General features: G+C 63.0%; 52 protein-coding genes, 11 pseudogenes and 1 other annotated feature (1 of these 64 running past the window's edge). Of the genes and pseudogenes, 34 read left to right on the top strand and 29 right to left on the bottom strand.

The genetic code is table 11. The features are described from left to right. A protein-coding gene (locus RA302_RS31890) for a hypothetical protein (RefSeq protein ID WP_011331566.1) crosses the window boundary here: on the bottom strand, window positions 1-445 show its 5' portion. 56 nt of this gene lie to the left of the window's left edge; 445 of the gene's 501 nt are visible here — the first part of the coding sequence; it begins with the start codon at window positions 443-445; its stop codon lies beyond the left edge, outside the window. A 105-nt stretch (window positions 446-550) separates the two neighbouring features. On the opposite strand from RA302_RS31890, the gene RA302_RS31885 reads away from it, so the two are divergent. Together RA302_RS31885 and RA302_RS31880 are read left to right on the top strand one after the other, a co-directional pair. Continuing rightward, window positions 551-1,285 carry a thioredoxin domain-containing protein gene (locus tag RA302_RS31885; protein WP_021334628.1) on the top strand — a complete coding sequence of 245 codons (735 nt, stop codon included), beginning with the start codon at window positions 551-553 and terminating at the stop codon, window positions 1,283-1,285. Window positions 1,286-1,293: 8 nt separating this feature from the next. Next, window positions 1,294-2,142 (top strand): cytochrome c biogenesis protein CcdA, encoded by an 849-nt coding sequence (locus RA302_RS31880; protein WP_011331564.1) that lies wholly within the window; start codon window positions 1,294-1,296, stop codon window positions 2,140-2,142. On the opposite strand, the gene RA302_RS31875 is transcribed toward RA302_RS31880, so the two are convergent. Together RA302_RS31875 and RA302_RS31870 are read right to left on the bottom strand one after the other, a co-directional pair. Then, window positions 2,133-2,480, bottom strand: a complete 348-nt coding sequence (locus tag RA302_RS31875) for a DsrE family protein (RefSeq protein ID WP_021334627.1) — start codon at window positions 2,478-2,480, stop codon at window positions 2,133-2,135. The genes RA302_RS31880 and RA302_RS31875 overlap by 10 nt on opposite strands. A 111-nt stretch (window positions 2,481-2,591) precedes the next feature. Further along, the gene (locus RA302_RS31870; RefSeq protein ID WP_021334626.1) at window positions 2,592-3,098 is read right to left on the bottom strand and encodes a class I SAM-dependent methyltransferase; all 507 of its coding nucleotides are present in this window, start codon (window positions 3,096-3,098) and stop codon (window positions 2,592-2,594) included. 233 nt (window positions 3,099-3,331) lie between these two features. Between RA302_RS31870 and RA302_RS31865 the strand changes: the two genes are divergently transcribed. Beyond that, window positions 3,332-3,829, top strand: a complete 498-nt coding sequence (locus RA302_RS31865; RefSeq protein WP_134771777.1) for an IS3 family transposase — start codon at window positions 3,332-3,334, stop codon at window positions 3,827-3,829. A 97-nt stretch (window positions 3,830-3,926) separates the two neighbouring features. Here RA302_RS31865 and RA302_RS31860 read toward each other — a convergent pair whose 3' ends face one another. Next, window positions 3,927-4,196: a DDE-type integrase/transposase/recombinase gene (locus RA302_RS31860; RefSeq protein WP_021334624.1), complete on the bottom strand. Its 270-nt coding sequence runs from the start codon at window positions 4,194-4,196 to the stop codon at window positions 3,927-3,929. 219 nt (window positions 4,197-4,415) lie between these two features. On the opposite strand from RA302_RS31860, the pseudogene RA302_RS31855 reads away from it, so the two are divergent. Continuing rightward, window positions 4,416-4,502, top strand: a pseudogene (locus tag RA302_RS31855) (transposase); the annotation flags it as partial. Window positions 4,503-4,543: 41 nt separating this feature from the next. On the opposite strand, the pseudogene RA302_RS31850 reads toward RA302_RS31855, so the two are convergent. From RA302_RS31850 to RA302_RS31840, 3 genes and pseudogenes are all read right to left on the bottom strand, one after another. After that, window positions 4,544-4,671: pseudogene (locus RA302_RS31850) on the bottom strand (transposase); the annotation flags it as partial. A gap of 299 nt (window positions 4,672-4,970) precedes the next feature. Next, window positions 4,971-5,492 (bottom strand): PaaI family thioesterase, encoded by a 522-nt coding sequence (locus RA302_RS31845; protein ID WP_021334621.1) that lies wholly within the window; start codon window positions 5,490-5,492, stop codon window positions 4,971-4,973. Between the two features lie 25 nt (window positions 5,493-5,517). Then, window positions 5,518-7,095 (bottom strand): MFS transporter, encoded by a 1,578-nt coding sequence (locus RA302_RS31840; protein WP_021334620.1) that lies wholly within the window; start codon window positions 7,093-7,095, stop codon window positions 5,518-5,520. A 120-nt stretch (window positions 7,096-7,215) separates the two neighbouring features. Between RA302_RS31840 and RA302_RS31835 the strand changes: the two genes are divergently transcribed. The 4 genes and pseudogenes from RA302_RS31835 to RA302_RS31820 all read left to right on the top strand — a co-directional run. Further along, window positions 7,216-7,863 carry a TetR/AcrR family transcriptional regulator gene (locus RA302_RS31835; RefSeq protein ID WP_021334619.1) on the top strand — a complete coding sequence of 216 codons (648 nt, stop codon included), beginning with the start codon at window positions 7,216-7,218 and terminating at the stop codon, window positions 7,861-7,863. Between the two features lie 185 nt (window positions 7,864-8,048). Further along, window positions 8,049-8,861 (top strand): annotated as a pseudogene (locus RA302_RS31830) (IS256 family transposase); the annotation flags it as partial. Between the two features lie 551 nt (window positions 8,862-9,412). Further along, window positions 9,413-10,906 carry a group II intron reverse transcriptase/maturase gene (gene ltrA, locus RA302_RS31825; RefSeq protein ID WP_080656780.1) on the top strand — a complete coding sequence of 498 codons (1,494 nt, stop codon included), beginning with the start codon at window positions 9,413-9,415 and terminating at the stop codon, window positions 10,904-10,906. A 78-nt stretch (window positions 10,907-10,984) separates the two neighbouring features. Then, window positions 10,985-11,432 (top strand): annotated as a pseudogene (locus tag RA302_RS31820) (transposase); the annotation flags it as partial. A 186-nt stretch (window positions 11,433-11,618) separates the two neighbouring features. On the opposite strand, the gene RA302_RS31815 reads toward RA302_RS31820, so the two are convergent. Both RA302_RS31815 and RA302_RS31810 read right to left on the bottom strand, forming a co-directional pair. Then, on the bottom strand, window positions 11,619-12,932 hold the full coding sequence (locus RA302_RS31815; protein ID WP_030538128.1) for an IS256 family transposase: 1,314 nt from the start codon (window positions 12,930-12,932) through the stop codon (window positions 11,619-11,621). A gap of 39 nt (window positions 12,933-12,971) precedes the next feature. Beyond that, window positions 12,972-14,257 (bottom strand): IS3 family transposase gene (locus RA302_RS31810; RefSeq protein WP_225320459.1). Its coding sequence is split into 2 segments (ribosomal slippage): window positions 12,972-13,954 and window positions 13,954-14,257, totalling 1,287 coding nucleotides; the frame shifts between segments, so codons are not numbered across the junction. After that, window positions 13,824-13,958, bottom strand: a sequence feature (AL1L pseudoknot). (Overlaps the previous gene by 135 nt.) 74 nt (window positions 14,258-14,331) lie before the next feature. On the opposite strand from RA302_RS31810, the gene RA302_RS31805 reads away from it, so the two are divergent. From RA302_RS31805 to RA302_RS31790, 4 genes and pseudogenes are all read left to right on the top strand, one after another. Continuing rightward, window positions 14,332-14,658 (top strand): hypothetical protein, encoded by a 327-nt coding sequence (locus RA302_RS31805; RefSeq protein WP_021334594.1) that lies wholly within the window; start codon window positions 14,332-14,334, stop codon window positions 14,656-14,658. A 116-nt stretch (window positions 14,659-14,774) separates the two neighbouring features. Then, a pseudogene (locus RA302_RS31800) lies at window positions 14,775-15,281 on the top strand (recombinase family protein). Between the two features lie 102 nt (window positions 15,282-15,383). Continuing rightward, window positions 15,384-16,697, top strand: coding sequence for an ISL3 family transposase (locus RA302_RS31795; protein WP_021334593.1), 1,314 nt, complete (start codon window positions 15,384-15,386; stop codon window positions 16,695-16,697). 10 nt (window positions 16,698-16,707) lie between these two features. Next, a pseudogene (locus tag RA302_RS31790) lies at window positions 16,708-16,962 on the top strand (transposase); the annotation flags it as partial. A gap of 383 nt (window positions 16,963-17,345) precedes the next feature. Here RA302_RS31790 and RA302_RS31785 read toward each other — a convergent pair. Next, window positions 17,346-18,491, bottom strand: coding sequence for an acyl-CoA dehydrogenase family protein (locus RA302_RS31785; RefSeq protein WP_021334591.1), 1,146 nt, complete (start codon window positions 18,489-18,491; stop codon window positions 17,346-17,348). A gap of 149 nt (window positions 18,492-18,640) precedes the next feature. On the opposite strand from RA302_RS31785, the gene RA302_RS31780 reads away from it, so the two are divergent. Then, on the top strand, window positions 18,641-19,318 hold the full coding sequence (locus tag RA302_RS31780; RefSeq protein WP_021334590.1) for a TetR/AcrR family transcriptional regulator: 678 nt from the start codon (window positions 18,641-18,643) through the stop codon (window positions 19,316-19,318). A gap of 5 nt (window positions 19,319-19,323) precedes the next feature. Here RA302_RS31780 and RA302_RS31775 read toward each other — a convergent pair whose 3' ends face one another. Next, complete coding sequence (locus RA302_RS31775; RefSeq protein ID WP_021334589.1) at window positions 19,324-19,848, bottom strand: PaaI family thioesterase; 525 nt, start codon at window positions 19,846-19,848, stop codon at window positions 19,324-19,326. 147 nt (window positions 19,849-19,995) lie between these two features. Between RA302_RS31775 and RA302_RS31770 the strand changes: the two genes are divergently transcribed. Then, window positions 19,996-20,700 (top strand): lysophospholipid acyltransferase family protein, encoded by a 705-nt coding sequence (locus RA302_RS31770; protein WP_225320458.1) that lies wholly within the window; start codon window positions 19,996-19,998, stop codon window positions 20,698-20,700. A 51-nt stretch (window positions 20,701-20,751) separates the two neighbouring features. On the opposite strand, the gene RA302_RS31765 is transcribed toward RA302_RS31770, so the two are convergent. Together RA302_RS31765 and RA302_RS31760 are read right to left on the bottom strand one after the other, a co-directional pair. Further along, window positions 20,752-21,426, bottom strand: a complete 675-nt coding sequence (locus RA302_RS31765) for a transglutaminase-like domain-containing protein (RefSeq protein ID WP_011331521.1) — start codon at window positions 21,424-21,426, stop codon at window positions 20,752-20,754. Continuing rightward, a complete protein-coding gene (locus tag RA302_RS31760) occupies window positions 21,423-22,505 on the bottom strand; it encodes a BtrH N-terminal domain-containing protein (RefSeq protein WP_030537992.1) in 1,083 nt (360 codons plus the stop codon). Before RA302_RS31760 ends, RA302_RS31765 begins: the two co-directional genes overlap by 4 nt. Window positions 22,506-22,639: 134 nt before the next feature. Between RA302_RS31760 and RA302_RS31755 the strand changes: the two are divergent. Continuing rightward, window positions 22,640-22,891: pseudogene (locus RA302_RS31755) on the top strand (IS1380 family transposase); the annotation flags it as partial. 12 nt (window positions 22,892-22,903) lie between these two features. Here the strand turns inward: RA302_RS31755 and RA302_RS31750 are convergent. After that, on the bottom strand, window positions 22,904-23,815 hold the full coding sequence (locus RA302_RS31750; RefSeq protein ID WP_338481244.1) for a transposase: 912 nt from the start codon (window positions 23,813-23,815) through the stop codon (window positions 22,904-22,906). Between the two features lie 239 nt (window positions 23,816-24,054). Between RA302_RS31750 and RA302_RS31745 the strand changes: the two genes are divergently transcribed. After that, a complete protein-coding gene (locus RA302_RS31745) occupies window positions 24,055-24,354 on the top strand; it encodes an integrase core domain-containing protein (protein ID WP_011331517.1) in 300 nt (99 codons plus the stop codon). A 54-nt stretch (window positions 24,355-24,408) separates the two neighbouring features. On the opposite strand, the gene RA302_RS31740 is transcribed toward RA302_RS31745, so the two are convergent. Next, window positions 24,409-25,446: an AraC family transcriptional regulator gene (locus RA302_RS31740; RefSeq protein ID WP_037127318.1), complete on the bottom strand. Its 1,038-nt coding sequence runs from the start codon at window positions 25,444-25,446 to the stop codon at window positions 24,409-24,411. Window positions 25,447-25,559: 113 nt separating this feature from the next. Between RA302_RS31740 and RA302_RS31735 the strand changes: the two genes are divergently transcribed. The 6 genes and pseudogenes from RA302_RS31735 to RA302_RS31710 all read left to right on the top strand — a co-directional run bounded on the left by RA302_RS31735 (window position 25,560) and on the right by RA302_RS31710 (window position 29,441). Continuing rightward, entirely contained in the window at window positions 25,560-25,880 is a 321-nt protein-coding gene (locus RA302_RS31735; RefSeq protein WP_021334585.1) for a 2Fe-2S iron-sulfur cluster-binding protein, read from the top strand. Window positions 25,881-25,899: 19 nt separating this feature from the next. After that, complete coding sequence (locus RA302_RS31730) at window positions 25,900-27,294, top strand: cytochrome P450 (RefSeq protein WP_021334584.1); 1,395 nt, start codon at window positions 25,900-25,902, stop codon at window positions 27,292-27,294. Next, complete coding sequence (locus RA302_RS31725; protein ID WP_021334583.1) at window positions 27,291-28,499, top strand: FAD-dependent oxidoreductase; 1,209 nt, start codon at window positions 27,291-27,293, stop codon at window positions 28,497-28,499. Before RA302_RS31730 ends, RA302_RS31725 begins: the two co-directional genes overlap by 4 nt. Before the next feature lie 81 nt (window positions 28,500-28,580). Beyond that, window positions 28,581-28,951: pseudogene (locus tag RA302_RS31720) on the top strand (AMP-binding protein); the annotation flags it as partial. 34 nt (window positions 28,952-28,985) lie between these two features. Then, window positions 28,986-29,228: a hypothetical protein gene (locus RA302_RS31715; RefSeq protein WP_021334582.1), complete on the top strand. Its 243-nt coding sequence runs from the start codon at window positions 28,986-28,988 to the stop codon at window positions 29,226-29,228. 18 nt (window positions 29,229-29,246) lie between these two features. Then, window positions 29,247-29,441, top strand: coding sequence for a hypothetical protein (locus RA302_RS31710; protein WP_021334581.1), 195 nt, complete (start codon window positions 29,247-29,249; stop codon window positions 29,439-29,441). Window positions 29,442-29,598: 157 nt separating this feature from the next. On the opposite strand, the gene RA302_RS31705 is transcribed toward RA302_RS31710, so the two are convergent. Next, window positions 29,599-30,912 (bottom strand): IS256 family transposase, encoded by a 1,314-nt coding sequence (locus RA302_RS31705; RefSeq protein WP_030538128.1) that lies wholly within the window; start codon window positions 30,910-30,912, stop codon window positions 29,599-29,601. Between the two features lie 369 nt (window positions 30,913-31,281). Between RA302_RS31705 and RA302_RS31700 the strand changes: the two genes are divergently transcribed. After that, window positions 31,282-31,755 (top strand): DDE-type integrase/transposase/recombinase, encoded by a 474-nt coding sequence (locus RA302_RS31700; protein ID WP_080656781.1) that lies wholly within the window; start codon window positions 31,282-31,284, stop codon window positions 31,753-31,755. A 4-nt stretch (window positions 31,756-31,759) separates the two neighbouring features. Continuing rightward, window positions 31,760-32,299, top strand: coding sequence for a hypothetical protein (locus RA302_RS31695; protein WP_021334653.1), 540 nt, complete (start codon window positions 31,760-31,762; stop codon window positions 32,297-32,299). A 12-nt stretch (window positions 32,300-32,311) separates the two neighbouring features. On the opposite strand, the pseudogene RA302_RS31690 reads toward RA302_RS31695, so the two are convergent. The 9 genes and pseudogenes from RA302_RS31690 to RA302_RS31650 form a co-directional block, all read right to left on the bottom strand. After that, window positions 32,312-33,525 (bottom strand): annotated as a pseudogene (locus RA302_RS31690) (IS3 family transposase); the annotation flags it as partial. A 201-nt stretch (window positions 33,526-33,726) separates the two neighbouring features. Next, a complete protein-coding gene (locus RA302_RS31685; protein WP_011331503.1) occupies window positions 33,727-33,969 on the bottom strand; it encodes a hypothetical protein in 243 nt (80 codons plus the stop codon). After that, window positions 33,950-35,584, bottom strand: a complete 1,635-nt coding sequence (locus RA302_RS31680; protein WP_011331502.1) for an NAD(P)/FAD-dependent oxidoreductase — start codon at window positions 35,582-35,584, stop codon at window positions 33,950-33,952. Before RA302_RS31680 ends, RA302_RS31685 begins: the two co-directional genes overlap by 20 nt. A gap of 27 nt (window positions 35,585-35,611) precedes the next feature. After that, the gene (locus RA302_RS31675) at window positions 35,612-36,241 is read right to left on the bottom strand and encodes a pyridoxal 5'-phosphate synthase (RefSeq protein WP_021334650.1); all 630 of its coding nucleotides are present in this window, start codon (window positions 36,239-36,241) and stop codon (window positions 35,612-35,614) included. Beyond that, window positions 36,234-37,418 (bottom strand): PhzF family phenazine biosynthesis protein, encoded by a 1,185-nt coding sequence (locus RA302_RS31670; protein ID WP_021334649.1) that lies wholly within the window; start codon window positions 37,416-37,418, stop codon window positions 36,234-36,236. The genes RA302_RS31675 and RA302_RS31670 overlap by 8 nt, the downstream gene beginning before the upstream one ends. Next, complete coding sequence (locus RA302_RS31665) at window positions 37,415-39,280, bottom strand: anthranilate synthase family protein (protein WP_021334648.1); 1,866 nt, start codon at window positions 39,278-39,280, stop codon at window positions 37,415-37,417. Before RA302_RS31665 ends, RA302_RS31670 begins: the two co-directional genes overlap by 4 nt. Then, window positions 39,277-39,902: pseudogene (locus tag RA302_RS31660) on the bottom strand (isochorismatase family protein). The gene RA302_RS31665 and the pseudogene RA302_RS31660 overlap by 4 nt, the downstream one beginning before the upstream one ends. Beyond that, window positions 39,899-41,098, bottom strand: a complete 1,200-nt coding sequence (locus RA302_RS31655) for a 3-deoxy-7-phosphoheptulonate synthase (RefSeq protein ID WP_021334647.1) — start codon at window positions 41,096-41,098, stop codon at window positions 39,899-39,901. The pseudogene RA302_RS31660 and the gene RA302_RS31655 overlap by 4 nt, the downstream one beginning before the upstream one ends. A 40-nt stretch (window positions 41,099-41,138) precedes the next feature. Next, entirely contained in the window at window positions 41,139-41,615 is a 477-nt protein-coding gene (locus tag RA302_RS31650; protein ID WP_030537981.1) for a PhzA/PhzB family protein, read from the bottom strand. Between the two features lie 357 nt (window positions 41,616-41,972). Between RA302_RS31650 and RA302_RS31645 the strand changes: the two genes are divergently transcribed. Together RA302_RS31645 and RA302_RS31640 are read left to right on the top strand one after the other, a co-directional pair. Further along, window positions 41,973-42,302: an antibiotic biosynthesis monooxygenase gene (locus RA302_RS31645; RefSeq protein ID WP_021334645.1), complete on the top strand. Its 330-nt coding sequence runs from the start codon at window positions 41,973-41,975 to the stop codon at window positions 42,300-42,302. Between the two features lie 89 nt (window positions 42,303-42,391). Further along, on the top strand, window positions 42,392-43,612 hold the full coding sequence (locus RA302_RS31640) for an FAD-dependent monooxygenase (protein ID WP_021334644.1): 1,221 nt from the start codon (window positions 42,392-42,394) through the stop codon (window positions 43,610-43,612). Between the two features lie 99 nt (window positions 43,613-43,711). Here RA302_RS31640 and RA302_RS31635 read toward each other — a convergent pair whose 3' ends face one another. Beyond that, window positions 43,712-45,322 carry a cytochrome bc complex cytochrome b subunit gene (locus RA302_RS31635; RefSeq protein ID WP_030537982.1) on the bottom strand — a complete coding sequence of 537 codons (1,611 nt, stop codon included), beginning with the start codon at window positions 45,320-45,322 and terminating at the stop codon, window positions 43,712-43,714. Between the two features lie 232 nt (window positions 45,323-45,554). On the opposite strand from RA302_RS31635, the gene RA302_RS31630 reads away from it, so the two are divergent. From RA302_RS31630 to RA302_RS31595, 8 genes and pseudogenes are all read left to right on the top strand, one after another. Next, window positions 45,555-45,899: a YciI family protein gene (locus tag RA302_RS31630; RefSeq protein ID WP_021334696.1), complete on the top strand. Its 345-nt coding sequence runs from the start codon at window positions 45,555-45,557 to the stop codon at window positions 45,897-45,899. Between the two features lie 45 nt (window positions 45,900-45,944). Beyond that, window positions 45,945-47,207 carry a sigma-70 family RNA polymerase sigma factor gene (locus RA302_RS31625; RefSeq protein ID WP_051253235.1) on the top strand — a complete coding sequence of 421 codons (1,263 nt, stop codon included), beginning with the start codon at window positions 45,945-45,947 and terminating at the stop codon, window positions 47,205-47,207. A gap of 35 nt (window positions 47,208-47,242) precedes the next feature. After that, on the top strand, window positions 47,243-48,529 hold the full coding sequence (locus tag RA302_RS31620; RefSeq protein WP_031332332.1) for a hypothetical protein: 1,287 nt from the start codon (window positions 47,243-47,245) through the stop codon (window positions 48,527-48,529). A gap of 115 nt (window positions 48,530-48,644) precedes the next feature. Beyond that, entirely contained in the window at window positions 48,645-49,190 is a 546-nt protein-coding gene (locus RA302_RS31615) for a hypothetical protein (protein WP_030537985.1), read from the top strand. A 203-nt stretch (window positions 49,191-49,393) separates the two neighbouring features. After that, window positions 49,394-50,479, top strand: coding sequence for an AAA family ATPase (locus RA302_RS31610; RefSeq protein WP_021334692.1), 1,086 nt, complete (start codon window positions 49,394-49,396; stop codon window positions 50,477-50,479). Between the two features lie 69 nt (window positions 50,480-50,548). Then, the gene (locus RA302_RS31605; protein ID WP_030537987.1) at window positions 50,549-51,556 is read left to right on the top strand and encodes an IS481 family transposase; all 1,008 of its coding nucleotides are present in this window, start codon (window positions 50,549-50,551) and stop codon (window positions 51,554-51,556) included. Beyond that, window positions 51,540-51,692, top strand: a pseudogene (locus tag RA302_RS31600) (3'-5' exonuclease); the annotation flags it as partial. The gene RA302_RS31605 and the pseudogene RA302_RS31600, both read left to right, overlap by 17 nt. A 169-nt stretch (window positions 51,693-51,861) precedes the next feature. Further along, window positions 51,862-53,175 (top strand): IS256 family transposase, encoded by a 1,314-nt coding sequence (locus tag RA302_RS31595; protein ID WP_030538128.1) that lies wholly within the window; start codon window positions 51,862-51,864, stop codon window positions 53,173-53,175. 313 nt (window positions 53,176-53,488) lie between these two features. Here the strand turns inward: RA302_RS31595 and RA302_RS31590 are convergent, their stop codons facing one another. From RA302_RS31590 to RA302_RS31580, 3 genes are all read right to left on the bottom strand, one after another. Further along, window positions 53,489-54,535, bottom strand: a complete 1,047-nt coding sequence (locus RA302_RS31590; RefSeq protein WP_021334721.1) for an ImmA/IrrE family metallo-endopeptidase — start codon at window positions 54,533-54,535, stop codon at window positions 53,489-53,491. Continuing rightward, entirely contained in the window at window positions 54,532-55,143 is a 612-nt protein-coding gene (locus tag RA302_RS31585; RefSeq protein ID WP_021334722.1) for a hypothetical protein, read from the bottom strand. Before RA302_RS31585 ends, RA302_RS31590 begins: the two co-directional genes overlap by 4 nt. 90 nt (window positions 55,144-55,233) lie before the next feature. After that, window positions 55,234-56,337, bottom strand: coding sequence for a hypothetical protein (locus RA302_RS31580; RefSeq protein ID WP_021334723.1), 1,104 nt, complete (start codon window positions 56,335-56,337; stop codon window positions 55,234-55,236). Window positions 56,338-56,972 lie beyond the last annotated feature (635 nt).

Genomic DNA, 56,972 nt, shown 5'->3' with positions numbered 1-56,972 from the left:
CTGCAGCCAGCATCGTCAGTGATACTCCAGCAAGGATCGGTTGAATCGGCGCCCACAGCCCCAACGCACCCGAGGTGCCGAGCGCCAGCAGTACGAGCTTGTTGCACACCGGGCATCCGACCGCGAAGAAAGTCAGCGCGACACCGAGTGCGGCCGGGGTACCGGTTCGCTCGACCTGTCTGGGCTTGTCGATGCCGAACCATACCGCGGTCAGGACAGCAGATGCCAGCAGCACCGGCAGTTCCCACGCGCGGACCGGAACTTCTCGTCCGAACATCGGGGTGTCGATAATGTCGGTCGGAATACCCACGACCAGCACGGTGGCGATCCCGGCAAGCGTTCCACGTAGAACACGCAGCCCCCACCGCCTGTAGAGACCGGCCTCGGTGAGCGCTCGACCGTCGGGATCGACGTCAGGGCGTTCGGAGATGGCAGGCTCAGGCATCGGATGGGTCTCCTACAGTTCGTAGTTGTGTGAGTGACACTACTCTGCAAGAGTATACCCGCAAGGGTATAGCTGTCAGTATTCGTGACTACCGAAAGGTATTGCATGACTTCGTCATCACGATCCACCCGCCGTCGAGACACCTGGCTTCTCGGGATCGCGGTACTGGTCGCCGCCGTCCTCGTCGGCGTTCTGGTGGTCGGAATGCACGACAGTGACGAACCCGAGGCGACGGCGGGAGCGACTTCCAGCGCGGAACCGGAGGTGGGCACGACACCTGCAACCGGCCCGCTGGGCGATCTCTCGCGTCGCACCGTCGACGATCCGATGGCCATCGGTGCCGTCGACGCGCCGGTGGTGATGATCGCCTTCTCGGACTTCCGCTGCCCGTTCTGCGCCCAGTTCAGTCGCGAGACCGAACCGCAGTTGATCGACCGCTACGTCGACGAGGGCACCTTGCGTATCGAATGGCGCGATCTGCCGATCTTCGGGCAACAGTCCTTCGATGCCGCCCGCGCGGGCCGAGCAGCCGCGGCTCAGGACAAGTTCTGGGAATTCACCAACGCCGTGTACGCCGGTGCGCCCGAGACCGGTCATGCCGACCTGACGATCGAGGCGCTCGAAGCCTATGCACAGCAAGCCGGCGTCCCGGACCTCGAGCGTTTCACCACCGAAGCCACCGGAACGAGTTTCGACTCCGCGATCACCAGCGATTCCGACGAGGCACAGTCGTTGGGTATACCGGCCACACCGGCGTTCTCGGTGAACGGCGATCCGGTACTGGGGGCGCAACCGCTGTCGACCTTCGTCGATCTGATCGATACCGCCGCCGGAGCGTAGGCCGCCGAATGTCTCAGATCGGACTTCTCGGAGCATTTCTCGGCGGACTGCTGGCCTTGCTCAGCCCCTGCTCGGCGTTGCTGCTGCCCTCGTTCTTCGCCTACGCATTCGACGGGGCGGGCAAGCTCGCCGGCCGCACAGGAGTGTTCTACCTCGGACTTGCCACGGTTCTGGTTCCCCTCGGAGCCGGAGTCGGCGCCCTCGGCTCGGCGATCACCCGGTACCGCGAGATCACCACCATGATCGGCGGACTGATCATCATCGGACTCGGGGTGATGATCATCGTCGGTCGCGGATTCGCGCTGGGATCGGCTCAGCGAGCGGCCGCCCGCATCGACGCGTCGTCTGTCGGGTCGGTGTTCGCACTCGGTGCGGTGTACGGGCTCGCCGGATTCTGCTCCGGACCGCTACTCGGCGCAGTCCTGACCGTCGCAGTGGCCGGTGGACAGGCGGTGTACGGCGGAATTCTGATGGCCCTTTACGCCGCGGGCATGGTGGTCCCGCTGTTCGTACTCGCGCTTGTGTGGGACCGTTTATCGTTGGGCTCACGAACCTGGTTGCGCGGCAAAGAGATCAGCATAGGACCGTTGAAGACGCACACCACGTCGCTGATATCGGGGCTGATCTTCATCGGAATCGGCGTTCTCTTCCTGCTCACGGAAGGAACCGCCAACCTCGGCGGCGTCATGGGCGTCGACAGTCAGTATTCGCTGCAGGTGTGGATCAGCGAGGTCGCAGATTCGGTGTCCAACGTGGCTGTCCTGCTCGCCGGAGTGCTGGTGATCATCGCGATCCTGGCGGTCCGGATCGTACGTGGTCGCAGCACCGCAGACATCGAGTCGGAGAATCACGAGTAGAGCTGCGACCAGCCGTCCCGCTGCCGTTGGGCGAGATGCAGGACGGCAGCCGGGATCACGTCGACTCCCATCAACAGGTCGTCATCGCCGAGTCCTCGGCCGTTCAGACTGTTTCGGCACGCTGTGACGGTGATCGCTGCCGAGTCGATCAGTGTGCGCATCTCCACGGAGACATCCGAGCACCCCAAGGCGGCATCGAGGCCTGCCCCGAAGCACACGACTTCGATCGCCACGGGTTCGGATGCAGCAGCACGAAGATTGTGGATTGCCGACACGACGACTGTAGGTGTGGTGTTCACCGCGAACACCACGCGCAGCGGTTCTGTGTGGTCGCTCATTCGCGGACTCGGTCCATCAGGCTGCGGTGGGGTGAGCCGGACCACGGTTGGGCATGCAGCAAAATGTCGATGGCATGGCTATCACCCTGCGGCCGTACGAGATGCGATAGCTCACGAACCCGCAGTCCGCTTGCTGCCCGGGCGAGATCGTAGATATCGGGCAGTATCGATGGGTCCGGTGGACCGCCCACACCGCGAGTGAAATTCTCGAGCGCATGTCCGAGATACAGCAGCCTCCCCCCCCGGTGCAAGCCAGGTTGCCGCGCTGGCGATGACCGCAACGAGCTCGTCGACCGGAAGATGCAGGAATCCGATGGCAACCAGATCCACCGGCCCGCTCGGTTCCCAGGTTCTGGCGTCGGCAACGCTGTACCTGATCGATTTATCGGACCCGCCGCTCATGGCGAGTTCGATTGCCACCGAGGAGAAATCGACCGCATCGACCGCCCAACCGGAGTCGGCCAACCATCGGGCGTGTCGGCCGTCCCCGCAGCCCAGATCGACCGCGCGCCCGGGTGTCAGTTCGGCGAATCTCGCGGACAGAGCAGCCGCCGGTGCAGATCCCCAGGGATGTTCGACACTGCTGTAGCGCGCGTCCCATGCCGATGATGAATCCACTGCGGACTCCTGTCTGTGTCGTGGGGCCGCTCGCATCGGAACGGCATCGACCTCACTGTACCCCCGGGGGTACATGACGTGATTCTGCCTCGAGATCCAGGCGAGGACCGCAGGAATGTTACTTGTCCTACCACGGCGGTCAGTCCGATCGTGGCAGTCGCGTCCTCGGTGCTGGCGATCGCTCCGAGCGCGCCCGGGCCTGGAATTCGCACTGAACGTCAACGCCGCCCTCCCTGTCGGGTGGCATTACGGAGCATCCCGCTCGGGACGGAGAGGTTTACTGCTGTGCGATTTTGGACTGTTTCAGCAAGATGATCGTGGGTCGTTCCTTTTCCTCGACTGCTGATACGGCGCCGGTCAACAATGCGGTAAACATGGCCGCGCAGGAACGGATCCGTTGGGAGGCAACGATCTTGCATGACAATCATGGTCCGCAGTTCACGTCGTGGGGGTTCGGTGAGAATCTGCGGAGGTGGGGGTTGCTCGAGTCTTTCGGGACGGTCGGTGATTGCTTCGATAATGCTGTCATGGAGGCATTCTGGGGACGTTTGCAGACGGAATTGCTGAACACGAAGAAGCGGTCGACCACGCTGGAGTTGACGGCAGCCATGGCCGATCATATCGACAATTTTCATAATGCCGAACGGCGCCACAGCTATCTCGGCAACCTCAGCCCGATGGAGTATGAGAAGCTCTGGGCAGACATCCAACCGTATCCTCAGCTCTCATAACATTGGTGCACTATTGGGGGCACGGATCAAATCAGAGAATCAATGCGTGTGAATACGGCTGGCAGGGCTTCGAGGAGGCTGTGGAATTCGTTCATGTTCAAGCATTCGTCACGGACACGGTTGTTGAAGGATTCGATGTACCCGTTTTCCATGGCTGACCGGGTGGAACGTAGCCGATACCGACCTGATCTTCGCAGAACGTCCTCGGCGCTTCGGAGATGAACTCCGGGCCGTTGTCGCACCGAAGTATCTGTGGCGGTGCGCCCCAGAATGCGAACGCTTTCTTCAGCGCTGCGACGAGATCCTCTGCCGGGATGGATCGCTCGACGATGTTCAGTACCGACTGACGCGTATGCTTGTCCACCATTTACGCGATCTTGAACTTCCGCCCGTCCGTCGTCGAATCGAACTAGAAGTCGATCGCCCACAACACCTTCGGCGCCTCTGCCTCGGTGATCGGGGTGGTCGAGGCGCCGGCACGTTTCCGGATCTTGCGGACTTTCACCCGCAGCCCTTCCTCACGCCAAAGCCGTTGAACCTTCTTCTTGTTGATGACCCAGCCGGCTCGGTGGGCAGGACCAGGTTCTTAACCACCGATGACCCCGAGGAGGGATGGTCGTGGGTTCGCGACGAAATTGACTCTGGTCGACCGAGTCTGGTCTGGGGCGACTTGACTCGCGGGCTCGGGCCAGGTCTTCGATGTCGTTCCCGCAGACCGTGGTCGACGAACGACAACAGGGGGTGGAATCCGAATCCTTGTTTGTAGGTCGGTGCCGCGTTCGCTTTTCCGAATGTGCGGTGGCGAGGGTGGCGTCGAGGTCAATCACGATCGGGTTCTGGGCGGTGATGTCGGTGATCGGGCGCGCGCTCGCCGGTGTCTGGTACTAGCAGCTGGTTTCAGGTGGCGAAGTCAGCCCAGAACACCTATTGAAGTCCAGCTTGCCGAACCTGCAGAATGCGATGCGCCTCAACGAGATCAAACAGGCGTGGGGAGGCGTCGGCGCCGGACCCGGGCAATGGTGGTCAGGGGGCTGGCAACGGAAGCCCAGATCGCTTCCAGTTTGTCCGGCGCACGGGGTGCTTCGCGGACAATCAGGCAGCGACCACGACAGGTCCGCGTCTTGCGCTTCTTTCGGTCGCGTCAGCGGTCCGGCGGGCGCGTTGACGATTTCTCCGGCCCGTCGTCCCCGAGCGCAAAGGTGAGGCGGTCGAATAGTTGCTGGGCGGTGCCGGGGGTGCCGTGTCGAGCGAAGTGCTCGATCGACACGGCGATGAAGACCGCGTTCGCGGTGAACAATGCTGTGCCGTCATCGGCGGTGGCGGTTGCCTCGAGGTGTAGTTTGCGGCCGTCGATCTCCCGGATGTGGGCCCGGATGCGCAGGGGCCGGTGCAGTGGGACGGGGGCGAGGTAGTCGACGGTGAGGTTTCGGGTCACCGCCGGGGTGCGGGCGATCCAGAGGGTGAAGCCGAACAGGTCGTCGCAGGCGGTGGCCACCGCCCCACCGTGCGCGAGGCCTGGCGCACCGATGTGACGTTCGTCGAACGTCACATCGGTGTAGACCTCTTCGCCGGAACGGAACACCTCTAGTTGCAGGCCGGCGGGATTGTCCGGCCCGCACCCCATGCAGGTCGGCGAGTGCGGCGGTAGCGGTAGCTGGGTCATGGGTGTCCCTTCTCGATGGTGTTGGCTAGCGGCGGGCGCGGGATCGACTGCACTGGCCCGGTTCAGCCGGTTTCTTCGATGTGTCCGTGTCCAGGGGTCGGGGACTCCGGCCGGGCGCCCAGAACAGCAGGATCGCCGCACCGGCCGCCGCGATGAGTGCGAGGACGATCGCGGACTGCTCGGCGCCGTGCAGGAACGCGGACTTGGCGAAGTCCGCAAGCTGCTCGCCGACCGGTCCGGCCCGGTCGGCGACCTCCAGGGCACCGGCGAGTGAGTCCGAGACTGGCCCCCGCGCGTCGGGAGGGAGTCGCTCGATCGCCGGTGCGATGTTGTGGCTGTAGCCGGCGGCCAGGACACTGCCGGCGACAGCGATGCCGATCGCCGCACCGATCTCGCGCGTGGCGTCGTTGACCGCCGCGGCGACGCCGTGCTTTTCGATCGGTGTGTCCGCCACGATGGCCGCCGTCGCCGGCGCCGCGGTCAGACCCAGTCCCGCGCTCATGATCAGCGTCGGCCACATCACGTCGAGGTAGGTGGAGTCCAGATCCAACCGGCTGATGAAGTAGAACCCCACCGCTATGGCGAGCAGACCGGTCACCGTCACCAACCGCAACCCCAGCCGGGTCGCCATCCACGGCGAGATCGCCGAGAGGAGCACCAGCGGCACCATCATCGGTGCCAAGGCCAGTGCCGAACCCAGCGGACTGTATCCAAAGATCAACTGCAGGTATTGCACCAGGACGAGGAACACACCGAACGTCACCAGGAACTGGATCGTGATGGAGAACGATCCGCTCCCGAAACCCCGACTGGTGAAGAACCGCACATCGAGCAACGGATGATCCGCGCGCAACTCCCACACTACGAACACCAGCGTGGCCACCAGACCCAGACCAAATCCGACGACCACCACCGGATCCGACCAACCACGCACTGGGACCTCGATGATGGCCAACACCACCAGTCCGATCGCGAGTACCACCGCGACCGACCCGATCACATCCATCCGCGGCGGATTCTCCTGGCGGGATTCGGGAATGGTGAAGGCACACAACAGCAGAAACACCCCCGTCCCGGTTAGACCGACGAAGATCGACTGCCACGACCAGTAGTCGAGCAGCACTCCCGACCCGAGAATCCCCAGCAGGCCCCCGGACCCGGCGACCCCCGCCCAGATCCCGACCGCCCGCCCGCTCTGTTCCTCGGGGAATCCCGCGGTCAGGACCGACAGCGTGGACGGCATCACGAACGCTGCCCCCAACCCGGCCGCGGCACGCGCCGCAATCAACCACCAGGGGGTCGATACGAACAGAGGCACCGCCGAGGCCAGCGAGAAGAGCGCTAACCCCACGATCAGCACCGCCCGCCGACCGTAACGGTCACCCAGCGCACCGGCGGGCAACACCAGACACGCCAACACCAGCGTGTACCCATCGACGACCCAGGTCAGCTGGGTTTGAGTGGCCCCGGTCGCCACCGCAATGTCCGGAAGCGCGGTATACAGAGCCGCCATCGACGCGACCACCAACGCCACCGACAAGCACGAGACCACCAACGTCCACTTCTGCGCCCGCGACAGCAGCACCCGATCGCCCGAAGCCATACGCCACCTCCACATATCGATACGGCTGGTATCGATTCGCTACTATCAGTAGCACAATGAGGCTGGAGAGGATAGTGTCTGCGCCTGATTGAAGGGCACAATGACGAGGTGAGCGAGAAAATGATCATCCAAAACCTGGTCGACAACGAGGACCGGCTCGTGGATCCACGGAAGGCGCGTTCACGCGCACGACTGCTCGACGCCGCAACATCCTTGCTCTCGACCGGCGGAATCGATGCCGTCACGATCGACGCGGTCACCAAAGCGTCCAAGGTCGCGCGGACCACCCTTTACCGGCACTTCACCGACAGCACCCAACTCTTGGCCGCGGCGTTCGAACGTCTGCTGCCCCCTGTCACCGCACCGGCCTCGTCCGGAACGATCCGTGAACAGTTGATCGAACTGCTGGACCGTCAGGCCAAGCTCATCGAGGAAGCCCCTGCCCAACTGACGATGCTGGGATGGCTTGCCCTCGGGTCCGTCCAACCCGAGACCGCCGGGGCGGCATCCCATCCCGAAGAGGACCGGAACCCGGTCAGTTCCCTGCGCGCGCGGGTGGTCAACCAGTACCGCGAACCGTTCGACCAGATCCTGGGCGGCCCCCAAGCCCAGCAAGAGCTCGGTGACTTCGACACCGCCCTTGCCCTGACCCAACTCGTCGGACCCATCATCTTCACCCGACTCACCGGACTCCCGCCGACAGGATCCACTGAACGGCAACAACTCGTCGACGACTTTCTCGCTGCACGATCCGCGCACGCGCGGTGACGTGACCTCACGCTGGCCCTGGCCTTACCTGCAAACTCACTGGCCAGCGGCAAAAGCGGATCAGAACACCATCAATCACACATACTGGGTGTGCCGTTGGGGTGGGACTGTCTCTAATCGGTGTTTCGGCCCGAGACGCTGAGTGAATGCTCAGCGAGGAGGTGCCGAGATGACGACACTGGAAGATGCGGGCGAAGAAGAGGGCCGAGCCCTCCTCGGAAGCCGCGGAGCTGGTCAGGTTGGCGAAGGAGCAGGGTCTATCGCTGGCCGGCCCGGACGGTCTGCTCAAGCAGTTCACCAAAACCGTCCTGGAAACCGCGTTGAACGAGGAGATGACCGAGCATCTCGGGCACGACAAGAACCAAGCCCCGCCCGATCGGGAGTCGACGAACATCCGCAACGGGACTCGGTCGAAAACGGTGTTGACCGTGGCGACCGGGCATGTTCCGATCGAGGTCCCTCGTGATCGGGAAGGGACGTTCGAGCCGCAGATCGTCAAGAAGCGTCAACGACGCCTCAATGGGGTCGACGAGATCGTGTTGTCGCCCAACGCCAAAGGATTAACGACCGGTGAGATCTCCGCTCGCTTCGCCGAAATCTACGGCGCATCTGTCTCAGAAGAAACCATCTCACGGATCACCGACAAGGTGATCGAGGAGGTGCAGGACTGGTCTGCCCGACCACTCGACGAGGTATACGCAGCGATCTTCATCGACGCAATCGTCGTCAAAGTCCACGACGGGCAGGTAGCGAACCGGCCTATTTACGCCGCGATCGGCGTCAGTCTCGACGGGCACCGCGACGTGCTCGGATTGTGGGCGGGAACCGGCGGTGAGGGCGCGAAATTCTGGATGTCCGTGCTGACGGGCATCCCCAACAGGGGCACCCGGGACGTGTTCTTCTTGGTCTGCGACGGATTGAAAGGTCTACCGGAGGTCGTCGAGAATGTGTGGCCGGCGGCCACTGTCCAAACGTGTGTAATCCATTTGATCCGCAATGTGCGCCGTGAGGCGCCTGATTCACCGATCGGAGGTGGGAAACCTTCGTCGCCGGGCCGTCGTAGCGGTTCGGTGGAGCTGGGAGCAGCCCCGACAAAGCCGGGACGTACTAGTACTGCCAGATGGTGCGGGCTCGGCAAGCGAGACGAGAGGGTGTACGCGAGGAATCAGCGTTTGACGCCTCGTTAACAAGAACCGGCTCGAATCTGGCGGATGTGGGCCGGGATGCGGTGCGCGTCATCATTGTTGCGGTGATGGCGCCCGTCTGCACCGAAGCCGTCGGTGTGGGCAGGTCGGGAGGAAAGTCTGCGGCGTACTCCCGTCGACCGCCGGGGTATAGCTGGGCACCGGACTCGTCGAGCGGTGACAGGTGAACACGGGAACCGTCTCGGTCCCACCACATTTCCCGCGCATCCAGTGCGGGCGGTCGGGTTGGGTCCGCTGTCGGCCGATCGGGCCGGGGCGGGGCGGAGTCGTCGTAGTAGTCGGAGGCCGGGAAAGCCGGTCACAGGGCGAAGGGCGGCAGCAAGTGAAGCAGAATGGGAGTTGTCATGCCGGAAGAGGCGCCGGTGAATATCGGTGCACTGCTGGAACGTCCGTACACGGTGCGTCAGCGGGTACTGGGGATTCAGACCAAACTGCACAGTTGGGCGGCGGCCGATCCTGGTCGTTGTTTCGATGATCTGTTCAATCTCGTGGTGGACCCAGGGTTCCTCGTCATGGCGTGGACGCGGGTCCGGGAGAACAAGGGCGCCAAGACGGCTGGGATCGACGGGGCCACCGCGTGGTCGGTCGAGAACAGCGAGCGCGGCGTGGCCGGTTTCCTGACCGAACTGCGGACCTCGTTGAAGGACCGCTCGTTTCGTCCGGTGCCGGTACGGACGGTGTCGATTCCCAAGGCGAACGGCAAACGTCGCCGCCTGGGCATCCCCACTCTTCGTGACCGCGTCGTGCAGGCGTCGTTGAAGCTGGTGTTGGAGCCGATTCTGGAGGCCGATTTCGACCCGTCCAGTTACGGGTTCCGCCCGGAACGTCGATGTCAGGACGCCATCGAGGAAATCCGGTTCTACGCCGCACGCGGCTACGAGCAGGTCTTCGAGGGCGATATCGCGGCATGTTTCGACGAAATTTCGCACCCGGCCCTGATGGACAGGTTGCGGCTTCGTGTGACTGACCGACGAATCCTGCTGTTGGTCAAGGCGTTTCTGAAAGCGGGGCTGTTGGACGAGCTGAACGAGGTCCGCGACACCACCACCGGCACTCCCCAGGGTGGGATTTTGTCCCCGCTGCTGGCCAACCTCGCTTTGTCGGTCCTCGATGAGCACTTCCGGGAAAGATGGCGGGCCATGGGCAACCAGACCCAACGCTGGCGTGCCACCCGCCGAGGCGCCGCGACCTACCGAACCGTCCGCTATGCAGACGATTTCGTGGTCATGGTGTTCGGCACCCGGCAGCAAGCCGAGGATCTCTACGGCGAGATCGAGACCGTGCTTGCGACGGTCGGGCTCCGTCTGGCGCCCGAAAAGACGCAAGTGGTCGGGATCGACGAGGGCTTCGATTTTCTCGGTTTCCGCATCCAGCGGCACCGACAGAAAGGAAGCGACCGGAAACTGATCTACACCTATCCGTCGAAGAAATCGATGAACACCATTCGGCGTAAGGTCACGACAGCGACCGGCAGACAGACCACCAGCTTGCCCGCGAAAGATATGTTCCGACTTCTGGGACAGATCACTCGCGGCTGGGCGTTCTATTTCCGGCACGGCGCGTCGGCCCATGCGTTCGGCCTGCTCAACCACCACCTGTGGTGGCGGGTCTGGCGTTGGCTACGCAAGAAACATCCGAACCGGAAGGCGTACTGGATCATTCGCCACTACTATGGCTCCGGCCGATGGTGGCCGGAAGCGGGTGGGATCACGTTATTTCAACCCGCGACGGTGACGATCAAACGCTACCGATACCGCGGGGCGCGTATCCCCAACCCGTGGCTGATCCACGCTCAGAAGACAGGACCGACAACCCTTGCGGAGAGCCCGGTGCGGTGAGAATCGCACGCCGGGTTCGGCGGGCGGCCCGAGGAAACGGACCGGGAGCAATCCCGATACCGCGCCTCGGGTCGACCCCACACGTTTCAGTTGTCGTCGCGGCAGCATTGGGCTGCGCTCAAACATGATCTCAAGTCGATCTTTCGCTGCCCCGACTGAGGCCGCCGCGAGTGCGGCGTTCGAGGATCTCGCTGACCGTTGGGGCAAGCAGTATCCGGCGATCATCCGATTGTGGAACAACGCCTGGCAGGAGTTCATCCCGTTCCTGGATTACGACACCGAGATACGGCGAGTGCTGTGCTCTACCAATGCGATTGAGTCTTTGAATGCCGGATGCCGGCGGGCTGTCAAGGCTCGTGGGCATTTTCCCACCGAGGCTGCTGCGCTCAAGTGCTTCGATCTGGTGACGCGGTCACTGGACCCGACAGGCAAGGGCCAGGCACGATGGATTACGAGGTGGAAGCCTGCTCTGAACGCGTTTGCGATCACGTTCGCCGATCGGTGGCCGGGATCGGAAACCTACTGATGGAAACCGGCCGAAACACCGTTAGCGAGATAGACCCCGGCATTGATCGCAGGTGCAGTCAACGACTGGTCTGTGGTGGTGATGGCTCTTGTCCTCGTGCCGTTCGTAGTCATCGTGCGGTGGCCGAATACGCCCTCCGGCGTTGTCTTCGGGGAGGAATCGTCAAATTCTGTGGATTAAGGTGTGTCAGGCGACCTCGGATACCGGCGTGTCCGGTGACGGTTCCGGGGTGATCTCGACGGGTCGTTCGAGGAGCTTGCCCTTGTGGAACAGCGCACCGGCCCGCACCAACGCCACCAGGTGCGGGGCGTTCACGGCCCGCCAGCGGGCCTGGGCGGCCTCGATCAGCTTGTAGGCCATCGCCATCCCCGCCGCCCGCGACCCCGGGCCCTTTGTCACCTTGGTTCTCAAACGCACTGTCGCAAAAGTCGATTCGATCGGATTTGTCGTGCGCAGATGCACCCAGTGCTCAGCCGGATACCGGAAGAACTCGAGCAGCACGTCGGCGTCGTCGGTGATCTTCGCGACCGCCTTCGGGTACTTCGCGCCGTAATCGATCTCGAATGCCTTGATCGCCACCTGCGCCTTGTCGATGTCCTCGGCGAGGTAGATCTCCTTCATCGCCGCCAACGCACCAGGATGAGCCGACTTCGGCAGCGCAGAAAGAACATTCGCCTGCTTGTGAAACCAGCAGCGCTGTTCCCGCGTTTCCGGGAACACCTCGCGCAGGGCCCGCCAGAACCCCAAGGCACCGTCACCGACCGCCAGCACCGGGGCCCGCATCCCACGCCGGCGGCAATCCCGCAGCAGGTCCGCCCAGGACTCGGTCGATTCCCGGTACCCGTCGGAGAGGGCGACGAGCTCCTTACGGCCGTCGGCGCGGACACCGATCATCACCAACAGGCAAAGTTTCTCCTGCTCGAGACGCACTTTCAGGTGAATACCATCGACCCAGAGATAGACGTAATCCGCCTCCGAGAGATCCCGGGCGGCGAAGGCTCTCGCCTCGTCCTGCCACTGCGTCGTGAGGCGGGTGATCGAACTGGCCGACAGGCCGGCACCGGTGCCGAGGAACTGTTCGAGGGCGGGACCGAAGTCGCTGGTCGAGAGCCCGTGCAGGTACAGCAGCGGCAGCACCTCGGACACCTGCGCGGATTTGCGGGCCCATGCCGGCAGGATCGTCGAGGAGAACCGCCTACGTTCACCGGTGTCGGGGTCGACGCGCTTGTCATTGACCCGCGGCGCCTTCACCGCCACCGCGCCGGCGGCGGTGACCACCTCGTGCTCGGCGTGGTAGCCATTGCGGACCACCAGCCGGTGACCGTTGTCGTCGATCTCACCGGCATGCCGGGCGATGTAGTCGGCGACCTCGGCCTGCAGGGCTGCGGCGAGCATCTGCCGGGCGCCGTCGCGGACGATCTCGTCGAGCAACGAGCGGCCCGCGCCGACTGCCTGGCCGGTCTCGTTGGAGTCGTCGTCGTAGTCCACTATCGTGAGCACGGGCGTACCTTCCCGCCAGCGTTGGCGCGCTGGACTTGATCAGAATCCTGTTCGTGTACAGATCATCATCCGGGAAGGTGCGTCCTCCCGGGATCCACAGGTTTCGATCATTCCTCGGTACTCTGCTGGTGGAAGATCGTCGCAGTAGCCGTGGAGGCGTTGGTGATTGTGCCAATACACCCAGGACAAGGTCGCGAGTTCGACATCGACGGTGGTCTTCCATGGTCCGCAATGTGCTGGTCCGTAGATCAGTTCAGCTTTGTAGTAGCCGTTGACGGTCTCGGCGAGAGCGTTGTCGTAGGAATCGCCGATGGTCCCGATCGATGGGGTCGCGCCGATCTCAGCGAGGCGTTCGCCGTAGCGCAGGGATGTGAATTGACTGCCCGCATCGCTGTGGCACCGCAGCCCGGTGAAGGTGGTTCCGCGTGACCATCGGGCCATTTCGATCGCATCAAGGACCATCTCGGTGCGCATATGTGGTGCGACGCGCCAGCCGACGATCATCCGACTGTAAGCGTCGGTGATGAAACAGACGTACGCGATCCCTGCCCAGGTCGCCACGTGTGTCAGGTCGGTAACCCACAGTTGGTTCGGCATAGTGGCGGTGAAATCTCGTCCGACCAGGTCCGGGTGTCGACCCATGCCGGCGGTGGGGCGGGTGGTCCGCACCCTCTTACCTCGGCAGACACCTTCGATGCCCTCGGCGCGCATCAGGCGGGCGACCTGATCACGGCCGACGTCGAGTCCGGCTCTGCGGGCGGCTTTCCACAGTTTCCGGATCCCGTAGACGCGGTAGTTGTCTTCCCACAACGTCCGAAGCGCCGGCCGCACCCGGGCATCCTTTACCGACCTCGTCGATGGTGATCGTGACCTGGCGGCGTAGTAACTGCTCGGAGCGATCTGCAGTGTCCTGCAGATGGGCTCGACCCCGAGTGGGCGTCCTGCGACGACATCGTCGCGGTTTGCGTCGATGAACGCGGTCACCTCTTGTGCTGGCGGTCGAGCTCCGCCCCGAAGAAAGACGCTGCACGCTTCAGTATTTCGTTGGCCCGCTTGAGCTCTCGATTCTCTTGCTCCAACTCCCGGATACGTTGAGCCTCCGACGTGCTCACCCCTGGCTTGGTGCCGTCGTCGATATCGGCCTGACGGACCCACGCCCGTACCGACTCGAGCCCGAACCCCAGTTGCGACGCAACCCGCGACGCCGCCCCGTGCTCGGTCCCCAACTCGGCCCGCAGTGCACGGACCATCCGCACCGCACCGGCCTTCTCCTCCGACGAATACCGACGCGTTGTCGGTCTTCCTGGCACACGTTCATTCGGCATGACTTCATCCTCGTTTCCAAGGCCAGAAGTCTCCACCGAACCCAGGGCGATTCACATGATGGAGGAATGAGGGGATGCGCCCGAACAGGTACCTCGACGATTATCTGCATGGGCTGGAGTTCCTGGGTGGGGTGTACCCCGATGATGCGGGGGCGATCGCCGAGCACGGCATAGTGGCCGCGCTCGACGATGATGACGCGTTCGTGTTCTTGCTTCGCTTGGTCGGTCCAGAAGCCCCGGCATTCGCGGATGAACTGTGGCAGTTGATCAGTGGTTTTCTGAACAGTCGCCGCGTCGAGGAGTTGTTCGGAGGCTCTGAGGATGCCGGGATGGCGGATCTCAACACAGTGAGAGGCCCGAGATACCTCCCGCCTCCTACTCGACCGAGGATCCCAAGGTGAGAGTGCCTGACGGCTACCACCGTGCCAAATAATTCAGGGAAGAACGTGCCAAATAATTCCGAGAGTCACAAGGCTACGCGAGGGTATCGACCGCCGACCAGAACCCGGAATTACAGCTGGACGCACTCAATGCGGCCGGCTGTTTTCGCGTCTGGACAGACAAGGCATCAGGCGCGAAGACGGATCGCCCTGAATTAGCGGCGTTGAATGGACGCCCTGCGCTCGGGAGACACGCTCGTCGTCTGGCGACTTGATCATCTCGGCCGCTCGCTGCCACACCTGATCGGGACCGTCGCAGAGCTGGAGGCCCGCGGAGTGGCGTTCAAATCCCTGACCGAAGCGATCGACACGACCACGCCGGGCGGCAAGCTGATCTTCCACATCTTCGGCGCCCTAGCGGAATTCGAGCGCAACCTCATCCGCGAACGCACCATCGCCGGGCTGTCGGCGGCTCGTGATCGCGGCCGGGTCGGTGGCCGACCGTCTTCGCTGACGGCCGCGAAAAAGCGGCAGGCGAAAAAGATGCGCGGCGAGGGCGTACCATGACCGAAATCGCAGAAGTGTTGAACATTGCTCGCAGCACCCCGTACCGAAACCGGCCCTTCCGGATCCGGAGTGCGTAGCTGGGGTTCGTCGGTGATGCGGTGAGGCACAAGATGTAGGGGTCCTGGGGCGTGTGAAGATGCAGGTTCTCTCGCCTCGCATCGAACACCCCAGGACCCGTTTTGAACGCTACCGCCAGCCTGCTTGCCGACACCATCTGCCGCACCGTCGAACTGGGGGTGACGATCACCGACGCGGCTGTGGCCGACGAGTTCACGCACCTGTTCTGCTCCCCGGCGACACTGGACCCGGTGTGCGCCGAGTGCGGGGCGGCGGGCCGGCTGCGGGACCACATCCAGCGGAGAGTCACCGATCTACCGATCGTGGGTCACCCCACCAGACTGCATGTGCGGGTACCGCGTTTCACCTGCGACAACACCGAGTGCGCCACGAGGATCTTCCAGCAGCGCATGCCGTCGTTGGCCGAGCCGAGAGCCAAGACCACACGCCGCTGTACCCGCTGGATTCTGCAGCGTCTGGCGATCGACCGCACCAGCGTCTCGGCGGTGGCCAAGGCCCTCGGGCTGGGCTGGGATCTGGTCAACGACCTTGCCGTCTCCGAGACCCGCACGATGGTCTACGGCCAGCCCGGACACTTCGACGGCGTGCGTGTCCTCGGGGTCGATGAGCACAAGTGGAAGCACGTCCGCGGTGACGGCTCCTCGTCGTTCGTCACCGTCTTGGTCGACCTGACCCCTGTAGTGGACGGCACCGGCCCGTCTCGGCTGCTGGATATGATCGCCGGCCGCTCGGCGAAGGTCTTCACCGAGTGGCTCGACGCCCGTGACCAGGACTTCCGGGATCGGGTCAAGGTGGTGACGATGGACGGATTCTCCGGCTACCACTCCGCCGCAGCCAAGGCAGTTCCCGCTGCCCGGACGGTGATGAATCCGTTCCACGTCGTGCACCTCGCCGCGGACAAGCTCACCGTCTGCCGCCAGCGCATCCAGCAGGCCACCACCGGGCACCGGGGCCGCGGCGGCGATCCGCTGTATGGGATCCGCCGGACACTCAACACCCGGGCCGAGCTGCTCACCGACAAGCAGAAAGTCCGCCTGTTCACAGCGTTCACCGCCCATGATGCGCACGCGGCGGTGGAGGTCACCTACGGCGTCTACCAGCGACTCATCACCGCCTACGAGGCCTCGGGCAAGCGGGAGGGCAAGATCGCGATGTACAAGCTCCTGCGCTCGATCCGAACCGGGGTGCCCAAGGAATTGCCCGAGCTCGCCCAGCTGGGCCGGTCGCTGTGGAAGCGCCACCGGGAGATCCTCGCCTACTTCGACATCGGCGCCTCCAACGGCCCCGTCGAGGCCATCAACGGCCGCCTCGAACACCTCCGCGGAATCGCCCTGGGCTTCCGGAACCTCAAGCACTACATCTTGCGGTCACTTATCCACTCCGGACAGCTCCAGAACCGGATCAACGCACTCTAAATCCGGAAGGGCCCGTAAAGCTGCCGAGAAGACCCTCGCGACCTTGCCGTCGTGCCCGATTCCCGAGATCGCCCGACTGGGACGAACGCTCCGCAAGTGGAAGGACTCCTTCCTCGCGTACTGGACCACCGACCGCTCCAACAACGGCGGAACCGAAGCGATCAACGGCCTCATCGAACTCCACCGGTGCCTGGCCCGCGGCTACCGCAACCGCGACAACTACCGCCTCCGCATGCTCCTCATCGCCGGGGGACTACGGGCCTGACCCCACACTCAGATGCGAAGAGCCTGTTTGCTTGGTCGCTTTCACACCTCACACGGAGGTCTCCCTCATGTCAGCCCGCCATGCCGACCGGTGACACAACGTCCGCGGTCAGTACACCTAGGGGTCAATTTTCACCCGCGGTTGACAGAAGCATGACGTGGGGGTGTCCGCGGCGAGCCGGACCCTGTCGGTGAGGGCGGCGCGCTGGTCACGGACCTCTTGCCCTGGGGCGCGTTGACGTGTCGGCAACGTCTAACATCCTCAGCGGCCGCGTCTTGTGCCCCCGCTCGATCCCCGAGGCTGCGACGGGAGTCGACGCGCCGATGCTCGACGCCCGTCGCGGGAACCCGCCCCGAGCCCGGAATGTTCGGTGGCGGAGGGGCTCACAAGGAGCGGCTGATTATCTCCTTCATGATCTCCGAGCTCCCCGCGTAGATCTGGGAGACGCGCAGGTCGGCCCAGGCGCGGGCGATGGGGTACTCGTTCATGTAGCCATATCCGCCGTGCAGCTGGAGGCACGCATCGGCGACTCGCTGGGCCCGCTCGGAGCACCACAACTTCGCCATGGCTGCGGTGGGGATGTCCAGTTCCCCATCGAGGTGCAGTTCGATGCACTCATCGACGAAGGCACGCGCGACCCGCGCCTCGGTGGCAACCTCAGCCATCTTGAACTTGGTGTTCTGGAACCCCCAGATCGGGCGTCCGAACGCGCTGCGGTCGCGCACGTAGCGCAGTGTCTCGGTCAGACACAACTCCATGGCCGCTACGTTCGACACGGCGACGAGCAGTCGCTCCTGGGGAAGCTGCTCCATCAGCTGGATGAAGCCCTGTCCTTCGGTGTGACCGAGCAGGCTGGTGGCGGGGACGCGGACGTTGTCGAAGAAGAGTTCGGAGGTGTCCTGTCCCTTCATGCCGATCTTGTCGAGGACCCGCCCCCTCGAGAATCCCTCAGCCGCGGTGGGCACCAGCATCAGCGAGATCCCGGCCGCTTTGTCGTCGGGATCGGTCTTGGCGACGGTGAGGACGAGATCGGCCTGAGAACCGTTGGTGATGAAGGTCTTCGAGCCGCTGACGACGTACTCCTCGCCTTGCCGGATCGCTTTGGTCTTGATGTTCTGCAGGTCCGAACCGGTACCAGGCTCGGTCATCGCGATCGCTCCGACGACCTCGCCGGACGCCATCTTCGGCAACCACTGCTGCTTCTGGTCCTCGGTGCCGTAGGCGAGCAGGTAGTGCGCGACGATGCCGTTGTGTAGGGAGGCGCCCCACGAGCTGTCACCGACTCGCGCCTGCTCCTCGATGAGGATGGCTTCGTGAGCGAAGGTCCCGCCGCCGCCGCCGTACTCCTCGGGGATGGAGAGGCACAGCAGACCCACCGCTCCGGCGCGGTTCCACAGGTCCCGGTCGACGTGCTTGTCGGCGATGAAGGTCTCGATGTGCGGCCTGATTTCCTTCTCGCAGAAAGTGCGGGCCAGGTCACGCAGGTCGTTGAGGTCGTCGTCCATCCACGGGGAACGGCGAGCGGTCATGGGAGCCTCCGGATCATTGGGTACAGGGTGTACCCCCATCAGACCACGGCCGCCGTCCTGGGTACAAGGTGTCCCACGTCGGCGTCGGGCGCTGCTCGGCGTGTGCGGCACCGAGCTGAGTCGTCGCGCCGCGCCTGTAGGCTGCGCGGGTGGTGGAAGTGAGACGATGGGCTGACTCGACCGTCCGACGGCGGTCGTCGCGTGACGAGCTGGCTCGTAACGAGAAGCGCGAGCGCGTGGTCCAGGCTGCGAAGCAGGTCATCGACGAGTCCGGGATCGACGTCGGCACCGCTCTCATCGCGGAGCGGGCTGGCATTCCCAGGCCGCACGTCTACCGCAACTTCACCAGCCGAGACGACCTGGACGACCAGGTGGCCAGGAGAGCAGCGCAGGACCTGATCGCGCGGGTGCGCCCGCACCTGACCCGACGAGGCACACCTCAGCAGGTCGTCGAGGGGTTGGTGCGCGCCTGCGCCACCTGGGCCGAGGAGCATCCGCATCTCTACCGCTTCCTGGCAGCCCGTGGGCAGAGTCGGACCCTGCATCGTGCCCGGATGGGGCGGTCGCGCCTCCTCGACGAGATCGCTGCGGCTGCCCGCGGGTACACCAAATCGGGTGTGGCGAGCTTTCCGGAAGGCATCCTGGTCGGGGTGATGGGGATGGTGGATGCCACCGTCATCTGGTGGCTCGACCAGCGAGACGAGTCCCTGGACGTCATGGTCGGACGGCTCGCTGGTCACGTCACCCTCGTGCTCCGGGATGCGCTGGCCGGCCACGGGATCCCGCTCGACCCTGCGGTCGAGCTGGAGCCGTTCGTAGCGGAATGAGGATGTCAGGGACCGGTCGTGGCCGTGCCCTGCTCGAAGTGCTTGAGGTCGACGACGATGAACGTTGCGTGCGCGGTGGCGACCTTGTCGCCGACTTGGTCGACCGCCTCGGCGTCCACGTGCAGTCGTCGTCCCGCATGGTCGCGGACGCGGGCGGTGAACTCGTAGTCGGTCCCCAGTAGGACCGGCCGGAGGTACTCGACGGTCAGTGACCGGGTCACGGCGAGCTCTCCGACGCGGTAGAGGAGGAAGCCGAAAAGGTCGTCGAACGCCGCGGCCACAAGACCGCCGTGGGTGATCCCTGGCGCACCCTCCTGGCGGTGGTCGAAGCGGTGCACACAATACACACCGTCCTCGGTGGCGTCGACCTGCAGAGCGAGCCCGGCGGGGTTCTCCGTGCCGCATCCCGCGCAGGTGGGGGAGTGTGAGGGAAGGCGGCCGGATTCGGATGGCTGTGGTCGCGACATGGCACTGATCCACGCTTCCAGCGTCGTCGGCGCAACGGGACCGTGCTCGTGGTGGCTGCTCATGATTCGCGGTTCGGCTGCGCGGTCAAAGTGGCGGGAAGGTCGCTCATGATCGGCTCCTCGAGGGTCACGACGGACAGGCGGACGGTGAAATGGAGTCTAGTTTGTCTCCATCCAGACGTTTACCCGGCATCTGTCTACACTCGTCGGGTGATCCGAGAGGTGCTCAGGACCGATCGACGGCTTGGTGCCGAACCCAGGGGCTTCGCGTGGTGGCTCTCGCTCCTGGTGTGCAAGCCGTTCCTGCTCGTGCTGCGTCGCCCGGATTGGCGTGGTGTCGAGCACGTCCCAAGGTCCGGCGGAGCGGTGCTCGCCGCGAACCACGTGTCGCACATCGACCCCCTGCTTGTCGCGGAGATGATCCTCGCCCAGCGACGGGTGCCCCGTTTCCTGGCCAAGGACAGCCTCTTCGCGGTCCCGGTCGTGGGGTGGTGGTTCCGCTCCGCGGGTCACGTCGAGGTCGACCGGTCGGCTGGAAAGGCTGGCTATCGCAGGGCCGTGGAAGCCGTGGCGCGAGGTCAACTGGTCCTGGTCTACCCGGAGGGCTCCATCACCAAGCGAGAGGACGGACTGCCCATAGCGATGAAGTCCGGCGCCGTCCGCATCGCCTTGGCGGCGTCTGTTCCCCTTCTCCCGGTGGCGCAGTGGGGGGCGCAGGAGATTCTCCTTCCCTACAGTGGGCGTCTTCGCCTGGGCTGGCGTCGACCGGTGAGTCTCGTCGTCGGGCCCCCGGTCCCCTTCGAAGACCTCCACGACCTGGGGGAGACCTGGGCTGTGAAGGAAGGGTGTCGGCGGTTGGAGGCCGCCATCACCGCGATGGTCGATCAGCTGGCAGGGGTCCCGGCGGATCGGTGAACCGTGCCCGTGGCGGCATCGATCGAACGGCGTGGTCGCCGATGCCGACTCTCACGGTTCGAAGGCGGGATCCTGGCGGACCGGTCCTGAGGTGCCGCTCTGCGTCAGGCCGGGCCCGTAGGTCTCGTGCAGGGTCCGCATGATGTCGTCGTACGGGAGGTCGAGGTAGGTCCCTCTCTCTCGTACGTATTCCATGTGTCGACGACCGGCGCCGTCTGCGGCGTGGAGCAGCGCGTCTTGGGTCCCGTCGAAGTCCAGCGGGGGAACGCCGAACCGCTCACACAGCTCGGTGTTGAAGGCCGGCGAGCCCTTGTGCCAGTGACCGTTGACGTGGACGGCGGTCCACCCGTGATAGACGAAGAGATCGGTGCCCATCACCGACAGCAGTTGTTCGCTATTCAGATGGTTGCGCACGTCGGAGAAACCCAGCACGGCCGGAATCCCGACCGCGCGCAAACTGGCGGTGAGCAGCACCGCCTTCGGCACGCACCAAGTGGGGCCGCCGTTCAAGATAGAGCTGGCCTTGTAGTGGTCGCGATCGGGCGTGACACCGTACGGGTTGTAGCGAAGGCGGTCGCGGACCTCCGCGAAGATCCGCCGGACACGCTCGTGTGGGTCGTCCGCTCCCTCCACCACCGATGAGGCGAACCGACGGATTGCCGGGTGGTCGCTATCGACGAAGTAGCCGGACGCCACCGCATCGCTCGGCTCGTGCTGGCCGCTCACCAGACGACCGCCCGAGTGTTCGTGGCAGCCCCGGCGGCCTCGAGCGCGCGCACGAGCTCCCGCTCCAACTTTGGGAGTGTGGCGGCGACCCGGGCTGCTTCCCGGGCACGCTCGCGGGCCGGGGCCCCGTTGCTGCGCGCCAGGGAGGCGACCTGCGACCAGGTCGCGGCGCAGCGACGGGCACTGTCGGACACTGCGGCGGCCGCAGAGTCGTCGGTCAACCGGGCAATGTCGTGCGCGCCGCTGGCCAGCAGCTTGCGGAAGAGTCCGCCGCCGGTACCTGCCTTCTCGACGAACGCGCGCAGGCCGAGGAGGAGCAGGTGCAGCACGTCGTCGGGGAATACTTCGGGCCATCGCGGGAGGTCGTCGGCGAACAGGTCGACGGCGGCGAGTCCGGTGGCTCCGACCGCCGTGTCGCTGCCAGAGACGATCGACGGTCCGTCCGAGGCGGTCATGGCAGCGGCCGCCTGGGCGAACGCGGCACGACTGGCGACCGTCAGGTCAGGGAGCTTCTGGGGCCACTCGATGTCGAAGAAGGTGTGACGCGTCGGGACCGGGAAGCCCTGCGAGGACCGCGCCTTGGCCAGCGCGTCGTAGGGCACCATCTGCACGTCCTCGCGGTCGTTGTCGACGACGTGCGCGATCTGATGCTCGTCGTCGTACCCGATGACCACGATGTCGTGCCTGCTCATCTGGAGCTGGACCCGCAGGTATGGCAGCTCTGCAATGTCCGCCCACACGAGGGCTGGGCGGCCACGCTGGATGGAGTCACGCACCCAAGCCCATCCCTCGCTCGGGTCGTCGGTGGCGTGCACCGAGACCGCTGCCCCCAGGCGCATCGGCAGGTCTGTCTCCAGGTCGCCTCCGCGGCCTACGAGGTAGATCGGGGGCATGAGCTCGGTGTCCCGGACGTAAGCGAGGTCCAGGGAGCCGCTCAGTGCGAAGACGAGTCCTTCGTCAGGAGGGCCGTTCCACCCAAGTCCGGCCCATTCCAGCAGGTCCCGCATTGCGCCGGAGCCGCAGTGACCGCCCAGGCGGTGGGGGTAGGGACTGACGACGCGTTGCTGAGAGCTAGCCATGTACTTCATCCTAGCCTCGGTGTTTCATGGGGATCTTCGGTTTTCTGGGCCGAAATAGACCGAAGTGCTTCCTGAGCAGGGGAAACTGGGAGTTGTCTAAAGCTCCAGGTTCTCAAGCAGAAAGCACTCGGTAGGTGAAGCGTACTTCGTGGTCGGCCGGTCTGTCGTTCTCCGCCTGTGATGTCGGGGTGATTTCTCACGCCGGGACGATCGCTCCCCGCCTTTTGGCTGATCGGGTCGGCCTGACCGCCGAACTGTCCAAGGCGATGGCACGCCGCCGGTCCGTCCCGATCCACGACCGTGGTCGCGTGCTGACCGATGTCGCGGTCATGCTCGCCGGTGGTGGCGAGACCATCGCCGATATCCGCGTTCTGCGCCACCAATCCGGCCACGGCAACTCACCGAAGATCAGGCCGCGCCGACCTCAACGTCGCTGGAACGAGGTTAAGTCGGAACCGATTGGTTTTTCCCGAGGATGCGGGAATCGGTGAGGCTCCGCACAACGCGGCGAACGAGGATTCCGATCGAAGCCGTTCAGGATTCGAGCCTGCGGTCACCAGGAGCGTAGCCGTGGTGATCACGGCAAACCCTTTGGTGGCGATCATTGCGGGAGCCACAGTCGAGACAAGCTCCCGCAAGTCTTCCTCGAGCTCCTCGATCTCGCTCGTCAAGTATCGGTGGCGACGCGCCAGACGCCGAAGAGCGTGGCCAGTTGCGGCATCTACCGACGCGGTGGGGGCACAGGGCCTGGTAGCGGCGAGGTCCGCGATCACATCGTGCTCGCTGACTCTCGACCACCGCGTTCGGATCTCCTCCGGGGCGGTGACCAGCAATGACTTGATCTGGCGGATCACGGCCACGCGGGCTTTGACGGCGCTGCGGCGAACGGTTAGCAACACACGGACCTGTTCGACGAGACCGTCGCCAGATTTAGCCGCGGGTAACGACTCCGGGTCGGCCAGTACCTGTTGCGCAGCAGCATAGGCATCGATCGGGTCGGACTTCCCACGTCGTCGTTGCGAGCGTCGGGGACGGATGATCTCGCGGATATAGACCCGCCGCTCCCTGAGGTGTCGGGCGAGTCCGGCGCCATAGGAACTCGTGCCCTCGATCCCAACGAGTTGGATGTTTCCTAGCGACCCGAGATAGGTCAGGAGCCTGTCGTAGCCGGCAGCGGTCGCTGGAATTTGTCGATCGCCGAGCCGCCTGCCGCTCAAGTCGAGGACCGCGACGTGGTGGTTATCGGCGTGCGTGTCGACTCCAGCAACGATGTGGACAGCAGCTGTGGACTCGTTGAGAAATGTTGTCATGATGAAGCCGTGCCTTCCTCCAGAGGGCACATCGGCCAGAGGTCGGGCAGACAAGACGTTGACGGGGCTGACCAGGCTCGTATGAAGTCATGCTCGCCTCTGGCCGACATGCATCGGACAGCGCCACCGCCACCAGCGCGCGGACGGATCAATTGCAAGACAAGCCCTGCGGCCGTCAGTCACCTACAGAGTCACACGCGTCGGCAACGAGGCCCTTCCATCATCAACGTCACCTACTCGTGCACCAGCCCCAACAGGACCTGGTCGCCTCGGTGGGCTCACGAGGCGACTCCTACGACAACGCGATGGCCGAGGCGTTCAACTCGCTGTCCAAGGCCGAGTTGGTCCGCAACCGTCACAAGGGGCCCTGGCGAGCTATCGACGACCTCGAGATCGCTGTCGCCGAGTACATCGACTGGTTCAACCATCGACGGATTCACGGCGAGATCGGCTACGTCCCGCCGGCCGAATACGAAGCTCAGCACGCGGCGGCCGAACCCCAAGCAGAGCCCGTCGACGACCTCGTCGACGCCAGATAACCACCCTCTACAAAACCCGGGGCTTGACACAGGCTTCGTCGGAAGTCGGGCCTGCTACACGTTGGGCATGCCTCGCCTGCGCACCCGGCCTTTCGTGTGCCGGAATTGGCTCGGGGACTGCCCTATCCATCGCTTGAAGGCATGTGAGAAGTTGCTGAGATCGCTGTACGCGAGATCCGCGGCCACTTGGCTGATCGTTGCGGTCGGGTCGAGCAGGCGTGCGATCGCCTGTTCGCGCAGCCAGGACTCGCGGACGTCACGGAAGGTCGTGCCCTCCTCGGCGAGTCTTCTCTTCAGGGTGCTGGTCGAGACCGAGAGCTTGTCAGCAACACGGGCGCTGTGAGCCTCTCCGGGGTCCTCCTCGAGCAGGACCCGCACTCGCTCTGCGAAGGAGATCGTGCCGTGGTGTCGCTCGAGTGCTGTGCGTAGGTCCGCGATCGCGACGCGGTAAGCAACGGGGTCTGCGAAGCGGCACACCTCCTCGAGCGCGTCCTGGGGGGCCTGCACGTACGAGGTGGGCGCGTCGAAGACGACGCGCCCACCTCGGGACTGCGCCCACCCCGCGGCAGACGCCGGCGCTGGCCACTCCAGGTACAGCGTGACCGAGGGCAGGGTCCCTGCGAGCAGGTCCAATAGTCGCAGCACCGTGGACCCGCCGTAGGCGATGACGAGGCGGTCCAAGTCCGGGTCGCGGGTGTGTGCAGTGAGCCCGATGGTGAGGCCACTTCCGTTCGGGTGGACGTGGGGGTGCAGGGCGGTGGAGATCAAGGGCAGAAAGGCGAGCAGTTCCACGACTTCTGCGACCGAGCCCGCGCTCACCAGCGGTACGCTCAGCGGCCCGAAGGAGGTCAGCTGGGAGTGTTCGGCAAAGGCGAAACCCAACTGGGTCGCCTGGGCGCTGTCGAGGTCCGGGTACACCTCTCGGAACCAGCGCACCGGCGCCTGCTGGTCCCGGGCGAGAAGTGCGGTCTCGTCGGTCCCTTCCCGCGCCATCACCGTGCGGAACCGGGCGGCAGCTTCACTGTCGATCACGGAGCTGTTGAGCATCTGCGCGAACGCGAGAGGCGGGACGCCGGGTTCGTACACACGCATTGCACGCACCCCTTGAGCCGAAATCACAACATTCTGACTGATGTGATCATAGCCATACCCCCTGCGTAGTCGCTACGCTTTCATCACGTTTTCGATCGTGAGGAGTCAAGCCAATGGGTGTAGTCACCTTTGTTTCCTACGACGGCGAGAAGTATGAGGCGCCCCTGGACGAGGGACGGTCGCTCATGCAGGTCGCGGTCGACAACATGGTGCCGGGCATCGACGGCGATTGTGGGGGAGAGGCCGCGTGCGGCACCTGTCACGTGATCGTCGACCCGCAGTGGTCTGAGAAGGTGGGTCTATCCGGACCTGTCGAGGAGGAGATGCTGTCGATGAATCCTGAGCGGCAGCCGACCTCCCGGCTGTCTTGCCAGATGGCGGTGTCGCAGGAGTGGGACGGCCTGGTCGTTCAGCTGCCCGAGTTCCAGATTTGATCGAAAGGAAAGTGGATCGATGATTGCGAGCATTGCAGACACGCTGAGCGAGAAGGTCCAGTCGACCCTCCCGATGGGGCTGCAGATCCGGGGCGCCCATCTCTACGACAAGACCCGTCGTTGGGTGACCGGAACGAACGGGCAGAAGATCTTCGTCGAGACCCCGATCCCGCCGGTGGACGAGGTCGAGCTCGCTGACATCGACCTGAGCAACCCCTTCCTGTACCGCCAGGGCAGGTGGAAGTCGTACTACGAGCGTGTGCGCAACGAAGCGCCCGTGCACTACCAGCCCAACAGTCCCTTCGGTCCCTTCTGGTCGGTCACACGGCACGCCGACATCATCGCCGTCGACAAGAACCACGAGGTCTTCTCCGCCGAGCCCTTCATCATCATCGGCCAACCACCCCGGTTCATGGATGTCGCGATGTTCATCGCCATGGACCCGCCCAAGCACGACGCGCAACGGGCCGCCGTTCAAGGGGTCGTCGCCCCGAAGAACCTTCGCGAGATGGAGGCCCTGATCCGCTCGCGCGTCCAGGAGGTGCTGGACGAACTCCCGATCGGTGAGCCGTTCAACTGGGTCGACCTGGTGTCCATCGAGTTGACCGCTCGAATGCTCGCGACGCTGCTGGACTTCCCCTACGACCAACGACGCAAGCTCGTCGAGTGGTCCGACCTCGCCACCGCGATGGAGCAGGCCAACGGCGGACCCTCCGACAACGACGAGATCTTCCGCGGCTTCGTCGACGCGGCGCGAGGGCTCAGTGCGCACTGGCACGACAAGGCGGCTCGGCTCGCGGCCGGCGAGGAGCCCGGATTCGACCTGATCACGATGTTGCAGAGCAATGAAGACACCAAGGACTTAATCGACCGCCCCATGGAGTTCCTGGGCAACTTGATCCTGCTGATCGTCGGCGGTAACGACACCACGCGCAACTCGATGAGCGGCGGTGTGCTGGCGCTCAACCAGTTCCCTGAGCAGTTCGAGAAGCTCAAGGCGAATCCGGACCTGATCCCGAACATGGTCTCGGAAGTCATTCGTTGGCAGACACCGCTGGCGTACATGCGCCGGGTCGCGAAGAAGGATACCGTGCTGAATGGGCAGTTCATTCGCAAGGGCGACAAGGTGGTCATGTGGTATGCCTCGGGGAACCGGGACGAGCGTGTCTTCGAACGACCTGACGAGCTGATCATCGACCGCAAGAACGCGCGCAACCACATTTCCTTCGGGTTCGGGGTGCACCGGTGCATGGGCAACCGGCTGGCTGAGCTCCAGCTGAGGATCCTGTGGGAGGAGTTGCTTCCTCGGTTCGAGGACATCGAGGTCGTCGGTGAGCCGGAGTACGTGCAGTCTAACTTCGTCAGGGGCATTAGCAAGCTCATGGTGCGCCTGACCCCGAAGCAGGACGCATGACGCAGGGGACCGCGCTCGTGGTCGGAGCCAGTCACTCGGGGGCTCAACTGGCGGCCAGCCTCCGGCAGGAAGGCTGGGCCGGCGAGATCGTCCTCATCGGTGACGAGGGCGCACTGCCCTACCAGCGACCGCCGCTGTCCAAGGCCTACCTCGCCGGCAAGAGCACGCTGGAGGAGTTGGCGATCCGGAAGGCGGACTTCTACGCCAAGCAGCAGATCCAGCTGGTCAATGCGCGAGTGGAGTCGATCGATCGCACAGAGCGGCGGGTGATGCTGGCCGGCGGCAAGAGCATGTCCTACGACAAGCTGGCGCTGTGCACCGGTGGCCGGGCACGGCGACTCCCCGTGCCGGGAGCCGACCTCCCGGGCGTCCACTACTTGCGCACGTTCTCCGACGTGGAGCAGATCCGAGAGTCGGCGCAACCGGGTCGGCGAGCGGTCATCGTCGGCGGCGGCTACATCGGACTGGAGACAGCCGCCTCCCTGCGTGCGCTTGGACTGGACGTCACCGTTCTTGAGGCCGCCGACCGTGTGCTCGAGCGGGTCACCGCCCCGGAGGTATCGGCGTTCTACGAGCGCGTCCACCGCGACGCGGGAGTGACCGTCCGCACCCGGGCGCTCGTCGAGGCTTTGGGTGGCGACGACCGGGTCCGAGAGGTCCGGCTGGCCGGTGGTGAAAAAGTCCCAGCGGACCTCGTCGTCGTCGGTGTCGGGCTCCAGCCCAACACCGAACTCGCTGCCGCCGCGGGTCTCCTCGTCGACGACGGCGTCGTGATCGACGACCGGGCCCGTACCAGCGATCACGACATCGTGGCCGCGGGCGACTGCACCAGCCACGTGATGGCGAGGTACGGGCGGTGCGTCCGACTTGAGTCCGTGCCGAGCGCGGTGGAGCAGGCGAAGGTCGCCGCGGCGACCATGTGCGGCAAGGACAAGACCATCGCGGCGCTGCCGTGGTTCTGGTCGGATCAGTACGATCTCAAGCTCCAGATCGCGGGACTGAACACCGGCTACGACGAGGTCTTGCTCAGTGGTGACCCGAGCTGTGATCGCGATCGCGACTTCACCTGCTTCTACTTCCGCGCAGGGGAACTCATTGCCGCTGACTGCGTCAACCGGCCGCGCGACTTCGCCTTCAGCAAGCGGACGCTCTCTCCGGGACTCCCCGTCGGCAGAGAAGCGTTACTGGGTATCGCACCGAGCTGAGCGTCAGCTGGACCACGGGGCCGTCCGACCCGATCGGCGAGCCGTCGACACCGGCTCGCTACCCACCACCGACGGGACACCATGCAGAGCACGATGACGAACGTCCAGCTCACGACGGCAGCCATCCTGCGCCACGGTGCGAGCGTTCACGGCGCGGCGCGGGTGCGGACCTTGCAGCCGGAGGGGAGCGTCAAGATCGGTACGTTCGCGCAGGTGTGACGTCGATCTGCCAGTGGGCGCATGCGCTGCGTGCCTGTGGGGTCGCTGGCGACGAGCGCGTCGCCACGCTCATGTGCAACAACCAGGAGCACGTTGAGGCCTACTGTGCCGTCGCGTCGATGGGCGCGGTGCTGCACACGCTGAACCCTCGTCTGAGCGCCGAGCAGCTCGCCTACATCGGGAACCACGCCGAGGATCGGGGCATCATCGTGGAGGGCAGCCTGGTGCCGCTGTTCCCTATCCGCCAGACTGAGGTGAGACGCTCGCATGACGATCACTGCGACCACTGACGCGGCCATGGAGGCCTCGCGGACCACGCCGACGACCTCGGTGCAGGAGACGGTTGAGTCCCCGCGAACCGGGCGGCCGACGAGGCGGACGTTCACCGCCGAGTACAAGCGGCGCATCGCCGCCGAGTACGACCGGGCCCCGGCCGGGCAGAAGGGCCGGGTGCTGCGCCGGGAGGGCCTCTATGAGTCCAGCGTCAAGCAGTGGCGGGCCCAGATTTAAGCCGGAACACTGGGCACCGTGTCCAAGAAGAGGCCTCGAGCCGGTCAGTCCCCGGAGCAGGCGCGTATCGCCGAGCTGGAAAAGCAGATCGGCAAGCTCGAGGGGGATGCTGCCCGAAAGGACGAGGTCATCGCCGATCGTGATGCCGCGTTGGAGGTCATGGGAAAAGGTGTCGCGTTCTTGGAAGCGCTCTCCAGGAAGAACAAGGAGTGAGCCGGGCGGCCTGGCGCACCTGGCAGGCCGAGACCGTGGACCGGCTGACCGCGCTGCTCGGTGTGGTGCGGGCATTTGCCCTGGTCGGCCGGTCGCGGGCCACCCATCACCGGCAGGCGAACCCGAGGAATCGTCAAATTCTGTGGATTAAGGTGTGTCAGGCGACCTCGGATACCGGCGTGTCCGGTGACGGTTCCGGGGTGATCTCGACGGGTCGTTCGAGGAGCTTGCCCTTGTGGAACAGCGCACCGGCCCGCACCAACGCCACCAGGTGCGGGGCGTTCACGGCCCGCCAGCGGGCCTGGGCGGCCTCGATCAGCTTGTAGGCCATCGCCATCCCCGCCGCCCGCGACCCCGGGCCCTTTGTCACCTTGGTTCTCAAACGCACTGTCGCAAAAGTCGATTCGATCGGATTTGTCGTGCGCAGATGCACCCAGTGCTCAGCCGGATACCGGAAGAACTCGAGCAGCACGTCGGCGTCGTCGGTGATCTTCGCGACCGCCTTCGGGTACTTCGCGCCGTAATCGATCTCGAATGCCTTGATCGCCACCTGCGCCTTGTCGATGTCCTCGGCGAGGTAGATCTCCTTCATCGCCGCCAACGCACCAGGATGAGCCGACTTCGGCAGCGCAGAAAGAACATTCGCCTGCTTGTGAAACCAGCAGCGCTGTTCCCGCGTTTCCGGGAACACCTCGCGCAGGGCCCGCCAGAACCCCAAGGCACCGTCACCGACCGCCAGCACCGGGGCCCGCATCCCACGCCGGCGGCAATCCCGCAGCAGGTCCGCCCAGGACTCGGTCGATTCCCGGTACCCGTCGGAGAGGGCGACGAGCTCCTTACGGCCGTCGGCGCGGACACCGATCATCACCAACAGGCAAAGTTTCTCCTGCTCGAGACGCACTTTCAGGTGAATACCATCGACCCAGAGATAGACGTAATCCGCCTCCGAGAGATCCCGGGCGGCGAAGGCTCTCGCCTCGTCCTGCCACTGCGTCGTGAGGCGGGTGATCGAACTGGCCGACAGGCCGGCACCGGTGCCGAGGAACTGTTCGAGGGCGGGACCGAAGTCGCTGGTCGAGAGCCCGTGCAGGTACAGCAGCGGCAGCACCTCGGACACCTGCGCGGATTTGCGGGCCCATGCCGGCAGGATCGTCGAGGAGAACCGCCTACGTTCACCGGTGTCGGGGTCGACGCGCTTGTCATTGACCCGCGGCGCCTTCACCGCCACCGCGCCGGCGGCGGTGACCACCTCGTGCTCGGCGTGGTAGCCATTGCGGACCACCAGCCGGTGACCGTTGTCGTCGATCTCACCGGCATGCCGGGCGATGTAGTCGGCGACCTCGGCCTGCAGGGCTGCGGCGAGCATCTGCCGGGCGCCGTCGCGGACGATCTCGTCGAGCAACGAGCGGCCCGCGCCGACTGCCTGGCCGGTCTCGTTGGAGTCGTCGTCGTAGTCCACTATCGTGAGCACGGGCGTACCTTCCCGCCAGCGTTGGCGCGCTGGACTTGATCAGAATCCTGTTCGTGTACAGATCATCATCCGGGAAGGTGCGTCCTCCCGGGATCCACAGGTTTCGATCATTCCTCGGCGAACCCGACTCTGCGCCCGTACGGGCCACACCCCAAAGCCCGCCATCCTGCCGAGCTCACCGCCGCCGAGCGCGCCGCGATATTGGAGGTGCTCACCAGCGATGGCTACGCCGATCTGTCCGTGGCCCAGGTGTGGGCCCGCGAGCTCGACTGCACCGGATCCTGGCCGCGCACCGGATGAACGGTGAGCGCCGCCGGCACGCCACCCATCCACCGCGCAAGATTCCCGAACTGGTCACTACCAGGCAAAATGACGTCTGGTCCTCCAGGGGATATCACGAAAATGCGGGGCCCGACCAAGGGCATCTGGTACCACGCTCACGTCGTCATCGACATCTTCTCCCGCTACGTCGTGGGCTGGTGCATCGAGACCGTCGGAGACGGCGAACTAGCCGCTGACCTGGTCGCCGACGCCATCGCCGAGCAAGGCCGAGCACCGGGATATCTCCACGCCGACGGGGGCGCGGCGATGACCTCGAAACCGCTGGCCTCACTCCTGTGCGACCTGGACATCACCCGGTCGCACAATCGGCCCCGTGTCCGCGTACAGGGTGATGTGTTGTTCGGGATACAGGCTCACGTGTCGGTGTTCGACTGGGGTTCATGGTGCCGGTTCGTCGCCGGTGTTGACAAGGTCTCGGCAATCATCACGTATGTCAGCCGCGAACGGGACTTGGTTCCTCACGTACTGGTAGCCGCGAAGCCGGGGCCGGGTCGACGATGAGCGGATGGGGTCGGATCTGTCGAGGTCGACGGTGGTCGAGGTCACTCGCAAGTACGCCAAGCTGTACCTGGCGGCGTCGAAGAAGGACAAGGGCCGGATGCTCGATGAGTTCTGCGAGCTGACCGGTCTGTCCCGCAGCCGCGCCAGGCATGCTCTGGTGGAGGCCGGCTCGCGGGCGCCGAACGTGGTGCGGATGGATCGGCGCAGGTCTCGGCCCCGGAAGTACAGTGCCGACGCACGCGAGGTTCTCAAACACCTGTGGGTCCTGTCCGGGGGCAGTTGTGGTCCGTATCTGGCTGCGCAGATGGTCCTGCTGCTGGATTCGCTGGAGGCCCACGGCGAGCTCGTCGACGGTCGCGGCCACTACAGCCCGTCGGTGCGGACCGAGTTGGAGTCGATGAGCGGTGCGACGATCGACCGGTACCTGCAGGCGATCAAGGCCACCGCCTCGTTGCGGGGGTTTTCCGGCCCTTCCGGATTTCCGGCCCTTCCGGATTTAGAGTGCGTTGATCCGGTTCTGGAGCTGTCCGGAGTGGATGAGTGACCGCAAGATGAATCACCCTAGGTTCTGTGCCGCCTCCAGTTGGGGCTGATCCTCGGTGGTGAGGTCAGCGTAGTGGAGTGTTTCGTATTCGATCGGAGGCATGTGGCCGATGCTGGAATGAAGGCGCTTGACGTTGTACCACTCGACCCAACCAGCGGTCGCGAACTCGACGTCTGTGACCGTCTTGTACGACCCCGAGTGGAAGATCGTCGTTCGGATGCACTCGGTCTTGTACAACCCGTTAGCTGACTCGACGAGGGCATTGTCGTAGGCGTCCCCGACCGATCCGATGGACGCCGCGATGTTCTCGAGTGCCAACTTCTCGGTCAGCTTCACGGACGTGTACTGACTGCCCGCGTCCGAATGATGAATCAGCTCAGCCGCTTTCACCGGATGGCCCTCACGGCGGCGCTGCCACAGCGCCATCCGAAGCGGAATCGTCACCAGGTCCACGGTCTTCGACATCGAGGCATGCCAGGCGACGATCCGCCGGGAGAACACGTCGATGATGAACATCACGTAGACCCACCCGGCCCATGTTCGGACGTAAGTGAAATCGGTGACCCATACTCGGTTCGGTTCCTCGGCCTGGAACTGTCGGTTGAGCAGGTCGCCCGCTCGCACGCCGTCCGCCGATCGGATGGTTGTTCTGATTCCTTTCGCTCGTCGAATTCCGTTGTGGCAGAGCGATTTCATCGCACGATCGACCGCACCGTAGGACACCCCGGGGATCGCGGTCCGGTCCAGATGTACGCGCATCTTCACTCTCCCGTACAGCCCTTCGGGTGTCATCTTCCGCCGGCCGTCGGCGTCGGTGTTCCACACGACCTCCCTGACTGCGTCGATGACGTGGGCGTCGGAGACGGTGCGCGCAGCCGGCGTGCGTACTCGCCATGCTCGATAAGTTCTCGCGGCGATCTTGCAGCCCTGATCGCTCAGGACTCGACAGATCGACTCGACCGCAGAACCGTTGGCACGCAACGAATCTATGAAAGCGATGATCATCGGTTGCGGGGGTCGAGTTCCCCCGCGAAGAAAGTTGTCGCAGCTTTGAGGATGGCGACGTCCTCACGCAGCTGCTTGTTCTCGGCCTTGAGCTTTTTGATCTCCGCCGATTCCTTCGATTCCTTCGAGGTGGTGCCCGAGCGGGAACCCGTGTCGACCTGAGCTTGCAGAGCCCAGCGCCGCACCGTCTCCTGCCCGACGCCGACCTGCTTGGCGATCGCCTCCGCCGCGGCGGTCACCGAGGCGTACTCCGCTCAAACCGTCACCACCACTGCGGCGAGTCGCAGATGGGTCTGGATCAAGCCGTCACAGTGGTCTCGAATCAAGCTGTCATAAACACGACTTGCCGGCTCCAGTTCATCCAGCGCCGTCAACGTGGTGGCGCATGACGTGAGCATGTGAGTGGATCGTCAGTCGGTCGTTTACAGGTCTTCGTTCTCGTTGCAGAGCACGCGGAAGGCGCGGTGGTGGTCTTCGGGGAAGACGAGGACTTTGCGGGCGATTCCGGGGCCGGACAGTTCGGGGCCGGAGATGGTGCTTCGGATTCCGTGCTTTGAAAGTTGTTGTTGGACCAGGCCTACGGAGCTGTCGTTGTAGAGGGTTGCGGCTGCGACGAGAAGTCCGTAGTCGGCGGGTGTGCGGCGGTCACTGCGGAATTGAGGCATGCTCTCGCTCCAGGGACGTGTGGTCATCGCTGCGGAAGGTGAAGTTCGGGTAGTCGGCATCGGCCTCGTCCGCGAGAACGCGCCGGTAGTTGCCCAGACCGGCGAAATAGAACAGGGCCCGGCTGGTTTTTCCTGGAATGTTGGCGCCGAAGATCCAGGAATGGGCTTTCGGGAACAGTGATGCGTTGGCGATGTCGTCGCAGAGTTGCGCCCATGTACGTACGGCGGTCTCGTCGGCCTCGACAGTGGCCGAGCCTTGTGTTTCGGCCTGGCGGATCAGTTCGGTGATCCATTCGACCTGTGTTTCGATTCCTGGCGGCAGGTTCGTGAAGACGCTGTTGGGGCCGTAAACCATGAACATGTTCGGGAATTGGTGCGTGGCGATACCCAGGTAGGCCGCGGTGGTCTCGTTCCAGAGTTCACTGATCGGTGTTCCGTCGCGTCCCGTGAGGTGCATCTTCTTGTATCCGGCGTCGAAGCCGGTGGCGAGTACGAGTAGATCGATCTCGTGTTCGGTTCCGTCCGCGGTGACTACTGCGTTCTCGGTCAGCCTGGTGATCGGGTTGTCTTTGATGCTGACCAGGGAGACGTTCGGCCGGTTGAAAGTTTCGTAGTATCCCTTGTTCGCGATGGGACGAGTGGCGTAATACCCTGAGGGCATGAGCTTTCGGGCTGTATCGGGATCGTCCACGATCGCGGCGATCTTGTCCCGAACGAAATCGGCTGCGGCCAGGTTCGCCGCGGGATCGAAGATGATGTCGTTGAAGGTCCCGAACATGAAGTGGAAGGCATTTCCGCGTTGCCAGCTTTCCTCGAACACACGGGTTCGTTCCGCTTCCGACACCGACGTCGCCGAGACCGTGCTCTCTTCGAATCCGCATCCGACGATCGAATTGCGGACTTGGTCCCAGATGGCGTCGTAGTTGCTGCGGCACCGGTCGAGGTATTCCTGATCGATCGGGCCGTTGCCGGAGGGGATGCTGTACTGCGCGGTGCGCTGGAACACCGTCAACTGCTGGGCGGTTTCCGCGGCGGTGCAGATGAATTGGGTGCCTGTCGAACCGGTGCCGATCACGCCGACTTTGCGGCCGGCGACGTCAAGCCCCTCCGGCCAACGACTGGTGTGCACTACCTGTCCCGAGAACTGTTCGATACCAGGTATTTCCGGTGTGTTGGGTTCGGAGAGCACCCCGAGGGCGGTGATCAGGTACTTGCTCCGATAAACCTTGGAGGAGTCGGTGCGTACTTCCCACCGTGCCAGGGAATCGTCCCACCGTGCGGAGGTGACAGCAGTCTCGAGCTGGATGTCGCGGCGTAGGTCGTGGCGATCGACCACGGCATTGAGATACTCGAGGACTTCTGCTTGTTCGAGATAGCGGTTAGTCCACGACCATTGCTGAAGCATCTCCTTGTCGAAGGAATACCGGTAGACGAACCCTTCGCTGTCCGACTTCGCGCCGGGATACCGATTCCAATGCCATGTGCCGCCGACACCGTCGGCTTTGTCGAAGCATCGCACTGCGAGTCCGAGTTCGTTGCGAAGTTTGTGCAGGGCGTAGATGCCGGCGAATCCGGCGCCGATGACGATCGCGTCCAGTGACGTGTCGGGTTCCATGTCAATCCTTTGTGTAGGACGAGTGTTTCAGGGCTGAAGTCGATCGACGGTCCACCCACGTGGGCCGCGTTCGTAGAGCAATCGGCGGTGTAGGCGCGAGTGGTCTGCTGCCCAGAACTCCACGCGATGCGGTTGGAGTTGGTAGACGGCGAATCGGTGAGGGCGGGCGATATCGGTGTGTTGGCCGAGACTCTCACTGCGTGCGAGCAGCACTTCGGGGTCGCCGAGATGCAGACTCTGATGCGAGGCCGTCGACATGGGTTTGAGGGGTTCGGCGCGCTCGTCCCACACTTTGTCGGCGATCGCGGCGCTGAGTTTGAGTACGGGACCGGAGATGATCAGTTGACGGGCGAGTTCGCGCCAGTAGAACAGGCCACTTGCCCACGAGTTCGTATGCAGATCGCGTGCTTTCCTGCTTGTCGTATGCGTCGAGAAGGACAATCCGCTAGCGGAAATGTCGGTGACGGCGACGGTGCGTTGAGAACAGCGGCCGACGCTGTCTGTCGTGGCCAAGGACAGCGCGAGTGGCTCACGGACCCCGGCGATCTCAGCTTGCTCGATCCATATCTGGAACAGGTCCAGCGGCGTGGGTGGTGGATCGGAATATTCCAGGAATGGGCGAGCGGTTCCGGTGATGGTTTCGTATTGGCTACTCATGGTCGGTGCCTCGATCGGATCCGAGGTACAGGGTTGCGTGCGCGATGGTGATCGCGTCGCCTCCGACCAGTGCGGAGGCGAGCTTGCCGGTGTGAGGATCGATGTCGGCGCAGGCGTGCATCACGGAATGTCGTCCGAGTTCGACACCTTGGTGGATGCGGAGGTCATGGCCGTATTCGATCCGTCCGTGACGCGCGAGGTGGATGGCGATCGGGCCGGCGGCTGATCCGGTGGCGGCATCTTCGACCACCCCGTAGGCGGGAGAGAACATCCGGTTTCGCCAGACCCCGTCGAGGTCTTCGGCGATGCAGTTGATCGCCATGTTCTCGAACTCGGACAACGCACGGTGGTCCGGGCGCAGAGCAGAGAGCGCCTCGATGCTCTCGACGGTGACGATCGTGTGGCGTGGGCCGTTGTCGTAGGTCTCGATCGGAAGTGCGCTTGCGTCGAGCCCCAAGGCTGCCAACAGTGATCTCTGTTCGGTGTCAGGCATTGGCGACCACGTCGGGAGTGGTTGCTCCATCGTGACGCGGAAGTAGTCGTCGACGGGCTCAGCTGTCATCGGGACCAGACCCACCGCGGTTTCGAACGCGAGCTCCTTCGCACCTGTCTGAGCGGCAACAGCGGCAGCGGTACCGAGGATGGGGTGCCCGGCGAAGGGGAGTTCGTTGACGGGGGTGAAAATTCGAATCCGCGCAGTCGATTCTGCCGAGTCGGCCGGCAAGACGAAGGTGACCTCGGACAGATTCAACTCTGCGGCGATTCGCTGCATCGTCTCCGTCGCGAGCGAGTCTGCGCCGAAGAACACCGCGACCGGATTACCGCTGAGAGGCGTACTGGCGAACGCGTCGACGACGCAGTATCGGAGAGTGCGCCGAGAACTCTTGGGTCGATGCTCGATGGAGGCGTGGACCTCGAAGTCCTTGCGGTGAGCACGTTCTCGTTCGAGGAGTTCGACGGCCGGCCCAGCCGGGAGCTTGCCCGCCGGGCGATCGTCATCCCAGAGCAGTATCGCTCCCCACCGCCGCGCTCCTCGATCGTGGATCCAGTATTTGGCAGCCAGACCGGGCACCGAGCGCCACGCCTCGACAGCTGCGGTGTCGGTCAGTTCATTGAGGTGGGTCACTGACGGGTCGTCGTCTGCCTGGAGGTCCCACACGATGTATTCGAGTTTCACGTCGAGAGCAGCCTTTCGGACATGAGAGCGAGGATGCGCGGCCCGTTCACGGTCAGGATCGACTCGGGGTGGAACTGAACGGACGCGAAGTGAGGCCCTTCGAGGGCGTGGACCGCTCCGGTGGCGGTGTCCGCGGAAACAGTGACCGGGCCGACGCCCGCGACATTGATCCGACCGGAAGCAGTGCGTGCTTCGAAGGTGTTGTAGAAGCCGACGTTCTCGCTCTGTCCGAAGATCTCGACGCGCGCCTGTTTACCCTGGTTCGGCTCAGCTCTGCGGGCGAGAGGGAGACCGAGACGCGAGGCCAGGATCTGATGGCTCAAGCAAATCGCGAGGAACGGACGCTGTGTCGAGAGCAGGTCGTCGATCTGTGTTCGGAGGTGCACGATCTTCTCGTCATCGACATTTGTGGGATCACCGGGCCCCGGCCCGACGATTACCAGATCGTGGTCACTGGTGGTGTACATGTCGTCGAATCGGCGCACGGTGACCGTCAAACCGAGGGAGCGCAGCTGGTGGTCGAGCATCGCGGTGAACGTGTCTTCGGCATCCACGACGAGCGCCTTACGTCCGTCCAGTACCCGGGAGCGGACGTCGTGGGAGTAGTTCGGCGACCAGAATCCTGCGATCTGGTTATTGCGATGCGCCAAGGCGGTGGTGATCATCGGGTGGCGATTCCAGCTGGCATGGGGTTTGCTGTGCCCGAATGCCGCGAGAACCGACTGCGCCTTGGCGTGGGTCTCGTAGACTTCGGCCGCAGGATCGGAATGCCGAACCAACGTGGCCCCCACCGCCACCCGTACACGCCCACTGTGCGGCTCGATCGCCGCTGTACGAATCAGGATCGCCGAATCGAGAGTGGGTGCCCCGCCACCGGATCGGGTGATCAATGCCGCCACACCGCTGTAGTAACCGCGACCGGTCGTTTCGTAACGGGCGATGACCTCCGTCGCGCTTTCTACCGGGCTTCCGGTCACGGTGGGCGCAAACATCGTTTCCCGCAATACTTCTCGCGGGTCACGGTGGGTCTGCCCCTCGATGAAGTACTCAGTATGAGCGACCCACGCCATCTCCTTGAGGGCCGGTCCGTGGACTCGAGTCGTGCCGGGCTCACAGATGCGGCACATCATCTTCAGCTCTTCGTCGACCACCATGTACAGCTCGTCGGTTTCTTTGCGGTCGTCGAGGAACTGTTGGACTCCGTCCAGGGTCGGCCCGCCGGGTGGATAGCGGTAGGTTCCGCTGATCGGGTTCATCACGGCTGTGCCGTTGTCGAGTACAACGTGTTGTTCAGGTGATGCGCCGACGAGTATCAGGTCCTCTGTGTGTACGAGAAAGGTCCAGTAGGCGCCGCGTTCGTTGTCGAGGAGTTCCCCGAACGCGGACAGAGGGACTGCCGGGTTGTAGGGGGTGCACTCGGCGGAGAATTCGCGCTTGATCACGAAGTTCGCACCGCGTCCGTTGCCGATCTCCTCGGACACGATCGCGGCGACTTTCCGTGCGTAGTCGGCGTCGGAGCTGTCGAAGTGCCCGCCGGTGAGGGCGAAGGAGCGGCGCGGGAGTTTGTCGAGCACGCCGCTCAGCGGGTAGTCCTGCTGCTCGTCGATGGAAATCGCGAGCAGCGGTGCACCGTCGTCGTGGGCCGGATAGCCACGTTCGCGTATTTGACGATAGGGAAGAAGGACGAATACGTCAGCGGTCGTGGATATTTCCTCGATCAGCTCGTGCTGCCGTAGCTGCCCGGACAACGCGGTGACGGTGCGAGCACCAGTGGCAGGGTCGGTGCGGCAGATGAGGGCGTACACCGAGCGGTTGCCGGCCAGGATTTCGGTCAGAAGGTCGGTCGAGGTCGGAAGGCTCATCGCTCGGTCACCCACTTCGTGGCGACTACCCGTGCACAGCAGCGTGCGGTGTATTCGAGTGTCTGGCGGTGATCTGCGGCCGTGAAGTCGGCGACCGCGTCACCGACGAGGAACACCTCGATGTCGTGGGTGTACGCATCGAGGGCAGTGGCAAGGATACCGACATGGGCGTACACACCACACAGGACAAGTTGAGTGCGTCCGTCCTCACGCATGCGGGTGAGCAGGTCGGATCGGTGGAAAGCGCTGTAACGCCACTTGACGAAGGGCCACGCGTCGTCGCCGAGTTCGAGTTCCGGGACAAGTGCTCGGTCCGCATCGGTGGTCTGCATCCCCGGGCCCCAAAAATCGCGCAACAGTCCGCGATCGGTGACGCTCATCCTGCCCGGCTGCGCGGTGTAAGCCGTGGCCGCCCCTGCCCGCTGCGCCCAGGAATGCAGATCGCGCACATTGCCCACGATCTCCGAACGCATCGTTCCGGGAATGGAGACAGAAAATAACGTTGCATGTCGTGGATGAGTAACGTCGCCTGCTGCGGCCGGATATCCCAGTCCACCAATGCATCCGGCATCTCACCTGGACTGGGCAGCAGGTACGGCTCGACAGTGAGATCACCACTCATGACGGCGTCTCCACTGCTCGGTAATGTCGTGCGAGCATCTCGCCCCAGGCGTGCACCACGGCAGCAGTCTGCTCCGGGTTCAGCCGCGGATCGCACAGTGGACTACTCGGCCGAGCAGAGGCGAGATCTGCACTCGACCAGACGCATTCGCTGACATCGGCCAGGTGGGTGGTCTCGAGATGTAGCCCGTGCACCCGCGTTCCGGTCTGATCGGCAACACCGACGAAGCCCGTCATCTCGTCGATGACGTCGTCGACGACTCGGGTCTTGGTGCCATCCCCTGCACTGAGTGTGTTGCCGTGCATCGGATCGCAGATCCACAGCACACGGTGCCCGGCCGCGCGAACTGCACTCATCAACGCCGGCAGTCGAGTACGGATGTGTTGAGCGCCCATCCGTGTGATCAAGGCGAGCTTGCCGGGTTCTCGATAGGGGTCGAGCCGAGAACACAGCGCTACGAGATCGCCTTCGGTAGCTGTCGGGCCGACTTTGCAGGCAGAGGGGTTGGCGATGTGCGCCAGCGTGGCGACGTGGGGACCGTCGACGTTGCGCGTACGTTCATCGATCCACGGCCAGTGCGTGGAGGTGAGATACGTGCGTTCATCGCTTCCCGAGCGCATCATGGGGTGTTCGTAATCGAGTAGCAGCGCCTCGTGGCTCGTCCATACTCGATCCTCCAAGGCCCGCCCGCGGTTGAAGCCGGCGATGGTGGCGGCGACTTGCTTCGACGTCAGGTACCCCATCAGGATCCGGAGCGGATCCGGCGTCCGGCTGACCTCGTCGCTGTCGGGCAGGTTCACCATGTGACCCCGGTAGGTGACCACTTCGCGATCACCGACGGTTTCGGTTGCCTTGGAGCGAGGTTTGGCGAACTGTCCTGCGATACGACCGACCTGAACAACAGGAAGGCCGGTAGGTGTTGCCACTGCGCCGGCGCTTGCAGTGAGTTGATCAAGCTTGCGGTGGACGTGGGCGGGTGTGCAGTGCGCGGGGTCTTCCGCACAATCGCCCATCTGGAGAACGCTCGCGTGGCCGGCCTCGACGGCACGCAGGCGTCGAGCGAGTTGGTCGGTTTCGACCGGACTTGCAATGACAGTGGTCGTCTCGAGCACGTTGCGCACGAGGTCGAGTTGGGGATGGTCTTGCCACGGCGGTTGGTGAGAATTCACCGTCGACGTCAGTGCTGAGGGGATCACGAATCACTCCGCTAGGTCGGATTGCTGGGGCCGGTCATTGTCAGGTCGGAATTCCCTCGCGGATCACGTTCGGTACCGCTATGCCCAGCGCACGGAACTGCTGGCAGGGATTCATGAATTCGCGCTGCTGGCTGATCTTCCCGTCCACGAAGCGGAAGAAATGAATGAAATGATTCTCGTAACGACCTTCGGGATAGCCGGTGAATCGGATGATTCCGGCGCCGTCGCACTCGACCCAGAAACGATCGGGATCCTGTGTATCGAAGATCTCGATGTTGAACCATGACCAGTCCGGGAAGCACTCGAGCGACCACACGGCATGTTCAGCGAGTCGATCTCTTCCCTTGATCATGATCGGTTCGCCGGTCTCGGTAGTCCACAGGCCGCCCTCGCCGTCCTGTGTGAACAGTTCGTGTCTTCTCAACCGATCGAGGCCCCGTGTCTGCATATAACGAGCGACCGCGCTCCGATTCCTTGAACGTGCCGCTTCTTGCTCGGGGCCGAAAACTTCGTACATCGCATGACCTCTCGGAATGTGCACATGCCTGAAACTCGGAAAATTACTGAGTGGCAACGATTTCGATTCGCCGTGCGCACGATCCGAACGGGTGCGCCGTTGACTCGGTGGTAACTGACGCCCTAACGATGACAGTATGGCTCCGAGATCTGCAACGATATGACGCCTCACTGAAGATGCGCGCAAGCGTTGCATCAGATCTGTGCTCGCGAAAATTGTGACGAATCAAGTGATTACGCGCCAGCGTGTCTGATGAATCACCAATGATGCTCGCGAGGACGGGTATTCGGCGCGGAAAGCTGTCTACGTCTCTCTCGAACCCTAGCCAACGCAGGAACGGCGGATTACCGTAATGGCATGACTGAGACAGTGATTCGTGAAGGCGACAAGGTCGCAACATTCATCAACATTCTGGAACTCAAGGACCCGGCGAAGCAGCAGGACTTGATCGATGTCCTCAACGAGGGCACCGAGAAGGTCATCAAGCACCAGCCCGGCTTCATCTCGGTGAATCTCTTCGCCAGCCGGGACGGTTCTCGTGTCGTCAACCTGGCCCAGTGGAGCAGCCCTGACGACATCAAGGCCGTGGCCACCAATCCCGACGCGCAGGTCTTCGCGAAGAAGGCCGCAGAGCTTGCCACCCCGGCACCAGGCCCCTATTCGGTCGCCTCGGTGACACAGGCCTGATCAAGACCAACATCCACCACAGAGCCCAGGCGGGAACCACCGGTTCCGCCTGGGCCTTCTCTTTGTCGGCACCCGAAAGGACTACAGCGATGGCCAGCAAAGACCTGACCACGACACGCCCCCGGATCAGTATCGCCGGGGCCGGGATCGGCGGATTGTCCGCCGCTCTGGCCCTGCACGAGCGAGGCCACGAGGCTGCGCTGTTCGAATCCGCACCCGAGATCGTTCCCCTCGGCGTCGGGATCAACGTCCAGCCCACCGCGATCGCCGAACTGTCCAGACTGGGCCTGGCCGATCAGCTCGCGAGGATCGGCGTTGCCACACAGGCTCATCGATACGTCGACCATCGCGGGCGGACCCTGTGGACCGAACCCCGAGGAATCGCAGCGGGCCACGACTATCCGCAGTACTCCGTGCACCGGGGTCACCTGCAGATGATGCTCCTCGACGCGGTAACCGAGCGACTCGGGCCAGGAGCCGTGCACTCCGACGCCCGGCTGTCCAACATCTCTGGCAGCGGCGAGACGGCGATACAACTGACCGTCGTGAACTCGGACGGCCGAAGCCGCACACTCGACACCGACGTCCTTGTCGGAGCAGACGGGCTGCACTCGACCGTCAGGCGCTGGCTTCATCCTGACGAGGCGCCGGTCAGCGTCGCGGGAACCACCATGTGGCGAGGATTGGCCGACCTGCCGTACACGTTTCTCGACGGCGTGACAATGATCATCGCCAACGACGGCACCGGCACTCGCCTGGTGGCGTACCCCTGCAGCGAACAAGCGAACGCAGAGGGGAGGACCCTGCTCAACTGGGTCTGCTTGACTCCCTCCGACAGACGAAGCCCGAGCGAAGACGAGCGCACCGGACTCGTCAACGCACTCGCAGAATGGAATTTCGACTGGTTCGACCTGACAGAGTTGGCAGCCCGCTCTCCGCAGGTCTCCGTGTACCCGATGGTCGACCGGGATCCGTTGAGTCACTGGGGCTCCGGCCGGGTGACGCTGCTCGGCGATGCGGCGCACCCGATGTATCCGATCGGGGCCAACGGAGCATCCCAGGCGATCATCGACGCCGGCGCACTGGCAGAGTGCTTCACACGCGCAACCGACCCTGTCTCGGCACTGCGATCCTACGAAGCGATGCGCATCATCCCGACAACAAGCATCGTTGAGGCAAATCGGGCGATGAACGAGTCCGAGAAGAAGACAGCCTCCCGCGCCGGCGATCCTGCCGCCGCCCCAGCCCCGCGCCTTCGTGAAATCACCACCGAATACAGGACTGTGGTCGACCGCTCCACCGCACGGTAAAACCGGCAAGAAGGACTCGACGTACGGCCAGCCGTGACCATGCCGAACTGCGGGGCGCCCCTGATTCCAGGAGCGCCCCGCGGTGTCGTTTGCGTGCGGTTAGTCGGCCGATCCGGTGATCTGACGTTGACTGAGAGTGGCAAGAAGTTCGTGCTCGGACTCTTCCTCCGCGCGGCTCAGTGCTTCAACTTCGTCCTCAGGGTCCGGACCCAAAAGTGAACCGGGATAGGGTCGTCCCGCGGCGCCGAGCTTGTTCATCCGCTTGGGAACTGCCGCTCCCTGATATTCCAACGCCTCGCCGTCGCGTCCGAGTGGCTGATGCGTTTCCAGATAGGCCCCTGACGGCAAGCGTTTGATGATGCCCGTCTCGATACCGTGCTCGAGGACCGCACGGTCGCTGCGCTGCAGCCCGATACAGAACCGGTAAGTCACGAAATACGCTATCGCAGGCAAGACGATCACACCGATTCGTCCCGCCCAGGTCATCGCGTTGAGCGATATGTGAAATTTCAGCGCGATGAGGTCGTTGACACAGGAAATCGTCAGCACGACATAGAAGGCAATCGCCATTGCCCCGATTGCCGTACGCACCGGAACGTCGCGGGGGCGTTGCAGAAGATTGTGATGGCTGTCCTCACCGCTCAAACGCTTTTCGATCCACGGATACGCAATCATCAGGACGAACACCGCACCCATTGCGAGTGCAACCCAGAATGCCGAGGGAATGGTGTACCGGTTGAACAGATAGATCTCCCAGGCCGGGATCAGGCGCGCTATACCGTCGGTCCACATCATGTAGAAGTCGGGCTGGGAGCCTGCAGAAACTTGCGCAGGGTTGTATGGGCCCAGAACCCAGATCGGATTGATCTGCAACAGGCCACCCATCACGGCGAGTATCCCGAAGACGAGGGCAAAGAAGGCGCCCGATTTCGCCGCGAACACCGGAAGGATTCGGACGCCGACGACATTGTTCTCGGTGCGTGCAGTCCCCGGGAATTGTGTGTGCTTCTGGTACCAGACAATCGCCAGGTGCGCTGCGACAAGAGCAAGGATCAAACCCGGAAAGATGAGCACGTGCATGACGTAGAGCCGCGGGATCAGCAACGTCCCCGGGAACTCACCACCGAAGATGGCCCAATGCAGCCATGTACCGACGACGGGTATGGCCATCGTGATTCCACCGAGCGGCGAGCGCAATCCGGTACCGGAGAGCAAATCATCCGGCAGGGAGTATCCGAAGAAGCCCTCGAACATCGCCAGAATGAGGAGCAGGGATCCGATCACCCAGTTGACTTCACGGGGTCGGCGAAACGCACCGGTGAAGAAGATGCGCGCCATATGCACGATCATCGACGCTGCGAACATCAGTGCGGCCCAGTGGTGAACCTGGCGGACGAACAATCCTCCGCGCACTTCGAAGGAAATATCGAGTGAGGTTTCGTATGCACGCGACATCACCACCCCGTTGAGCGGTTGGTATGCCCCCTGATAGATGACCTCGGCCTGTGAGGGGTCGAAGAACAATGTCAGGAACACGCCTGTGATGAGCAACACCACGAAGCTGTAGAGGGCGATCTCGCCGAGCAAGAAGGACCAATGAGTGGGGAATACCTTGTTGATCTGACGGCGTAGTCCTGGTGCCAAGTGAAAGCGCGAATCGACCTCATCGGCCTGCCTGCTTGCGACCCTGCTGACGAGGGAACTCACAATCGCCTCCCGAAAATTGGAGCGAGATGAAAGCGCCGACTCTCTGAAACGAGACATGAGTCGGCACACTGGAATCCGAAATAGTCTTACACCTTGTAGTACTGCCCGAAACCGCGTCGTCGCATCACTAAAAAGGTTCGCGAAAAGTTCGGCCAGAGTGTCGATTTCGGCTTCCTGTCGTTCGACATATATAGAGTGAGTTGACTCAACTGAATACGAAAATAGGGGAGCGGTCATGCCGGAATACCTGCTGTTGGTTCACGAAGACGAAGAACAGATCGAGCGATGCGAACGAGAAGATCCAGGAGCCCTCGAAGCGCGTTATCAGGCATTCCTCGCCGATCATGCCGATGTGGTCACCCAATCGCGGAGGCTGCACAGCTCCTCGTCCGCCACCAGCCTTCGACGCGGCGACGGGGACGGGGTCACCATCATCGACGGTGTGTTCGCTGAAGCGAAGGAGGTGATAGGCGGCTTCTTCGTCATCGAAGCGGACGATCTCGATGCAGCTCTGGTCATTGCCCGAGAACTGCCGGCACCTTTCGGGGGAATCGAAGTACGACCGATCCGCGGAATCTGACCGGGCGTGCAACAGATGGATCATGGCAACAGGGGGACCGAGCTGATGCACCAAATTGGCGTTCACGCTGCAATCGCTGATGCGCACCGAACGGGATGGGCATACGTTCTCGCCGCCGCGGCTCGAACGACCCTCGATCTCGATCTCGCCGAAGAATGCGCGCAGGAGGCCTACGCCTCGGCTTTGACCAACTGGGCCGAACATGGTGTACCCGAGAGCCCCGTGGCGTGGTTGACCACTGTGGCGCGAAGAAGGGCCATCGATTTCATCCGGCGTCGTGAGTTGCTCGACACCAAGCTTCCCCTGCTCATCGTTGGCGATGCATACAACCTCGACGACCAAGACATCCCCGACGACCGACTCAGGTTGATCTTCGCCTGCTGTCACCCAGCATTGCCCGTCTCCACCCGCGTGGCCCTGACCTTGCGGCTAGTCTGCGGGCTCTCCACCCCGGACGTTGCAAGGGCCTTCCTCGTATCGGAATCGACGATGGCGGCACGCATCACCCGCGGCAAGAAGAAGATTGCGACCGCCGGGATCCCCTACCGCGAGCCAGCCGCCGAGGAACTCGCCAGCCGGGTGGACGCGGTTGTCGACGTGATCCACCTCGTCTTCACCACAGGCCACACCGCCCCCTCCGGATCGGAACTGCAACGACGAGATCTCGCTGAACGCGGGCTGCACCTTGCCCGGTTGCTGCACGAGCTGCTACCACACCAATCCGAGCCGACAGGGCTGCTTGCACTGGTCCTGCTGACCGATGCCCGCCGCGAAGCTCGATCCGACAGTGACGGCCAACTGCTGCGACTGAGTGAACAAGATCGCCAACTCTGGGACCACACAGCGATTCACGAGGGCCTCACTCTGGCGCGCCACGCGATGAAACAGCGTCCCCCGAGCCGCTACGCGCTGATGGCAGCCATTGCCGCAGTGCACGCCCAAGCCGGTAGGTGGGACGAAACCGACTGGATCCGGATCGTGGACCTTTACAACCAGATGGTGGCTATCTGGCCCTCACCGGTCGTTGCGCTCAACCGTGCCATCGCCATCGGTGAAGCCTTAGGCCCCAAAGCAGGCCTCGCGGCGTTGGATCCTCTCGGTACCGATCACCAACTTTCCGGCTACCACTACCTGCCCGCAGCCCGAGCCGACATGCACCGCAGGCTCGGCAACATCAAAGAAGCTCTCTGCGCCCTCGACGAAGCCCTGATCTTGGTCGAAAACGATGTCGAGCGACGCTTCCTCGAACAGCAACGAAAAATTCTTTCGGAAACTGTCGATTCGGGACGTTCGGTATCCGACAACTAGATAGGAGGACAGATCCAACACAGGAGGGGACCTGAATGTCGGTAACGAACAAGCGCGCACAACCCGCACGCGGGCAGGGCCGCCAGCGCATCGTCGAAGACATCGCCCTTGCCTACGCCAGCGCGGACAAGCGAACCAAAGGTGTACTTCTCGACGAACTATGCGCTCGCACTGGATGGCACCGAAGCCACGCTCGCCGCGTCTTAAAATGGACCACCACCCCCAGAGCCGTCGACCCGCAACCTCGATCACGGCTCAAGTACAGCCCGGAGACGGTGGAGCTCCTTACCTGGTGCTGGAAACTTCTCGACATGCCGACCGGAAAGCGGCTCGTCCCAGCGCTTCCCACGCTCGTCGGCGCACTCGTCCGCCACGGCCACCTCACCCCGCAAACGACAACTACAGAACAGTTGTTGAGCATGTCGTCGGCGACTGTGGACAGAACCCTCGCCGCAGAACGTGCACGCAGCATCCACCCGAACCTGTGCCCGTCACATGCGCTCGTAGCCGCTGACGCCCCGATCCGCCGTCTCGTCTCTCAGCCCTCAGCGGCGCCAGGACACATCGAAGTCACGATCCACCACCATGGAGACAGATCCCCGATCGTCACCCTCACCAGCACGGCTACCGCCACGCGATGGACGACGTACCGTTCCTTCGACTACCGCAAAGACGATGCACTGGGCGCGGCGCTGACCTCGATCGGACACGACCTTCCCTTCGCAATCGAAGCGTTGACAGCGACAACATCCGATGAACAACTCGCCGCACGGATAGAGCGCTGGTGTGTAGAACAGAACGTCGACTTCTACCTGCGCTTGGGTACAGCCCACACCCCGAAAACCGGTCAAGCCCACGACATTCCTGCACCCACCGAACACGGCACCAGTGACGCGGCCCTCGCACTCCTCAACGAGATCTGGCGTGCACGTGCAGGATTGATCAACAACTTCTACTGCCGGCAATTCGATGCACGCGGAACCGTCACCACGGCCACACCGTGGCAGATGGTCCAAGCCCACCCACTCATTGCCGATGAAGACAAAGCGATCTTCCGCGACGAGCACAACAACGCTGATCCGGTCCAACTGAACTGCTGCCTGGCGGCTCTCTCCGCGCGCTACACCAAACTGCACCAGAGGGGGGAGATGTGCTCGCCGCTCAAAGCAACGGACCGATCTTCACGCCTCCAGCGACCCGATGGCACAGACGCTGGAGCGCAACTGACCCAGCTGCGGCCGAACTCCACACTGACACCAACGTCGCTGACTAGCCGAAGTCGCTGGAGTTGCTTCTCAGGCCAAGACGGCCACATCGCTTGAAAGGCAGCCGCTGCTCGACGGCGGAGGTCCTCAACAGTGGCAACTCGAAGCAATGAAAAATATTTCAACACAACACTACTCAGCGCACGACACCGACAATGGAGTGGCATCGCTCATGCAAGAAGTGGCAGTCAATCACTACGGGGACTGGTCGCATTGGAACTGGCTGGGATGGACCGTGCTACTGGTTTTGACCGGCGTGCTGTTCGTCGGGGTCGTCACCGCGATCTTCGTTGCGATCGACATCGATCGCACGCCGTACCGCGACAGCGAACTGGGCTGCTACCTCAGCGCAGCCCTCTTCTCCGCCGCCGCGTTCCTCGGATTCACCGGTACCCTGACATATTTCGTACGCCACCTACCCGGAGCAGGTCAGTCCCTACTCGTCTGCTTGGCAGCGAGCGGCACTGTCGTCCTCGGTCAGTACCTTGTTCACCGTTCATTCGCGGACCTCGTCACGGGTGAAAGTCCGAGCGAATGGATTTGGAGAGGTTCTTCGATTGCGGCAATCGCAAGCGGTGTAACGGCATTCGGATACGACGGCCTCAACCGAATCGCTTCATGGATCCCTTCATCCGTGTCATTCGTTGTCGCGCTCATAGTGGCAGGGCTACTCACGGCGTGTGCCCACGCGGTAGGAGAGCGGTCCACCGCCGGATGAAGTCCACGTGGACGCTCCACGGGAGGCTTGAGTACGGCGTCACACACACGGCTGGACTCGGGCAGCCCCGTTCGTGCACGCCGAACTGCCATGTAGATGGTGACGTGACCTCGATTGGCGAGCTAGCGTCATCACCGCTTGACCTAAGCTGACGGCGCGGCATCGGCGACTACCAAAGTAGTAAACATCTAAGGGGAACCTGCATGTACGTGGAGAGCGTGACACTGACGAACTTCCAATGCTTTGGGGCGCAGCCCACCACAGTCTCGTTGGACCCGCAGTTAACTGCCTTGATCGGTGCAAACGGCTCCGGCAAGACAGCAGTCTGTCAAGCGCTCCTCCGGTTGTTCGGTGTCACGCAAGAACAACGGCAAATTCAAGTCGAAGATTTCCATGTGCCAGCGGATGAGGAACAGTCCCCACAGGAACGAACGCTGGCGATTGAAGTCATCCTCGCCTTTCCCGAACTCGACGTCGCAGACAAAGCGACGCCTTCAAGTATGACCGCCAGCGTCCCGGAGTTCTTCCGTCACATGGCCGCAACAGTTGACGGCCAACTGAAATGCCGCATCGCACTCCGTGCGACATGGACCGACGATGGTTTGATCGAGGGGACCGTTGAGGACGAGCGCCGTGTGATTTACAACTTCGACGAGGACTATGGCGATAACTGGGTTCCATTTCGTGGAGCTGATCGGAATAGGATCCAAATGGTCTACGTCCCGGCCTCGCGGGACGGAGCTCGACAGATTACAACTTTTTTGCGCGGACGATTGTGGCGTGCGAGCCGCTGGTCGGATGATCTGCGCGGGCACGTTACTGATGCGGCGACCGATTTGCTCGAAAAGTTCGAATCTGAGCCGGCCGTATCGACGGTGGAGGAAGCGCTGGCGAAGCGTTGGCAACAACTGCATCAAGATACGACCGACACAGTTCCAACTTTTGAACCGATCAACCGTGACGTGGCTGCACTGGTTGGGAACGCCGAGTTGATGTTTCGGCCATCGCATACTGGCCGTAAACGTCACGCCCGATTTCTGAGCGACGGCCAGCGCTCCATGCTGCACCTCGCTCTCACCGCAGCGACCCTTGACATCGAATCGAAGGTAGCGGAAGGCGGTCACGAAGACCGTTTCGACCTCTCCGCAGGTACGCTGCCGACATTGACGCTTCTGGCGGTCGAGGAGCCCGAGAATAGCCTGTCCCCCTACTACCTCTCGCGCGTTGTCAGGCAACTGATGGAACTAGGTGTTGTGGGTATGGACGTTGCTGACGCGGGATTGAAGTAGACGGGCTGGTCCTCGGCGTAAGAATGGGAGTTGCGACACAACCGTTCTCGACCAAAAAGGACCAGCCCTGTGACACACCGTAATGCTCCGCTAACCGTGGAGGGAAGACGACGCCTGATCGAGCGGTGTCAGAGCCGTCCGATCGCCCATGTCGCCGCCGAGATGGGCATCTCCCGTCAATGCGCCTCCACATGGGTCAACCGGTATCGCAAGTATGGCGACCTGGGAATACAGGACCGATCCAGCACGCCACACCATCACCCGACTGCCACAGCAGCAGCGGTGGTGGCCGAGATCGAATCCATGCGCCGGACCCGGAAATGGTCGGCCTCGCGAATCGAGTTCGAACTCCGTATGGATGGAACGGTGATTGCGCGTCGAACAGTCACGAAAATCCTGCGAAACCTAGGCCTGCACCGGCGCCGATTCATCGACCCGAACGGCGAGAACAACCGCAAACCGCAGGTCATCGCAGCGAAACGACCTGGCCAGATGGTGCATGTCGACATCAAGAAAGTCGGAAAAATCCCCGACGGCGGTGGTTGGCGTGCTCACGGTCGCGGGTCCGAGCGGGCCAAACGATCCCGGCGCCGGAAATCGAAGAACAAGCAGGCCCGCACCGGTTACACCTATCTGCACTCCGCGATCGACGGGAACACCCGCCTGGCGTACACCGAAGCCCGAGACAACGAAACCGCCGCAACAGCCATCGATTTCATGAACAACGCCCGCGTCTTCTTCGCCGCCCACGGCATCAACCGGATCGAGCGCGTGATCACCGACAACGGATCATGCTACCGGGCAGCAGATTTCACCGCTTCACTCCGCGAAGCTCGGCACTACCGCATCAAGCCCTACACACCGAAACACAACGGGAAAGTCGAACGCTACAACCGCATCCTCGCCGAAGAACTGCTCTACTCCCGCGAATACACCAGCGAGCAGCAAAGGCGCACCGCGGTCGAAGTCTGGAATGTTCACTACAATTATCACCGACCGCATTCAGCACGCGGAGGACGACCGCCTGCCGCTTACCGCCGGCACCGCGTAACTAACGTCCGTGCCTCATACAGCTAGATTGCGCTTTGTCGCAACCGAAAGCGAGTCCTGGCGTGAAGCAGTCGACGCCTATGAAGGAAATGACGCCATTTCGTTATTGACCATCCATCGTAGCAAGGGGTTGGAGTACCACACCGTCTTCTTCCTTGGGCTGGATGATGATCAGTGGTGGTCACACGGTAAGGATCCCGCAGCATCTACATCAGCGAGGAATGATCGAAACCTGTGGATCCCGGGAGGACGCACCTTCCCGGATGATGATCTGTACACGAACAGGATTCTGATCAAGTCCAGCGCGCCAACGCTGGCGGGAAGGTACGCCCGTGCTCACGATAGTGGACTACGACGACGACTCCAACGAGACCGGCCAGGCAGTCGGCGCGGGCCGCTCGTTGCTCGACGAGATCGTCCGCGACGGCGCCCGGCAGATGCTCGCCGCAGCCCTGCAGGCCGAGGTCGCCGACTACATCGCCCGGCATGCCGGTGAGATCGACGACAACGGTCACCGGCTGGTGGTCCGCAATGGCTACCACGCCGAGCACGAGGTGGTCACCGCCGCCGGCGCGGTGGCGGTGAAGGCGCCGCGGGTCAATGACAAGCGCGTCGACCCCGACACCGGTGAACGTAGGCGGTTCTCCTCGACGATCCTGCCGGCATGGGCCCGCAAATCCGCGCAGGTGTCCGAGGTGCTGCCGCTGCTGTACCTGCACGGGCTCTCGACCAGCGACTTCGGTCCCGCCCTCGAACAGTTCCTCGGCACCGGTGCCGGCCTGTCGGCCAGTTCGATCACCCGCCTCACGACGCAGTGGCAGGACGAGGCGAGAGCCTTCGCCGCCCGGGATCTCTCGGAGGCGGATTACGTCTATCTCTGGGTCGATGGTATTCACCTGAAAGTGCGTCTCGAGCAGGAGAAACTTTGCCTGTTGGTGATGATCGGTGTCCGCGCCGACGGCCGTAAGGAGCTCGTCGCCCTCTCCGACGGGTACCGGGAATCGACCGAGTCCTGGGCGGACCTGCTGCGGGATTGCCGCCGGCGTGGGATGCGGGCCCCGGTGCTGGCGGTCGGTGACGGTGCCTTGGGGTTCTGGCGGGCCCTGCGCGAGGTGTTCCCGGAAACGCGGGAACAGCGCTGCTGGTTTCACAAGCAGGCGAATGTTCTTTCTGCGCTGCCGAAGTCGGCTCATCCTGGTGCGTTGGCGGCGATGAAGGAGATCTACCTCGCCGAGGACATCGACAAGGCGCAGGTGGCGATCAAGGCATTCGAGATCGATTACGGCGCGAAGTACCCGAAGGCGGTCGCGAAGATCACCGACGACGCCGACGTGCTGCTCGAGTTCTTCCGGTATCCGGCTGAGCACTGGGTGCATCTGCGCACGACAAATCCGATCGAATCGACTTTTGCGACAGTGCGTTTGAGAACCAAGGTGACAAAGGGCCCGGGGTCGCGGGCGGCGGGGATGGCGATGGCCTACAAGCTGATCGAGGCCGCCCAGGCCCGCTGGCGGGCCGTGAACGCCCCGCACCTGGTGGCGTTGGTGCGGGCCGGTGCGCTGTTCCACAAGGGCAAGCTCCTCGAACGACCCGTCGAGATCACCCCGGAACCGTCACCGGACACGCCGGTATCCGAGGTCGCCTGACACACCTTAATCCACAGAATTTGACGATTCCTCATCAGCTTTCTTTGTCGGACTCTCACGTGCTGCGCAACGAATAATTTTCACACAATGCGACGAGCGCGGCGGGCAGGTGAAAATTGAGGACTTGTACGAGAGTCTCAACGATGGCGGACTACAAGTCTCTCGGATCGAATAGAAGAACGGCACCCGGCCATCACCGAAACAACCGTATGGCTGAATAGATGATGTTCGAGCGCCCTCTGGTTCCGCTCCCGATCGCGCCGACGGAATCGATCGCCATACCCGTTTGCGGTAGCTAGTTTGACGTCGGCGATCAGACGGCGCGCAAGCGTTTTTCGGGGGAGAGGAAGACGGTTTCGTTGGCCGCTATTCGATGGCCGATGAGGGCGGCTGCTTCCTCTCGTGACAGGCCGGCCTTCGATATCAGCATCTCTCCGATGCTTCGCGCCAATTCCGGGGTTTCTGGCGGGATTTTGTCGGTTCCCGGTTCGTTCACCTTCCATCCTCGTGCGTTCAACGAACGGTAGAAGCGTTGGCGATCGTCTGTGCTGACCTTGCCCATGCGGTATGCGCGCTCGTAGAGCGCCTGCATTGAAACACCCCACACCTGTTTCATTGCAAGCAGTTTCGCGGGTGTGAGATTTCTGAATTCGGACTCGATGATGTGCGCCGGCATCAAGAGTTCGGCCGCGAACTCGTTCGCCTGAGCTTCCATGTCGGCATCGATGTACGTGTTGTGCAGAACCAGGTGCCCGAGTTCGTGTGCGAGTGTCAGCCGCTTGCGATCGGCCGGCAGTGCGCTGTTGAGCATGATGATGGGATAGTCGCTTGCCCATTGCGACAACCCGTCCATGCGGTGCGTACCGAAGTCTTGTTCGACGACGATGACACCGGCTGACTCGACCCATCTGGTGAGATTGCGGACCGCCCCGATCGGCATCTTCCATTGCGCGCGAAGTATCCGTGCCGCGTCGGATGGTGTCGTGTCGTCCGGGTCGAATGTCGGTACATGATTCTGCGGCGTCATCGGGACGCGCTGCAGCAGAAATGCTGCACGCATCCGATACAGGTTCAGCTTCGCTTCTGCCAGTTTCCAATCAGAGGCTTTGGTTGTCTTCTGCCGACGCATGTGGGCGTCGGCAGCGATTGCCCCCTGCAACCTGAACGCATGAGTCAAGAACGGTACCGACACGTCGAGGGCACGACTCATCCGTTCGAGTGTGTCGCTGTCGGGTTCTCGAAGGTTGTTTTCGTAGCGGGACAGCGCTGCTTGTGTGATGCCGAGCTGCTCAGCCAGGTCCTCCTGAGTCATCCCGGCTGCACGCCGCGATGTCAGGATTACGTCGCCGATCTGGTTCATGATCCTTCTACTGTGTCTTCGCTCGTAGCGACAACATCGCTGAGATCGAGCTGGGGCAACTGCGGGTCCACTGGTGTCCACGTGATGCCGGTGGCCTGACCGGACTGGCCCGAGTGCAGCAGAATCGACCAGATAGGTGTGTCTTTGCTGTCACGGAACGACAAGATCGTGTCGCCGATCGCGGCCTCTTCAGGATTCCATATGTATCCCATTGCCAGGCTCCACAATTCGAGATCCGGCAGTTGAGCGGTGGCACTGTTCGTCCAAAATGCGAGTGCGCCGGTGGTCGGGTAGCTCGTAATCTTCAAGTTTTCGGTGTGGCGCTTGATTCGGACCACGTAGTTGGTGCCGATGTGGATTTCCCGAGTCGGTTCGTCGTCCTTGAAGTGGACGTCGCCCTCGTCTGCTGTGCGCAGCATCGAGTCCCAGATGCGTTCGTGGATGAAACCGGCGATGAACCGTTTCGAGAAGTTGACGAACCATTCCGGTCGGAAGTCGCGAAACTCTTCCAGATCGGCACGTGCCTTGTCCACGGACGCTACGAATGCGTCAAGGAACTTCTCGCCCAAGTCGTCGACGACTTTTTGTCGATCCGGGTATGAATTCATACCAGAAAATATACCACCTGCGCTCGATTTTGCTGGTCGATCGAATTTCACCAGCGGCGGCACGGTTCATCCCTCTCAACGGCCTGTTCGCTATTTCGTGCGACGCGGGGTTGCCTCCTGCGGGTCTATGAGTGTTAGTAGACGTTTCCCTTCGGTGGGATGCACGAGGATGGCGTCGGCGTTGTCGAATGCTCGTTGCGCGGAGCCGGGGTGGTATCCGTCGAAGCTGGCTGCGGTAGTAGGCGCTGTCCACTGTGAACCTGGCTGCTCGAGTAGGTGAGGGTTGGCGCGTCGTCGGGTCCACAGGTGTGAACATTGCTCGATTACGGCTTTGATCACTGCATCTACAGATTCGAGGACTCCGTGCATCGAAGCGAGCGCATCTTCGGTGAGGTATGTGTCCGTCAGTGTGTCGGCGGCTCTGAGCGCTGCGCCTTCACTTTGGGCTGGTGTGCGTGGAAGTGGGCGAATCCAGTTGGTAGGGGCGGTGCGGTGGGGTCGATCGTGCATGGTCATTTTCAGCCATTGTGATCGGTGAACGAAGCTATTGCGGGTTTCGAGCGTCCATTGAACCCATCCGGGAGGACCAGCGGCAACGACAGCTGCACGGATACCGCGAAGGAGGGTCTCTTGGGCGTGTGCTCCGTCGGAGGTGTCGGTGGCGAGGGCCTTGCGCAGTTTTCCGCCCGCCGGTCCGGTGAGGCGTGGGTATGTGTCGGAGGTGTCGGATGTGCAGAGCATCCCGAAGTCGGCGCGGAGCACGTTCAATGACAGGGCACTCACTACGATTGTGACGCCGGCGAGGGTATCGAGTGTGGATCCGATCGAACGGAAAAACGCGGTTCGGTGCGCTCCGATCTCCGCCTCTCGGCGCCTGTCGATCTCCTGCCGTTCGTTGAGTTTCGTTAGCTGTCCGCGACCTTCGGTGAGTTTTCGGGTCAGGAAGATGTCTTCTGCGCGTATGCGTTCTTGGTACTGGAAATAGTGAAGTGCGGCTTCGTCAAGATTTGTTGCGACACTCTGAGCTGCACTGACGGCATAGTGGGAGAGTTCGGAGAGTGTGTCGCGCCCGAGCTGGTAGTTGGCCCACCAGCTGATTCCGCCGACCGTATCGTCCAGGTCCTGTCGGATCTCGCCCGCCAGAGCTTTGGCTACAAGTTTGGATCTAAAAACTGGTCTGTCGTAGGTCGGCATGCGATCAGTATCCAGGTGGGGTCAGAGTTGCATCGGGATGAGTCCGGATGTGTTGCGGGAACTGGAGTGTCGACGCGATGTCGACTGCCGGCGGATTTTCGCCGCGGCTAGGGTGCTTGAGCCAGTAGATATGTCAGCTACCGAGGGGATGGAGCGCCGATGGTGGGCTCGGGAAGGTCGATTTTCGGGTGTTTTGAATGTTATTGTGTTTCAGTAACTTTGGATAATCAGTTGGTGGATAATCGGTTTCAGAGATTACGCATGGAAATGTTTTATAGAGGTACCAATTCTGTTGCAGTGGTGATAATTTCGGCGTTTCGTGGTTCTGTGTTGTTTTGCGGTTTGGGGTGGGGTCTTGTAGGATGGGAAGCATGATGACGATGAGTTGGTAGTCGCGAGACAGGGTACCTTTGAGCGACCTCCGTCCCTCCCCAGCCTCGTTTGGTACTTGGGTACCGACTTCACGGTTCCGATCAAATCCTTTGGTGACAAATATAATTCAGGAATTTAGAGGTGCGCAGCGACTCGATCGACGGCAGTCTGTCTGGACCCACCGCGAGCCGCGCAGCGGCTCCCTGGCGGGGAGCGAAGCGAGCCGCTTCCGGTCCCGATGCGGAGCATCGGGAGAGCGCCGA

It is taken from the genome of Rhodococcus sp. DN22, assembly GCF_036669995.1.
Classification (GTDB): Bacteria; Actinomycetota; Actinomycetes; order Mycobacteriales; family Mycobacteriaceae; genus Rhodococcus_F; species Rhodococcus_F erythropolis.
The sequence above is the reverse complement of the archived record's forward strand: the minus strand, read 5'-3'. Positions and strand labels throughout refer to the sequence as shown.

Coding starts and splice junctions, on each gene's coding strand:
- RA302_RS31685 (WP_011331503.1), bottom strand. CDS start 33,969: ATGCCTCAATTCCGCAGTGACCGCCGCACACCCGCCGACTACGGACTT.
- RA302_RS31620 (WP_031332332.1), top strand. CDS start 47,243: ATGTCGGTAACGAACAAGCGCGCACAACCCGCACGCGGGCAGGGCCGC.
- RA302_RS31675 (WP_021334650.1), bottom strand. CDS start 36,241: ATGAGTAGCCAATACGAAACCATCACCGGAACCGCTCGCCCATTCCTG.
- RA302_RS31775 (WP_021334589.1), bottom strand. CDS start 19,848: ATGAGCAGCCACCACGAGCACGGTCCCGTTGCGCCGACGACGCTGGAA.
- RA302_RS31590 (WP_021334721.1), bottom strand. CDS start 54,535: ATGAACCAGATCGGCGACGTAATCCTGACATCGCGGCGTGCAGCCGGG.
- RA302_RS31665 (WP_021334648.1), bottom strand. CDS start 39,280: ATGAGCCTTCCGACCTCGACCGACCTTCTGACCGAAATCCTGGCCGGC.
- RA302_RS31835 (WP_021334619.1), top strand. CDS start 7,216: ATGATCATCCAAAACCTGGTCGACAACGAGGACCGGCTCGTGGATCCA.
- RA302_RS31700 (WP_080656781.1), top strand. CDS start 31,282: ATGACGTCTGGTCCTCCAGGGGATATCACGAAAATGCGGGGCCCGACC.
- RA302_RS31735 (WP_021334585.1), top strand. CDS start 25,560: ATGGGTGTAGTCACCTTTGTTTCCTACGACGGCGAGAAGTATGAGGCG.
- ltrA (WP_080656780.1), top strand. CDS start 9,413: ATGCCGGAAGAGGCGCCGGTGAATATCGGTGCACTGCTGGAACGTCCG.
- RA302_RS31885 (WP_021334628.1), top strand. CDS start 551: ATGACTTCGTCATCACGATCCACCCGCCGTCGAGACACCTGGCTTCTC.
- RA302_RS31750 (WP_338481244.1), bottom strand. CDS start 23,815: ATGACAACATTTCTCAACGAGTCCACAGCTGCTGTCCACATCGTTGCT.
- RA302_RS31860 (WP_021334624.1), bottom strand. CDS start 4,196: ATGGTGGACAAGCATACGCGTCAGTCGGTACTGAACATCGTCGAGCGA.
- RA302_RS31740 (WP_037127318.1), bottom strand. CDS start 25,446: ATGCGTGTGTACGAACCCGGCGTCCCGCCTCTCGCGTTCGCGCAGATG.
- RA302_RS31760 (WP_030537992.1), bottom strand. CDS start 22,505: ATGGCTAGCTCTCAGCAACGCGTCGTCAGTCCCTACCCCCACCGCCTG.
- RA302_RS31730 (WP_021334584.1), top strand. CDS start 25,900: ATGATTGCGAGCATTGCAGACACGCTGAGCGAGAAGGTCCAGTCGACC.
- RA302_RS31845 (WP_021334621.1), bottom strand. CDS start 5,492: ATGACCCAGCTACCGCTACCGCCGCACTCGCCGACCTGCATGGGGTGC.
- RA302_RS31610 (WP_021334692.1), top strand. CDS start 49,394: ATGTACGTGGAGAGCGTGACACTGACGAACTTCCAATGCTTTGGGGCG.
- RA302_RS31645 (WP_021334645.1), top strand. CDS start 41,973: ATGACTGAGACAGTGATTCGTGAAGGCGACAAGGTCGCAACATTCATC.
- RA302_RS31725 (WP_021334583.1), top strand. CDS start 27,291: ATGACGCAGGGGACCGCGCTCGTGGTCGGAGCCAGTCACTCGGGGGCT.
- RA302_RS31615 (WP_030537985.1), top strand. CDS start 48,645: ATGCAAGAAGTGGCAGTCAATCACTACGGGGACTGGTCGCATTGGAAC.
- RA302_RS31680 (WP_011331502.1), bottom strand. CDS start 35,584: ATGGAACCCGACACGTCACTGGACGCGATCGTCATCGGCGCCGGATTC.
- RA302_RS31630 (WP_021334696.1), top strand. CDS start 45,555: ATGCCGGAATACCTGCTGTTGGTTCACGAAGACGAAGAACAGATCGAG.
- RA302_RS31650 (WP_030537981.1), bottom strand. CDS start 41,615: ATGTACGAAGTTTTCGGCCCCGAGCAAGAAGCGGCACGTTCAAGGAAT.
- RA302_RS31840 (WP_021334620.1), bottom strand. CDS start 7,095: ATGGCTTCGGGCGATCGGGTGCTGCTGTCGCGGGCGCAGAAGTGGACG.
- RA302_RS31625 (WP_051253235.1), top strand. CDS start 45,945: ATGCACCAAATTGGCGTTCACGCTGCAATCGCTGATGCGCACCGAACG.
- RA302_RS31880 (WP_011331564.1), top strand. CDS start 1,294: ATGTCTCAGATCGGACTTCTCGGAGCATTTCTCGGCGGACTGCTGGCC.
- RA302_RS31805 (WP_021334594.1), top strand. CDS start 14,332: ATGCGCCCGAACAGGTACCTCGACGATTATCTGCATGGGCTGGAGTTC.
- RA302_RS31875 (WP_021334627.1), bottom strand. CDS start 2,480: ATGAGCGACCACACAGAACCGCTGCGCGTGGTGTTCGCGGTGAACACC.
- RA302_RS31695 (WP_021334653.1), top strand. CDS start 31,760: ATGGGGTCGGATCTGTCGAGGTCGACGGTGGTCGAGGTCACTCGCAAG.
- RA302_RS31640 (WP_021334644.1), top strand. CDS start 42,392: ATGGCCAGCAAAGACCTGACCACGACACGCCCCCGGATCAGTATCGCC.
- RA302_RS31580 (WP_021334723.1), bottom strand. CDS start 56,337: ATGCCGACCTACGACAGACCAGTTTTTAGATCCAAACTTGTAGCCAAA.
- RA302_RS31715 (WP_021334582.1), top strand. CDS start 28,986: ATGACGATCACTGCGACCACTGACGCGGCCATGGAGGCCTCGCGGACC.
- RA302_RS31785 (WP_021334591.1), bottom strand. CDS start 18,491: ATGACCGCTCGCCGTTCCCCGTGGATGGACGACGACCTCAACGACCTG.
- RA302_RS31585 (WP_021334722.1), bottom strand. CDS start 55,143: ATGAATTCATACCCGGATCGACAAAAAGTCGTCGACGACTTGGGCGAG.